Origin of the sequence: Kitasatospora sp. NPDC051914 (assembly GCF_040680995.1) — a bacterium.
GTDB lineage: Bacteria > Actinomycetota > Actinomycetes > Streptomycetales > Streptomycetaceae > Kitasatospora.
This window is the reverse complement of record NZ_JBFAXX010000021.1, coordinates 1-56,378: the sequence shown is the minus strand read 5'-3', so window position 1 is coordinate 56,378 and position 56,378 is coordinate 1. Positions and strand designations below refer to the sequence as shown.

The 56,378-nt window shown below is 74.0% G+C and carries 52 protein-coding genes (1 of these 52 running past the window's edge); 24 read left to right on the top strand and 28 right to left on the bottom strand.

Annotated elements, in window-relative coordinates:
* The 3 genes from AB0M03_RS15970 to AB0M03_RS15960 form a co-directional block, all read right to left on the bottom strand.
* Positions 1-905: the 5' portion of a redox-sensing transcriptional repressor Rex gene (locus AB0M03_RS15970; RefSeq protein WP_363492093.1), read on the bottom strand. 16 nt of this gene lie to the left of the window's left edge; 905 of the gene's 921 nt are visible here — the first part of the coding sequence; the start codon lies at positions 903-905; the stop codon falls past the left edge of the window.
* A gap of 101 nt (positions 906-1,006) precedes the next feature.
* Positions 1,007-1,729: a 3'-5' exonuclease gene (locus AB0M03_RS15965; RefSeq protein ID WP_363492092.1), complete on the bottom strand. Its 723-nt coding sequence runs from the start codon at positions 1,727-1,729 to the stop codon at positions 1,007-1,009.
* Positions 1,730-1,917: 188 nt separating this feature from the next.
* Positions 1,918-2,193 (bottom strand): glutaredoxin family protein, encoded by a 276-nt coding sequence (locus tag AB0M03_RS15960; protein WP_363492091.1) that lies wholly within the window; start codon positions 2,191-2,193, stop codon positions 1,918-1,920.
* A 109-nt stretch (positions 2,194-2,302) separates the two neighbouring features.
* Here AB0M03_RS15960 and AB0M03_RS15955 point away from each other — a divergent pair, with 109 nt between their 5' ends.
* The 3 genes from AB0M03_RS15955 (at position 2,303) to AB0M03_RS15945 (ending at position 6,107) form a co-directional block, all read left to right on the top strand.
* On the top strand, positions 2,303-3,307 hold the full coding sequence (locus AB0M03_RS15955; protein WP_363492089.1) for an HAD-IB family hydrolase: 1,005 nt from the start codon (positions 2,303-2,305) through the stop codon (positions 3,305-3,307).
* A gap of 534 nt (positions 3,308-3,841) precedes the next feature.
* On the top strand, positions 3,842-4,642 hold the full coding sequence (locus AB0M03_RS15950) for an ECF subfamily RNA polymerase sigma factor, BldN family (protein WP_363492168.1): 801 nt from the start codon (positions 3,842-3,844) through the stop codon (positions 4,640-4,642).
* 256 nt (positions 4,643-4,898) lie between these two features.
* The gene (locus AB0M03_RS15945; RefSeq protein WP_363492088.1) at positions 4,899-6,107 is read left to right on the top strand and encodes a DUF5667 domain-containing protein; all 1,209 of its coding nucleotides are present in this window, start codon (positions 4,899-4,901) and stop codon (positions 6,105-6,107) included.
* Between the two features lie 102 nt (positions 6,108-6,209).
* On the opposite strand, the gene AB0M03_RS15940 is transcribed toward AB0M03_RS15945, so the two are convergent.
* The 8 genes from AB0M03_RS15940 to proC all read right to left on the bottom strand — a co-directional run bounded on the left by AB0M03_RS15940 (position 6,210) and on the right by proC (position 13,300).
* The gene (locus AB0M03_RS15940) at positions 6,210-7,223 is read right to left on the bottom strand and encodes a lysophospholipid acyltransferase family protein (protein WP_363492087.1); all 1,014 of its coding nucleotides are present in this window, start codon (positions 7,221-7,223) and stop codon (positions 6,210-6,212) included.
* On the bottom strand, positions 7,220-8,278 hold the full coding sequence (locus tag AB0M03_RS15935; protein WP_363492086.1) for an NAD-dependent epimerase/dehydratase family protein: 1,059 nt from the start codon (positions 8,276-8,278) through the stop codon (positions 7,220-7,222). The genes AB0M03_RS15940 and AB0M03_RS15935 overlap by 4 nt, the downstream gene beginning before the upstream one ends.
* Positions 8,279-8,511: 233 nt before the next feature.
* The gene (locus tag AB0M03_RS15930) at positions 8,512-8,610 is read right to left on the bottom strand and encodes an AURKAIP1/COX24 domain-containing protein (protein ID WP_003948845.1); all 99 of its coding nucleotides are present in this window, start codon (positions 8,608-8,610) and stop codon (positions 8,512-8,514) included.
* A 120-nt stretch (positions 8,611-8,730) separates the two neighbouring features.
* Complete coding sequence (locus tag AB0M03_RS15925) at positions 8,731-8,940, bottom strand: helix-turn-helix domain-containing protein (RefSeq protein ID WP_052390398.1); 210 nt, start codon at positions 8,938-8,940, stop codon at positions 8,731-8,733.
* A gap of 278 nt (positions 8,941-9,218) precedes the next feature.
* The gene (locus tag AB0M03_RS15920; protein WP_363492085.1) at positions 9,219-10,418 is read right to left on the bottom strand and encodes an acetoin utilization protein AcuC; all 1,200 of its coding nucleotides are present in this window, start codon (positions 10,416-10,418) and stop codon (positions 9,219-9,221) included.
* A gap of 41 nt (positions 10,419-10,459) precedes the next feature.
* The gene (locus AB0M03_RS15915) at positions 10,460-11,656 is read right to left on the bottom strand and encodes an MFS transporter (RefSeq protein ID WP_363492084.1); all 1,197 of its coding nucleotides are present in this window, start codon (positions 11,654-11,656) and stop codon (positions 10,460-10,462) included.
* A 107-nt stretch (positions 11,657-11,763) separates the two neighbouring features.
* On the bottom strand, positions 11,764-12,423 hold the full coding sequence (locus tag AB0M03_RS15910; RefSeq protein WP_363492083.1) for an HAD family hydrolase: 660 nt from the start codon (positions 12,421-12,423) through the stop codon (positions 11,764-11,766).
* A 52-nt stretch (positions 12,424-12,475) separates the two neighbouring features.
* Positions 12,476-13,300, bottom strand: a complete 825-nt coding sequence (gene proC, locus AB0M03_RS15905) for a pyrroline-5-carboxylate reductase (RefSeq protein ID WP_263104809.1) — start codon at positions 13,298-13,300, stop codon at positions 12,476-12,478.
* A gap of 228 nt (positions 13,301-13,528) precedes the next feature.
* On the opposite strand from proC, the gene AB0M03_RS15900 reads away from it, so the two are divergent.
* Complete coding sequence (locus AB0M03_RS15900) at positions 13,529-15,109, top strand: PHB depolymerase family esterase (protein ID WP_363492082.1); 1,581 nt, start codon at positions 13,529-13,531, stop codon at positions 15,107-15,109.
* Between the two features lie 60 nt (positions 15,110-15,169).
* On the opposite strand, the gene AB0M03_RS15895 is transcribed toward AB0M03_RS15900, so the two are convergent.
* Together AB0M03_RS15895 and AB0M03_RS15890 are read right to left on the bottom strand one after the other, a co-directional pair.
* Entirely contained in the window at positions 15,170-16,057 is an 888-nt protein-coding gene (locus AB0M03_RS15895; protein ID WP_363492081.1) for a prohibitin family protein, read from the bottom strand.
* A 134-nt stretch (positions 16,058-16,191) separates the two neighbouring features.
* Complete coding sequence (locus AB0M03_RS15890; protein WP_363492080.1) at positions 16,192-16,698, bottom strand: peptidylprolyl isomerase; 507 nt, start codon at positions 16,696-16,698, stop codon at positions 16,192-16,194.
* Positions 16,699-16,862: 164 nt separating this feature from the next.
* Here AB0M03_RS15890 and AB0M03_RS15885 point away from each other — a divergent pair, with 164 nt between their 5' ends.
* Together AB0M03_RS15885 and AB0M03_RS15880 are read left to right on the top strand one after the other, a co-directional pair.
* A complete protein-coding gene (locus AB0M03_RS15885; protein WP_363492079.1) occupies positions 16,863-17,312 on the top strand; it encodes a hypothetical protein in 450 nt (149 codons plus the stop codon).
* 152 nt (positions 17,313-17,464) lie between these two features.
* Positions 17,465-18,685, top strand: coding sequence for a hypothetical protein (locus AB0M03_RS15880; protein WP_363492078.1), 1,221 nt, complete (start codon positions 17,465-17,467; stop codon positions 18,683-18,685).
* Between the two features lie 19 nt (positions 18,686-18,704).
* On the opposite strand, the gene AB0M03_RS15875 is transcribed toward AB0M03_RS15880, so the two are convergent.
* A complete protein-coding gene (locus AB0M03_RS15875) occupies positions 18,705-19,184 on the bottom strand; it encodes an Lrp/AsnC family transcriptional regulator (protein WP_363492077.1) in 480 nt (159 codons plus the stop codon).
* 137 nt (positions 19,185-19,321) lie between these two features.
* Between AB0M03_RS15875 and AB0M03_RS15870 the strand changes: the two genes are divergently transcribed.
* Complete coding sequence (locus AB0M03_RS15870; protein WP_363492076.1) at positions 19,322-20,482, top strand: PLP-dependent transferase; 1,161 nt, start codon at positions 19,322-19,324, stop codon at positions 20,480-20,482.
* A 56-nt stretch (positions 20,483-20,538) separates the two neighbouring features.
* Here AB0M03_RS15870 and AB0M03_RS15865 read toward each other — a convergent pair whose 3' ends face one another.
* From AB0M03_RS15865 to AB0M03_RS15825, 9 genes are all read right to left on the bottom strand, one after another.
* A complete protein-coding gene (locus AB0M03_RS15865) occupies positions 20,539-20,997 on the bottom strand; it encodes an EamA/RhaT family transporter (protein ID WP_363492075.1) in 459 nt (152 codons plus the stop codon).
* Between the two features lie 93 nt (positions 20,998-21,090).
* On the bottom strand, positions 21,091-22,935 hold the full coding sequence (gene ilvD, locus AB0M03_RS15860) for a dihydroxy-acid dehydratase (RefSeq protein ID WP_363492074.1): 1,845 nt from the start codon (positions 22,933-22,935) through the stop codon (positions 21,091-21,093).
* A gap of 139 nt (positions 22,936-23,074) precedes the next feature.
* Positions 23,075-23,842: a class I SAM-dependent methyltransferase gene (locus AB0M03_RS15855; RefSeq protein WP_363492073.1), complete on the bottom strand. Its 768-nt coding sequence runs from the start codon at positions 23,840-23,842 to the stop codon at positions 23,075-23,077.
* 68 nt (positions 23,843-23,910) lie between these two features.
* Positions 23,911-24,768: a sugar phosphate isomerase/epimerase gene (locus tag AB0M03_RS15850; RefSeq protein WP_363492167.1), complete on the bottom strand. Its 858-nt coding sequence runs from the start codon at positions 24,766-24,768 to the stop codon at positions 23,911-23,913.
* Positions 24,769-25,205: 437 nt separating this feature from the next.
* On the bottom strand, positions 25,206-26,162 hold the full coding sequence (locus AB0M03_RS15845; protein WP_363492072.1) for a Ppx/GppA phosphatase family protein: 957 nt from the start codon (positions 26,160-26,162) through the stop codon (positions 25,206-25,208).
* A 222-nt stretch (positions 26,163-26,384) separates the two neighbouring features.
* Positions 26,385-26,558, bottom strand: coding sequence for a hypothetical protein (locus AB0M03_RS15840; protein WP_363492071.1), 174 nt, complete (start codon positions 26,556-26,558; stop codon positions 26,385-26,387).
* 204 nt (positions 26,559-26,762) lie between these two features.
* Positions 26,763-28,046: an SUKH-4 family immunity protein gene (locus AB0M03_RS15835; protein ID WP_363492069.1), complete on the bottom strand. Its 1,284-nt coding sequence runs from the start codon at positions 28,044-28,046 to the stop codon at positions 26,763-26,765.
* Positions 28,043-31,183 (bottom strand): toxin glutamine deamidase domain-containing protein, encoded by a 3,141-nt coding sequence (locus AB0M03_RS15830; RefSeq protein ID WP_363492067.1) that lies wholly within the window; start codon positions 31,181-31,183, stop codon positions 28,043-28,045. The genes AB0M03_RS15835 and AB0M03_RS15830 overlap by 4 nt, the downstream gene beginning before the upstream one ends.
* Before the next feature lie 40 nt (positions 31,184-31,223).
* On the bottom strand, positions 31,224-31,568 hold the full coding sequence (locus AB0M03_RS15825; RefSeq protein WP_363492065.1) for a hypothetical protein: 345 nt from the start codon (positions 31,566-31,568) through the stop codon (positions 31,224-31,226).
* Between the two features lie 323 nt (positions 31,569-31,891).
* Here AB0M03_RS15825 and AB0M03_RS15820 point away from each other — a divergent pair, with 323 nt between their 5' ends.
* Positions 31,892-32,677, top strand: coding sequence for a hypothetical protein (locus AB0M03_RS15820; protein WP_363492166.1), 786 nt, complete (start codon positions 31,892-31,894; stop codon positions 32,675-32,677).
* A 69-nt stretch (positions 32,678-32,746) separates the two neighbouring features.
* Here AB0M03_RS15820 and AB0M03_RS15815 read toward each other — a convergent pair whose 3' ends face one another.
* A complete protein-coding gene (locus tag AB0M03_RS15815) occupies positions 32,747-33,910 on the bottom strand; it encodes an NADH-quinone oxidoreductase subunit D (protein ID WP_363492064.1) in 1,164 nt (387 codons plus the stop codon).
* Entirely contained in the window at positions 33,907-34,917 is a 1,011-nt protein-coding gene (locus AB0M03_RS15810) for an SAM-dependent methyltransferase (RefSeq protein WP_363492063.1), read from the bottom strand. The genes AB0M03_RS15815 and AB0M03_RS15810 overlap by 4 nt, the downstream gene beginning before the upstream one ends.
* Before the next feature lie 121 nt (positions 34,918-35,038).
* Between AB0M03_RS15810 and AB0M03_RS15805 the strand changes: the two genes are divergently transcribed.
* Positions 35,039-36,256 (top strand): sensor histidine kinase, encoded by a 1,218-nt coding sequence (locus AB0M03_RS15805; protein WP_363492062.1) that lies wholly within the window; start codon positions 35,039-35,041, stop codon positions 36,254-36,256.
* A gap of 43 nt (positions 36,257-36,299) precedes the next feature.
* On the top strand, positions 36,300-36,989 hold the full coding sequence (locus AB0M03_RS15800; RefSeq protein ID WP_363492061.1) for a response regulator transcription factor: 690 nt from the start codon (positions 36,300-36,302) through the stop codon (positions 36,987-36,989).
* Positions 36,990-37,031: 42 nt separating this feature from the next.
* Here the strand turns inward: AB0M03_RS15800 and AB0M03_RS15795 are convergent, their stop codons facing one another.
* Genes AB0M03_RS15795 through AB0M03_RS15785 form a run of 3 tightly spaced genes read right to left on the bottom strand, consistent with a single transcriptional unit; the run spans position 37,032 to position 40,101 of the window.
* Complete coding sequence (locus AB0M03_RS15795; protein WP_363492060.1) at positions 37,032-37,400, bottom strand: DUF742 domain-containing protein; 369 nt, start codon at positions 37,398-37,400, stop codon at positions 37,032-37,034.
* An 11-nt stretch (positions 37,401-37,411) separates the two neighbouring features.
* Positions 37,412-37,837: a roadblock/LC7 domain-containing protein gene (locus AB0M03_RS15790; protein WP_363492059.1), complete on the bottom strand. Its 426-nt coding sequence runs from the start codon at positions 37,835-37,837 to the stop codon at positions 37,412-37,414.
* Complete coding sequence (locus AB0M03_RS15785) at positions 37,834-40,101, bottom strand: nitrate- and nitrite sensing domain-containing protein (RefSeq protein WP_363492057.1); 2,268 nt, start codon at positions 40,099-40,101, stop codon at positions 37,834-37,836. Before AB0M03_RS15785 ends, AB0M03_RS15790 begins: the two co-directional genes overlap by 4 nt.
* Before the next feature lie 204 nt (positions 40,102-40,305).
* Here AB0M03_RS15785 and AB0M03_RS15780 point away from each other — a divergent pair, with 204 nt between their 5' ends.
* The 14 genes from AB0M03_RS15780 (at position 40,306) to AB0M03_RS15715 (ending at position 56,225) form a co-directional block, all read left to right on the top strand.
* Positions 40,306-41,253, top strand: coding sequence for a DUF2520 domain-containing protein (locus tag AB0M03_RS15780; protein ID WP_363492056.1), 948 nt, complete (start codon positions 40,306-40,308; stop codon positions 41,251-41,253).
* A complete protein-coding gene (panC, locus tag AB0M03_RS15775) occupies positions 41,253-42,143 on the top strand; it encodes a pantoate--beta-alanine ligase (RefSeq protein WP_363492054.1) in 891 nt (296 codons plus the stop codon). The genes AB0M03_RS15780 and panC overlap by 1 nt, the downstream gene beginning before the upstream one ends.
* 77 nt (positions 42,144-42,220) lie before the next feature.
* On the top strand, positions 42,221-42,670 hold the full coding sequence (panD, locus tag AB0M03_RS15770; RefSeq protein ID WP_363492053.1) for an aspartate 1-decarboxylase: 450 nt from the start codon (positions 42,221-42,223) through the stop codon (positions 42,668-42,670).
* Positions 42,671-42,686: 16 nt separating this feature from the next.
* The gene (locus tag AB0M03_RS15765; protein ID WP_363492052.1) at positions 42,687-44,345 is read left to right on the top strand and encodes an L-aspartate oxidase; all 1,659 of its coding nucleotides are present in this window, start codon (positions 42,687-42,689) and stop codon (positions 44,343-44,345) included.
* Positions 44,346-44,390: 45 nt separating this feature from the next.
* Positions 44,391-45,353 (top strand): carboxylating nicotinate-nucleotide diphosphorylase, encoded by a 963-nt coding sequence (gene nadC / locus AB0M03_RS15760; RefSeq protein WP_363492051.1) that lies wholly within the window; start codon positions 44,391-44,393, stop codon positions 45,351-45,353.
* A gap of 25 nt (positions 45,354-45,378) precedes the next feature.
* Positions 45,379-46,164: a type III pantothenate kinase gene (locus AB0M03_RS15755; protein ID WP_363492050.1), complete on the top strand. Its 786-nt coding sequence runs from the start codon at positions 45,379-45,381 to the stop codon at positions 46,162-46,164.
* Between the two features lie 143 nt (positions 46,165-46,307).
* A complete protein-coding gene (locus tag AB0M03_RS15750; RefSeq protein ID WP_363492048.1) occupies positions 46,308-47,009 on the top strand; it encodes a hypothetical protein in 702 nt (233 codons plus the stop codon).
* A gap of 102 nt (positions 47,010-47,111) precedes the next feature.
* Positions 47,112-48,677 carry a bifunctional lysylphosphatidylglycerol synthetase/lysine--tRNA ligase LysX gene (lysX, locus tag AB0M03_RS15745; RefSeq protein WP_363492047.1) on the top strand — a complete coding sequence of 522 codons (1,566 nt, stop codon included), beginning with the start codon at positions 47,112-47,114 and terminating at the stop codon, positions 48,675-48,677.
* Positions 48,678-48,681: 4 nt separating this feature from the next.
* Positions 48,682-48,840, top strand: coding sequence for a hypothetical protein (locus AB0M03_RS15740; RefSeq protein ID WP_363492046.1), 159 nt, complete (start codon positions 48,682-48,684; stop codon positions 48,838-48,840).
* 121 nt (positions 48,841-48,961) lie between these two features.
* Positions 48,962-49,390: a BlaI/MecI/CopY family transcriptional regulator gene (locus AB0M03_RS15735; RefSeq protein ID WP_363492045.1), complete on the top strand. Its 429-nt coding sequence runs from the start codon at positions 48,962-48,964 to the stop codon at positions 49,388-49,390.
* 9 nt (positions 49,391-49,399) lie between these two features.
* Positions 49,400-49,927 (top strand): amino-acid N-acetyltransferase, encoded by a 528-nt coding sequence (locus tag AB0M03_RS15730; protein WP_363492044.1) that lies wholly within the window; start codon positions 49,400-49,402, stop codon positions 49,925-49,927.
* A gap of 116 nt (positions 49,928-50,043) precedes the next feature.
* Positions 50,044-50,400, top strand: coding sequence for an Lsr2 family protein (locus tag AB0M03_RS15725; protein ID WP_363492043.1), 357 nt, complete (start codon positions 50,044-50,046; stop codon positions 50,398-50,400).
* 612 nt (positions 50,401-51,012) lie between these two features.
* Positions 51,013-53,529, top strand: coding sequence for an ATP-dependent Clp protease ATP-binding subunit (locus AB0M03_RS15720; protein ID WP_363492042.1), 2,517 nt, complete (start codon positions 51,013-51,015; stop codon positions 53,527-53,529).
* A gap of 344 nt (positions 53,530-53,873) precedes the next feature.
* Positions 53,874-56,225, top strand: coding sequence for an immune inhibitor A domain-containing protein (locus AB0M03_RS15715; protein ID WP_363492041.1), 2,352 nt, complete (start codon positions 53,874-53,876; stop codon positions 56,223-56,225).
* The last annotated feature ends 153 nt before the right edge of the window (positions 56,226-56,378 follow it).

Genomic DNA, 56,378 nt, shown 5'->3' with positions numbered 1-56,378 from the left:
GCCGAGAGGTCGCCCTCGCCGCCGGCGGCCTGGACCGTCCTGGGGCTCTGCGCCGTCTTGGCGGCGCGGCCGGAGGCGGGCTGCGCGGCGGCGCCCTGGGCGGGCTCGGCCTTGGCGGTGCCGCCGGCGGCGCGGCGCAGCTTGGCGGCGGCGGCGCGGACGGGGCCGGGCGCGCGGTCGAGCACCGAGTCGGTGCCGCCGGGCTCCTCGCCGGCCTTGCGCTGCTCGTGGAAGGCGAGGATCTGGAGCTCTATGGAGAGGTCCACCTTGCGCACGTCCACGCCGTCCGGGACGGTCAGCACGGTGGGGGCGAAGTTGAGGATGCTGGTCACGCCGGCCTCGACGAGGCGGTCGCAGACCTGCTGGGCGGCGCCGGGCGGGGTGGTGATCACGCCGATGGAGACCTGCTGGCTCTCGACGATCTGCTCCAGCTCGTCCATGTGCCGGACGGGCAGGCCGGCGGCGGTGGAGCCGACGACGCCCGGGTCCGCGTCGAGCAGGGCGGCGACCCGGAAGCCGCGGGAGGCGAAGCCGCCGTAGTTGGCGAGGGCGTGGCCGAGGTTTCCGATGCCGACGATGACGACCGGCCAGTCCTGGGTGAGACCCAGCTCACGGGAGATCTGGTAGACCAGGTATTCGACGTCGTAGCCGACGCCGCGGGTGCCGTAGGAGCCGAGGTAGGAGAAGTCCTTGCGGAGCTTGGCGGAGTTGACGCCGGCGGCGGCGGCCAGTTCCTCGGAGGAGACGGTGGGGACGGACCGCTCGGAGAGCGCGGTCAGGGCCCGCAGGTAGAGGGGGAGGCGGGCGACGGTCGCCTCCGGGATGCCCCGGGCACGCGAGGGTCGGCGCGCGGCGCCGGTGTCGGGCGCCTGCGAACTGCTCTGGGTGGGTCGGCCGATTGCCACGGTGCTCCCGAGGGTGAAGCTGGGCTTAGGCAGCCAGGCTATGCGTTTGTGAACGTGTGCACAAAGATGGTGTCCGATTTGTCCCTCCACAGTGATGCGCATCACTCACCGCCCGGCGCCGTCGGCACCGCCTCGGCCGCCACCGCGGCGCCCCGGTCGGGCAGCCCCGGTGCGGCCGCGCCCAGCGGCCACGGGCCCAGCGCGGCCTCCCGCCGCAGCAGCGGCACCGCCTCCCCCTCGGCCAGCGAGCGGGCCCGGCCGAGCCGCGGCCAGGGGACGGACGCGGCGGCCCGGAGCGGCTCCCGGCGGTCGGCCGGGGGCAGCGCCTCGGCGCGGACGTAGTGGCGCAGCAGGTCGGCGGCGGCCCGGGCGTCGCCCATCGCGGTGTGCGCCGGGTACCAGCCGAGTCCGGCGGCCTCGACGCAGGCGGCGAGGCCCCAGCCGGTGGCGGCGGGCAGGTGGGTGCGGGCGAGGTGCATGGTGCAGAGCAGTTGGACGGGCGGCAGCGGCACCCCGATCCGGGCGAACTCTCGCTCCAGGAAGGCGTGGTCGCAGGAGACGTGGTGGCCGACCATGACCCGCCCGGCCAGCAGGTCGAGCAGGTAGGGGGCGACCTCGCGGAAGCGCGGGGCGCCGACCACGTCGTCCTGGGTGATCCGGTGCACATGGGTCGGACCGACCGGCCCGGCGGGGTCGACCAGGGTGGAGAAGGCCTCCTCGGTGCGGAGGCTGCCGTCCAGCAGGACGACCGCGACCTCGACGACCCGGTGCCGCCAGGGGCTGCGGCCGGTGGCCTCGACGTCGACGACGGCATAGCCGCCCATCGCGCTCTCTCCTTCGCCTGCAGGCCCCCGGCGGACACGAAACAGGCTCGATCGTAAGCCGACGAATTCACCGATTTGCCGGATGATCTCTATCGGCTAGGCAACGATTCGGTCCGCCGCCCCCGCCGACGGCGGGGGCGGCCCGGGGTTCCGCGGGCGGCGGAGAGGCGTGGGCGGGCGGGGACGCCTCAGGCGCCGAGGGCGGCGCGCAGCCGGCGCTCGTCCACCCGCCAGAAGTCGTGCTGGCGGCCGTCGATCAGGGTCACCGGGATCTGCTCGGCGTACTCGCGGTACAGCGCCTCGTCCTGGGTGATGTCCTTCTCCTCGAAGGCGGCGCCGAGCTCGCCGGTGACCCGGAGGAGGACGGTGCGGGCGTCGTCGCACAGGTGGCAGCCGGGCTTGCCGATCAGGGTGACGACCCGGTCGGCGGGCTTCTTGTTCTTGTCGCGTCGCAGCAGGCTCACCCCGCCATTGTGCGCCCGTGGCGCGGGTCACTGCTCCGATGCGCACCGTTAACGGCACCTGCACGCGGGCGTCACGGGAAGAGTCGGCGGGTCTGGCTATGCTCGGTCCATGGTCGCGCTACGAAGGCTCCACCTCGCAAGGCGTTCCTCCGACGAGCGGACGGCGCTGGCGGGCGAGGCCGCCGCCGACGCGGCCGAGGCCGACCTGCTCGCCGTCGCCGCCCGGCGCGCGGAGCGGAACGGCAGCGCCGCGGTGAAGGCAGAGAAGCCGGAGAAGGCCGAGAAGCCGGGGCGTCCGCCCAAGGCACCCGCCGAGGACCACACCCCGACCCCGGACGACCCGCGGGCCGCCGCCTTCTTCGACTGCGACAACACGATCCTGCGCGGCGCCGCCATGTTCTACCTGGGCGTCGGCCTGTACCGCCGCCGCTTCTTCACCCGCCGCGACGTCGCCCGGTTCGTCTGGCAGCAGGCGTGGTTCCGGCTGCACGGCTCGGAGGACCCGGCGCACATCGCGGACGCCCAGGACACCGCGCTCGGCCTGGTCGCCGGCAAGCGGACGGCCGAGCTGGAGCAGATCTGCGAGGAGATCTTCGAGGAGGTCATCGCGGACAAGGTGTGGCCGGGCACCCGCGCCCTCGTCCAGATGCACCTGGACGCCGGCCAGCGGGTCTGGCTGGTCACGGCCGCGCCCCAGGAGATCGCCCGGATCATCGCCCGACGGCTCGGCATGACCGGCACCCTGGCCACGGTCGCCGAGACGGCCGACGGCGAGTACACCGGCAGGCTGGTCGGCGGGCTGCTGCACGGCCCGGCCAAGGCCGCCGCGGTGCAGGCGCTGGCCCGCCGGGAGCAGCTGGACCTCGCCCGGTGCGCGGCGTTCAGCGACTCCGCCAACGACATCCCGATGCTCAGCCTGGTCGGCCACCCCTACGTGGTGAACCCGGACGCCCCGCTGCGGCGGCACGCCCGGGCCAACGGCTGGCGGGTCCGCGACTTCCGGACGGGCCGCAAGGCCGCCAGGGTCGGCCTGCCGGCCGCCGTGGGTCTCGGCGTCGCAGCGGGCGCCACCGCCGCCGCCCTCGCCGTCCACCGCCGGCGGCGCCCGGCCTGACGGTCCGCCACCGGACGGGCTGCGCCGGGGCCGCCCCGGAACCGGGCGACCCGGGCCTTCGCCGTCCACTCCGCAGGTGGGAACCGCTCACACGGAAGGGCGACCCCGGAGGGCAACTGCCGGTCGGGTCCGCTTCGTTGCCGACCGGATCCGATCGTTCGGCGCCTCGGGAAAGTTGTGGGTTACCGGACCCCGAGGCAGGGAAACCGCCCGCCGTTCACCCGAATCGGTCACACCGCGTCGGCAATCGATCACGCATTGCGTGCCCCGACCGGGCCGGGCCGATCAGTACCGGCTGAATATGCGCGCCATCCGGATCTCAAACGACCAGTTCCGCCACAGCGTGTAGCCGTCATTGCACAAAGCGTTATCCTCTCCTGGATGCACGGCACCTGCGTGTCCCCCCGGCGGGGGCCGGGGGCGTGCTCTCCGCACAGGCGGAGGTGACCCGTCCACAGTTCTGCCTCTGGGAGTCCCGTGTACCCACCCGTCCGGAACGACGTGCCTGCCACCTCCCGCCCGTCGACCGCCACCCTGCGCACCGGCGCCCGGCTGGACCGGCTGTGGGCCGCCGTCCGCGAGTTCCAGGTGCTGGCCCCCCGGCTCGCGGTCGCGGGGGCCGTCCCGTCCTCCGCGCCCGTCCGCCGCCCCGTCCCCGCCGCCCGCCCGGGCACCCTGCTGCGCTCGACGACGACCGGCGGCACCGCCACCGGCACCCGCGGCCGCGGCATCGGCACCCCGGCCCGCAGCCGTCCCCGGACGGACCGCGGCACCGGCGCCGACACCGAGCACAACCCGGTGATGGAGCTGGTCGAGCGCGCCCAGGCCGGCGAGAGCGAGGCCTTCGGCCGGCTCTACGACCAGTACGCGGACACCGTCTACCGGTACATCTACTACCGGGTCGGCAGCCGGGCCACCGCCGAGGACCTCACCAGCGAGACCTTCCTGCGCGCACTGCGCCGGATCGGCACCTTCACCTGGCAGGGCCGGGACTTCGGCGCCTGGCTGGTGACCATCGCCCGCAACCTGGTGGCCGACCACTTCAAGTCCAGCCGGTTCCGGCTGGAGGTCACCACCGGCGAGATGCTGGACTCCAACGAGTGCGAGCGCAGCCCCGAGGAGTCGGTGCTGGAGTCGCTCGCCAACGCAGCCCTGCGGGACGCCGTCCGGCGGCTCAACCCGCAGCAGCAGGAGTGTGTCAACCTCCGCTTCCTGCAAGGCCTCTCGGTCGCCGAGACGGCCCGCATCATGGGCAAGAACGAGGGCGCCATCAAGACCCTCCAGTACCGCGCGGTGCGCACCCTGGCCCGCCTGCTGCCGCCGGACGCGCGGTGAGCGGCAGGGCCGCGCCGCCCGGCGCCGACGGCCCGTCACCCGGGCCCGTGCTCCGACACGGGCGGGTGAAAGGGCGGTCACATGATCAGCCGTGCGTAACCGACTCCCGGCACCGCTCGTTGGCCAGCGTGGAAACCACCGACGGGCTTGCGGTCAAGCAGGATCGGGCCGCATCACCCGATGGTGTGGTTTCGGCCCGCCGAGACAACCTTCCGGCTGGCCACGGTGTCGACAACGACGAAGGGAGGTGTGGCCCGTGACGGCAAACGTGCTGGAGCACCGGCGGGCGAAGGCCTTCGCCGAGGCATTGGAGGCCCACCGGACGGACAACCCACCCGGCGGGGACGGCCCCGCCGGAGGCACGGCGGGCGGTTCCCACCGTGCCGGATCGACCGCGATGGCCGAACTGCTGGCCATGGCGGACACCCTGGAGGAGCTGCCCGTCCCGGAGTTCTCCGCGGAGGCCAAGGCGATCCAGCGGGCGCAGCTGATGGCCGCGTTCGAGCAGGCCTTCGCCGGCAGTGCCGCCGCCTCGGTGCCCCGGCAGCGCGGGGGCCACGCCGCCCGTGCGGGCCGCGGCCGTTGGGGCCGCCGGCTGGCGATCGGCGGTCTGGTGGCGGGCGTCGCGGTCGGCAGCTTCGCCGGCGCCGCGGCGGCCAGTGGCAACGCGCTGCCGGGCGACGCCCTGTACGGCATGAAGCGCGGGCTGGAGGGCCTCCGGCTGGACTGGGCGGGCTCCGACTCGGAGCGCGGTGCGCTGCTGCTCGAGCAGGCCTCCGCCCGGCTGGGCGAGGCGCAGAGTCTGCTGCAGCGCTCGGGCTCGCCGGACACGCTCAGCCCCACCACCGTGGAGCAGGTCCGCCGCGCGCTGGACGACATGCACGCCGAGGCCGTCCGCGGCCGCGACCTGCTGCGTTCGGTCTACCGGTCCAACGGCTCGCTCGCCCCGATGCGGCAGCTCGCCACCTTCGCCGACGGCGAGGACGACCGCTGGTCGCAGCTGCACGACCGGCTGCCCGGCCAGCTCGGCCCGCAGGCCGAGAAGGTCGACGAGCTCTTCGACGACATAAGCGAGGACGTCGCGCCCCTGCACCTGGCGCAGCCCGGCAAGGGCGGTCAGGCCGGCACGGGGGCGAGCGGCGGGCAGTCCGGCTCCGGCAAGGCGCCCGGCGGCGCCGTCCAGGGCACCTCGCAGGGCGGCACGGGTGCGCCGACCGCGCACGGCACCGGCACCGCTCCGAACGGGGCCGCGCCCAGCACCGCCCCGCAGGGCGTCGGCGGGCTGGTCGACGGCCTCACCAGCGGCCTGGGCGGCGGGCAGAGCGGCGCCCCGGCCACGGGCGGCACGACCGGCTCCGGCGACTCCCCCGCGCCGACCGGTTCGTCCAGCGCGGCACCGGAGGGGCAGGGCATCACCATCCCGCCGTTGATCCCCGGTCTGCTCCCCGGTCTCACCCTGGGCTGAGGCCGTACGCCGCGGCGGCCGTGGGATTCCCGAGCTCCCACGGCCGCCGCGGCACGTCCGTGCCCGGGCACCCGGCCGGCGCCGCCCGGAAGAAGACCGGGCTCAGAAGAAGACCGAGCGCCGCTGCACCAGCAGCTTGTAGAGGGTGTGCTGGATGGTCTCCCGCACCTGGTCCGCCAGGTTGAAGACCAGCATCGGGTCGTCCGCGGCCTCCCGCGGGTAGCTGTCGGTCGGGATCGGCTCACCGAACTGGATCGTCCACTTGGTGGGCAGCGGGACGGCTCCGAGCGGCCCCAGCCACGGGAAGGTCGGCGTGATGGGCACGTACGGCAGCCCGAGCAGCCGGGCCAGCGAGCGGAGGTTGCCGATCATCGGGTAGGTCTCCTCCGCGCCGACGATCGAGCAGGGCACGATCGGCACCCCGGCGCGCAGCGCGGACGAGACGAAGCCGCCGCGCCCGAACCGCTGGAGCTTGTAGCGCTCGGAGAACGGCTTGCCGATCCCCTTGAAGCCCTCCGGCCAGACGCCGACCACCTCTCCGCGCTCCAGCAGCGCCTGGGCGTCCTCGTTGCAGGCGAGGGTGTGGCCCGCCTTGCGGGCGAGCTCGCCCGCGACCGGCAGCACGAAGACCAGGTCGGCGGCGAGCATCCGCAGGTGCCGGCGGTGCGGGTGGTGGTCGTGGATGGCCACCTGGGTCATCAGCGCGTCCAGCGGGATGGTGCCGGAGTGGTTGGCGACGATCAGTGCGCCGCCTTCGGCGGGGATGTTCTCGACGCCGCGGACCTCCACCCGGAAGTACTTCTCGGCGACCGGGCGGAGCAGCGAGAGGAAGACCTCCTCGGTGAGCTCCCGGTCGAAGCCGAACTCGTCGACCTCGTAGTCGCCGGTGATGCGGCGGCGCAGGAAGGCCAGGCCGCTCGCCGCGCGGTCCTCCCAGCCCTTGCCGAAGACCTTGGTGGCGGTGGCGCCGAGCTGCCCGGAGAGGGCGGTGCCGACGGCCTCGGCGAGGCGGTCGGCGAGGCCGCCGGCGGACGGCTGCCCGGCTTGCCAGCTGGGGGCGGACTCGATCGGGATGACCTTGGCCTCGGCCGGCTCGGTCCTGCGTGCTGCGGTCATCGCGGCATCGGCTCCTCGGTGTGGCGGTCGTCCTGGCCGAGCAGGGCGGCCAGCCGGTCGGTGACGGCGGCGAGCCGCTCGGGGGGCAGCAGGCCGGCCCGCTGTGCGGCCACGAAGTCGGCGAACGCCTCGGCGGTGGTGAAGCGGGGGGTGTGGCCGAAGGTCTCGCGGAGCTGCGCGGTGTCGACGACCCGGCCGTGGGTGAGCAGCTGGATGAGCTCGGGCGAGATGTCGGCGAGCCTGGTCTGCCGGACGAGCCCGGCGACTGCGCCGAGGGCCGGGCGGAGCAGCGGGACGGTGGGCCGGCCGAGGCGGCGGGCGCACTGGGAGAGCAGCAGCACGCCGTCGCCGGCCACGTTGAAGGTGCCGGTGTTGGACGTGCCGGAGCGGGGGTCGAGGGTGGCGAGGCGGAGCACCTCGACGGCGTCGTCCTCGTGGACGAACTGCAGCCGTGGGTCGCGGCCGAGCACGGTGGGCAGCACCGGCAGGGTGAAGTAGGCGCAGAGCGGGGTGTCGCCGGCGGGGCCGACGATGTTGGCGAAGCGCAGCACGGTGACGGCGACGTCGGGGCGGCGGCGGCCGAAGCCGCGGACGTAGCCCTCGACCTCGGCGGCGTCGCGGGCGAACCCGCCGGCGGGGAGTTCCTTGGGCTGCATCCGCTCAGCGAAGACGGCGGGGTCGCGGGGTGCGGAGCCGTACACGCCGGTGGTGGACTTCACCACCAGGCGGCGCAGGCCGGGGGCCTTCTGGCAGGCGCCGAGCAGCTGCATGGTGCCGATGACGTTGGTCTCCTTGACCGCCGCCCGGCCGCCGGGGCCCGTCGCGGAGACGTTGAGGTGCACCACGGTGTCGACCTCGTGCTCGGCGATCACCCGGGCGACGGCGGGGCGGCGGAGGTCGACGCGGACGAAGGAGACGTCCGGCGGGAGCTCCTCGGCGGGCGGTTGGACGTCGACGCCGACGACCCGGTCCACGCCGCGCTCGCGGGCGATGCCGGCGGCGAAGCGGGCACCTAGGTGCCGTGCCACTCCGGTGACGAGCACGGTCCTGCCCACGCTGCTGCGGCCTCCTCGGAATCGCCCTGAGTGCACCGTACCGCGCGGATGTTTCCGGGCCGTACCGGCGCCACGCACGGGCCCGCACCGGCGCGACGCGCACCGGGCGCGAAGACACCACTGCCCGCCCGGGCTGGGCCCGGGCGGGCAGTGCGGACACCTGGTGCGCGCGAGGCGGCCGTCGGTGCAAGCGGCTGGCCCCCCGCGTGAGCGGGAAGTAGTCCGGCCGCGGGTTACTTCTTGTTGCGACGCTGCACGCGAGTCCGCTTCAGAAGCTTGCGGTGCTTCTTCTTGGCCATACGCTTGCGACGCTTCTTGATGACAGAGCCCACGGAACAACCCTCGCTCACTCGGACCCCGTCCATGGGAGACGGGTGTCCATACGACTGACGGAGGGCCTAGCCTACCGTCCGCTCGGGGTAAGCAGTAATCCTGGCCCCGCCGTGTCAGGCCTACGCGCTCTCGAGGCGCACGTAGGACTCCTTCAGGTACGCGTGGACCGCCTGCTCCGGGACACGGAAGGAGCGCCCGACCCGGATGGCCGGCAGCTCGCCGCTGTGCACCAGCCGGTACACCGTCATCTTGGACACCCTCATGACCGAGGCCACCTCGGCCACGGTCAGGAAGACGACTTCCTGCAGGGGGCGTTCGCCTGAACTCATGACCATCACCCGACCCTTACCCGTGTGCAAGGCACCGGCTTCCCCTCCGGTGACTCCACCGGCACACGTGTATCCCCAGAGTAGTTATGGGTGGTACCAGTGGGAAGAGGGGGATGCGCAGTCCTTGTACGGTGCGGCATCCCCCCGTTGCAGTACGTAGCCGATCGGCGTCTGGCGCAGGCGGACCGGGCCTTCCGGCCCTGCGGGGCGCTCGGAAGCACCGGCCCGGCGCGGGGGGCGTGCGGCGGGCGCCGACCCGGCCGGGGCGGCGGGCGGGGTCAGGGCAGCAGGCCGTGGTGGGGGTAGACGGCCCGGCGGGCGGCGATGATCGCCTGGTCGAGGCGGGAGGCGGGGTCGTAGCCCCCCTCGTGGAAGTCGTGCCAGTCGGGGCGGGTGCCGTCGGTCATCCGCAGCGGGGCCTGCTGTCTGGTGCGGCGGTAGACCTCGGCGCGCCAGTCGGCCGGGGTCTCGGCGGCCGGGTCGAGCGGGCGTCCCGCCGCGGTGGCGACCAGGTGGGTCCACGTCCGCGGGACGACGTCGACGACGGCGTAGCCGCCCCCGCCGAGGGCGACCCAGCGGCCGTCGGCGTACTGGTGGGCGAGGCCGTGCAGGGACTCTGCGACGAGCCGCTGGGCGTCCAGGCTGACCGCGAGGTGCGCGAGCGGGTCCTCGACGTGGGTGTCGGCACCGTGCTGGGTGACCAGGACCTGCGGGCGGAAGGCGGCGAGGAGTTCGGGCACCAGGGCGTGGAAGGCGCGCAGCCATCCGGCGTCGCCGGTGCCGGCCGGCAGCGGCAGGTTGACGGCACTGCCGGGGGCGTCCGGGCCGCCGGTCTCGGTGGACCAGCCGGTCTCCGGGAAGAGCGTGGCCGGGTTCTCGTGCAGCGAGACGGTCAGCACCCGCGGGTCGTTCCAGAACGCCTGCTGGACGCCGTCCCCGTGGTGGACGTCCACGTCGACGTAGGCGACCCGCTCGGCGCCGAGCTCCAGCAGCCGGGCGACGGCCAGCGCCGGGTCGTTGTAGACGCAGAAGCCGGACGCCCGGTCGGGCATGGCGTGGTGCAGGCCGCCGGCGAAGTTCACGGCGTGCGGGGTCTCGCCGCGCCACACCGCCTCGGCGGCGGCGACCGACTGGCCGGCGATCAGCGCGGAGGCCGTGTGCAGGCCGGGGAACGCCCAGTTGTCGTCGGTGCCCAGGCCGTGCCGCAGGTCGGTGAGGGCCGGATCGGCGGCGACCTTGCGGACGGCGGCGATGTACTCGGCGGTGTGCACCAGGCGCAGCGTGGAGTCGCCGGCGGCGGGCGCGGAGCGCACCGTGACTCCCGGCCCGCTGCTCAGCCCGTACGCGTCGACCAGGTGCTTGGTGAGGACGAGCCTGGTCGGGTCCATCGGGTGGCCGGGGCCGAAGTCGTACGCGGTCACCGCGTCGTCCCAGTAGAGGTGCAGGCCGCAGGGGGTGTCACGCTCGGCGTCGGGCATGCCTCCACCGTAGTGGGTGGCGGCTGCCGGGACGCACGGGGTCAGTGCGCCTCGGCGGGCTGTTTGGCCCCGGGGGTCGGTGCGGGGGCGAAGTGACCGGCGAGCGGCAGGATCGCCAGCACGAGCAGCATCGGGGCGAGCATCGCGGCCCGGTACGAGCCGGCGTCGCCGATGGCCCCGACGAGCGGCGAACCCACCAGGAAACCCACGTAGTTGAACAGGTTGAGCCGGGCGACCGCGGCGTCCGAGTCGGCCGGCATCAGGCGGCCGCCGGCGGCGAAGACCTGCGGGATGATCGCGCAGATGCCGAGCCCGAGCAGGGTGAAGGCGGCGATCCCGGCCCAGGGCGCGGGGGCCACCGCGGCGGCGGCGAAGCCCAGGGCGGCGGTCGCGGCGCCCGCCCGCACCACCGGCACGGCGCCGAAGCGCTGCACGGCCCGGTCGCCGACGGCCCGGCCGGCCAGCATCGCGACCATGTAGCCGAGGTAGGACAGCTTGGCGACGTCGTCGGGGCTGTGCAGGGTGTCGGTGAGGTACTTGACGCTGTAGTTGGAGACCGAGGCGTCGGCGATGTAGGCGACCGCCATGGCGAGGCAGAGCGGCAGCAGCGGGCGCCACGGCACGGCCCGCCCGGCGGCCCGGGCGGCCTCCTCGACGGCGTCGCCGAGTTCGGCCGGGCCGGCGAAGCGGGTGCCGGCCAGCAGGGCCAGCGGGACGAGCACCGCGGCCGATCCGGCGAACAGTGCGCTCAGCGGCACCCCGCGGTGCGCGCCGAGGCCGGCGACGGCCGCGCCGGCGATCCCGCCGAGGCTGAACGCCGCGTGGAAGCCGAGCATGATGCTGCGCCCGTAGCGGTGCTGCAGGCCGACGCCGAGCATGTTCATCGAGGCGTCGAGGGCGCCCACGAGGAGGCCGAAGGCGGCCAGGGCGAGGGCGAGCTGCCACAGGGCGGTGCCCACGCCGACGGCGGCCAGGGCGAGGCAGACGGCGGGCTGCACGGTGCGGAGGACGGCGCGCGGGCTGCTGAGCCGTACCAGCCGCTCGGAGGCGACGGAGCCGACGCCGGCGAGGATCGGCACCGCGGCGAGGAAGACCGGCAGCAGCGAGTCGTCCAGCCCGTAGCGGCGCTGGATCTCGGGGATGCAGCTGACCAGCAGGGCGAAGGTGGCGCCCTGCAGCAGGAAGCTCGCGGCGAGGGCCGCGCGGGCCTGCCGCAGCCGTCCGGTGGTCTCGGCCATGGGGCCCCCGCTACTGGTGGGTACCGACGTGTGGTGGCGAGAGCGTAGGCCCTGGCGGGCCGTTCCGGGAGGGGGTCTGCCGACAAGGGGGCGCCGGGGCGGTTTCTTCAGGGGCGCGTGCCCAGGAGGGCGGGGACGGCGGTGAGGGTGGTGAAGAGGCCGGTGGCGCCGGCGGCGGTCAGTTTGGCGGGGTCGGTGAGGGCGGCGTAGCCGTGGACGTCCATGCCGGCGGCGCGGGCGGCGAGCACGCCGTTGGGGCTGTCCTCCAGGACGAGGCAGCGCTCGGGCGGCACGCCCATGGTGCGGGCGGCGTGCAGGAAGAGGTCGGGGGCGGGCTTGCCGACGCCGACGTCCTGGGCGCTGAAGATGTGCTCCTCGGGGAGGTGGCCGCGCAACCCGGTGAGGTCGAGCGCGGTGCGGATCCACGAGTGGTGGGCGGAGGAGGCGAGGCAGTACCGGACGCCGGACTGCTGCAGGGTCTTCAGGAGGGTCTCCGCCCCGGCCACCGGGGCGAGTTCGGCCTCGAACGCGGCGAACACCCGGGCGTGGAAGAGGTCGTCGAAGCCCTCGGGCAGCCGGCCGCCGTGCCGTTCCAGGATGACGTCGTGCACCCGGTGGGCGGCGGTGCCCATGTAGTCCCGGTAGGAGTCCTCGACGGTGGTCGGGTAGCCGAGTTCGGTGAGGTACTCGGCCAGCACCCGGTTGGAGATGGGCTCGCTGTCGACGAGCACCCCGTCGTTGTCGAAGATCACCAGGTCGTAGCTCACCCGGTCGAGCCTACCGGCCCGGCACCGGGGCTCCGGTGCCGGGCCGAGGCGGCTACTTGCCGCCGCCGGCCAGCTCGCGGGAGCGGTCGCGGGCGGCCTCCAGGGCGCCGAGGAGGGCGGCGCGGACGCCGTGGTTCTCCAGTTCGCGGATGGCGGCGATGGTGGTGCCGGCCGGGGAGGTCACCGCCTCGCGGAGCTTGACGGGGTGTTCGCCGGAGTCGCGCAGCATGATCGAGGCGCCGATCGCGGACTGCACGATGAGGTCGTGGGCGACCTGGCGGGGCAGGCCGAGCAGGATGCCGGCGTCGGTCATCGCCTCGACGAGGAAGTAGAAGTACGCCGGGCCCGAGCCGGAGAGGGCGGTGGCCGCGTCCTGCTGGGCCTCGGGGAGGCGGATGGCCTTGCCGACCGAGCGGAAGATCGCCTCGGTGCGCTCCAGGTGGGCCTCGGAGGCGTGCGAGCCGCCGGAGATGACGCTCATGCCCTCGTCGACCAGCACCGGGGTGTTGGGCATGACGCGGACGACGGGGGTGCCGGCGGCGAGCCGCTCCTCGAACCAGGCGGTGGGGATGCCGGCGGCTGCGGAGACGACCAGCCGGTCGGGGGCGATGTGCGGCGCCAGTTCGTCGAGCAGGGTGCCCATGTCCTGGGGCTTCACCGCGAGGATCAGGGTGTCGGCGAGCTTGGCGGCCTCGGCGTTGCTGACGGCGGTGACGCCGTAGCGGGCGGCGAGTTCGGCGGCGCGCTCGGGGCGGCGGGCGGTCACCAGGACGTCGGCCGGGTCCTCGCCGGCCCGCAGCAGGCCGGAGAGCAGGGCCTCGCCGATCTTGCCGGTGCCGAGGAAGGCGATCTTCTGTCCGGATGCGCTGCTGGGCATGGGGCCGCTCCTTCGTACGGTGCTGCGGCCATCCTCGCACCGGCGGGGGCGGGCGGGCGGCGGCGTCCGAACCGTGGGCAGCGCGTCGCGGACGGTGCGGCGGAGCCGGGGAGCGGGGCAATGGGGCGCGCCGCCACCCGGCGGGCCCCGGGGTGTCCGTCCGCACCGTGCCGGGCGGCCGGGCGGCGCCCGTACGGTCGCCTCTCCCCCACCTGCAAGGAGCCGCACATGACGTACGGAACGCCGAGGGGACGGTGGTGGGCGGCGCTCGCGCTGCTCGCCGTGACGGCCGGCGCGGTGCTCGGGCTCGGGCCCGGCACCGCCCGTGCCGCGGGCACCGTCCAGGTCACCGGGTTCGGCTCGAACCCGGGCAATCTGCTGATGTACCGGTACGCGCCGGCCGGCCTGCCGGGCGGGCGGCCGGTGGTGGTGGCGCTGCACGGCTGCACCCAGTCGGCGTCCTACGGCGAGGCGGCCGGCTGGACTCACTGGGCGGACGCCTGGGGCTTCGCCGTGGTGATGCCGCAGCAGCAGTCCGCCAACAACTCCTCGCAGTGCTTCAACTGGTTCCAGCCCGGCGACTTCGGCCGGGACTCGGGCGAGGCGCTGTCGATCCGCCAGATGGTCGCGAAGACCGTCGCCGACCTCGGCAGCGACCCGGCCCGGGTGTACGTCACCGGCCTGTCCGCGGGCGGGGCGATGACGGCCGCTCTGCTGGCCGACTACCCGGACGTGTTCGCGGGCGGCGGCGTGGTCGCCGGCATCCCGTACCGCTGCGCCACCACGGCCGTCGAGGCCTCGGTGAACTGCATGACCATGGGCACCTCGAAGACCCCGCAGCAGTGGGGCGACCTGGTCCGCCAGGCGTACCCGGGGTGGACCGGGACGCGGCCGAAGGTGTCGCTGTGGCAGGGCTCGTCCGACTCGGTGGTGAAGCCGGTCAACCTCACCGAGCTGATGAAGCAGTGGACGGACGTCACCGGCACCGGCCAGACGCCCGCGGTGAGCGACACCGTGGCGGGCCACCCGCACCAGGTGTACCGGGACGCGTCCGGCGCCGACCGGGTGGAGGTGTACTCGATCACCGGCATGGACCACGGCCAGCCCGTCGACCCGGGCAGCGGGGCCGAACAGTGCGGCACCGCCGGCGCGTACGTGCTGGACGCCGACCTCTGCGCCTCGTACCGGATCGGGCGGTTCTGGAGGCTGGACGGCTCCGCACCGGGCCCGACCCCCTCGCCGACGCCCACGCCCTCCCCGTCGCCCACCGGCGGGACGGGCAGCACCGTCCTCTCCGACGACACCGCCCGGGACGGCTATGTGAAGGCCGCCGCGGACGGCGGCTCGCCCGCCCTCGGCACGCTGGCCGACAGCCTGGGGCTCGCGGTGGGCCGCGGCACCGACGGCAAGCAGAACCGTGCGCTGCTCTCCTTCGACACCTCGGCGGTGCCGGCCGGAGCCACCGTCACCGGCGCCCGGCTGACCGTCGCGTACGGCAGCGGCAGCGGCGACCCGTGGGCGGCCGCGCAGCTGGCGGTCGACGTGCGCGACGGGTGCTTCGGCGCGGCGTGCACCACCGGGACGGACGACTGGGCGGCCGCGGCGAGTGCGGACTCGGCGGCGACCGTGGCGCGGTTCACCACCGGCAGCCGGACGTCCGGGGAGTTCTCCGCGGCGGGGCTGGCCGCGATCCGGCCGGGCTCGACGGTGCAGCTGCGGCTGCGCTTCGACCAGGCGCTCGCCTCCACCGCGTACGTCTTCCTGCAGCGCGGCGCGAAGGCCACGCTGACCGTGGACTGGGCGCTCTGAGCCGCGCCGGCCGCCCGGGGTGCCCCCGGGCGGCCGGCGCGTGCCGGTGCGGTGCGGCGGTCAGCGCTTGGTGCCGTCGACGATCACCGGGGAGCCGGCGGTGCCGCACGGGCTGGCGTACACCGGGTTCTTCTCGGCGGCGGTCTTGAACGCCTCGATGCACTGGCTCATCAGGATCTTGTCGGTCAGCGAGTTCGCGATGGCGGTGTTGGCGGCGGCGGTGCTCTCGGACTCGATCTTCCGCTTCTCCGCCTCCGCCTTGGCGGTGCGCACGGCGGCCTCGGCCTGGGCGGTGGCCTGGTCCTGCTTGAGCTTCTGGTCGATCGCCTGCTGCAGGCTGTCGCTGGGCTTCACGTTGCGCAGGTTGACGCCGTTGACCAGGATGCCGCGGGGCGCCAGCCGCTCGGTGACCAGCCGCTCGATCTCGGCGGCGATCGCCTCGCGCTGCGAGCTGTAGCCCTCGACGCCGGTGTGCCTGGCGAAGACGTTGCGGACGATCTCCCGGCTGTCCGGGTAGACCAGCCGGCGCTGGACGGCGTCGGCGCTGCCCGCCAGCTTGTAGAGCGCCTGGGTGTGCCGGGGGTCGATCGACCACTTCACGGTCAGGTCGGCGTACAGCACGCCGCCCTCGGAGGACCGGACCTCCACGGTGTCCTTGCCGGTGAGGTCGAGGTCGGCCGGCCGGGTCGGGAAGGTGGTGACGTCGGTCAGCGGCGACTTGAGGTGCAGGCCCGGCTGCCACGTCCCGCCGACCTTGCCGAGGGTGGTGGGCACGCCCACCTCGTACGGCTCGACCACGTGCACGAAGGTCGCCAGGCCGGCCAGCAGGCCGAGGACGGAGGCCAGCAGGCCGCCCGCGGTGACGGCGCGGCCGGTGAGGACCCTGCGCCGCCGGAGGACGAGCAGGGTGGCGCCCGCGACGACGAGCAGGACGGCGAGGATCAGCATCGGGAGTCTCTCGGCTGTGGGGACGGGACGGCCGCAGGCTAGCGAGCGGCGGCCCGCCGAGAAACCCAATTCAAGCGATGTTCATACGAATCTGGTCGGCGCCGCCCGCCGGTGCGGACGGCGCCGACGGGCCGTCAGCCCTCCGAGAGGATCTCGGCCTTCTCGATCACGACCGGCTCCACCGGGACGTCCCCGTGCCCGCCGCGGTTGCCGGTGCGCACGCCCTTGATCGAGTCGACCACGTCCTGGCCCGCGACGACGCGGCCGAAGACCGCGTAGCCCCAGCCGGCCGGGGTGCTGCTCTTGTAGTTCAGGAACGCGTTGTCGTTCACGTTCACGAAGAACTGGGCGGTCGCCGAGTGCGGGTCGCTGGTGCGCGCCATCGCCACGGTGTACGTGTCGTTGGTCAGGCCGTTCTCCGCCTCGTTGGCGATCGCCGCCCGGGTCGGCTTCTGCTTCATCTCCGGGGTGAAGCCGCCGCCCTGGATCATGAAGCCGTCGATCACACGGTGGAAGACCGTGCCGTCGTAGTGCCCCTCGCGAACGTACTGCACGAAGTTGGCGACCGTCGCGGGCGCCTTGGCGTCCTCGAGCTCCAGGTCGATCGCGCCGAGGTTGGTGGTCAGCCGTACCGTCGTCATGCTCTGCCTTTGGTAGGTGGACAGGTCGGATGACAGCCTGGCACGGATCGGCCCCGGTCCGCGCCAAGGGCGCCGAAGCGCCGCCCTCCGCCCGCCCGGCCTCGGGGGAAACTCGGGGATCCCCCCTATGGATTTCCAGGGACCGCCGGGCGCACGGTGGAGGCATGGGAAACGGAGATTTGTCGCGAAGTGAGAGCCGTCAGGTCGCCGTCGCCGCGGCGACTCTCGGCCCGTGGCGCACGGCCGCGGCCGTCGGCACGGTGGTCGGCGGTGCCGCGCTCGGCGTGAACATCGTCACCGGGAACTGGTCCCTGGACATCCTCGCCGGGCCCGCCGGGCTCGGCCTGTTCTTCTTCTTCCTCGTCGGCACGGTCGGCGGCCGGCTGCGCCGGGACACCGGCGACCGGCGGCTGCAGCGCTGGGCCGACGAGCACCCCTGGCAGTCCGCACTGCCCGCGGCGGGCGCGCTGTGGGTGCTGAACACCCTGGCGATGACGCTTCTCGGCAGCTCCGGGCTGTTCGCCGCGCTGTTCGCCTCGCTGCTCCCGGCCGGACTGCTGCTGGCGATCGCCGGCGTGGTCGGCTCGGTCAAGCAGGCCCGCAAGCGGGGCTGACCGCCGCCACTCCGGCCGGGGCCGGGCGGCCCTGACGCACGGACAGCTGACGGCCAGGAACGGAACGGCCTTCCGCCCCGGGCCCGGGCCGCCGCACGAGCCGGGCCCACCCGGCGGAAGGTGTGTCGGGGGCCGTCTGCATACTGTGCGGCGTGCCGATAGTCGAAGATCCCCCGCCCCGCCCCGACGACCCGTTCGACGGCCTCGTCCTCGACGAGGACTTCGTCCGCGGTGCCGCCGTCAAGGAGCAGTCGGGCCGGGCCCGGATGCTGGCCGCCAAGTGGAAGCAGCAGCCGCCGCAGCCCGAGCCGTGGCGGGCCTCCGCCGACCCCGCGCCGCCGGCACCGCGCAGGCGCTTCGGGCGCCGGCCGAAGCCGGTCGACCCGTGGGGCCGACGCCGGAAGCGCAACCGGCAGACCCTGCTGTTCGTGGTGCTCGCCGCCGCCGTCACCCTGGCCGCGCTGAACGTGGACCGGCTGCACGGCTGGTACCGGCAGGGCCAGGAGTCCTCCTCGCTGCCCGCGGTGGGCCCGGAGACCGCATCGCCGACCGCCGCCCCGCCCACCGTCGCCCCGGACACCCCGACCGTCGACCGCCCGTGGGCCGGCTCGCCTGCCGACGCCTGGCCGGCCGGCGCGGACGCCGTCGTCGTGCCCGAGGCCAAGGCCGTCGGCGTGTTCTCCAAGGACACGGTCGCCGCCCACCTCGCCGCCGTCCGGCAGTACCTGGTGCTGACCAACCTCGACCCGAAGACCGTCGCCGGCCAGACCCCGTCCGCCGCGCTGGCCCTGCTGGACCGTCAGGGGCGGGCCGAACTGGAGAAGGCACTCGCCCACCCGACCGCGGAGAGCGACCCGGCGAACTGGCTGAGCCGCTTCGACCCGCGGCGCGCCGTACCCGTCTCCGACGTGGTCAAGGTGCAGGGCCGGACAACCTTCGAGAGCGACGGCGACCGCGGTCTGCTCGTGCACACCGACTACACCTTCGTCTACGCGCTCCGGCCGGGCCCGGACGCAGGTGCACCGCGCCCCGGTGCGAGCAGCGGCGGCGCGGCCAAGCCGGTGGCCTGGAAGGCCGGCGACGACGGCGTCCACGTGGAGCGCGAGATCGTCCGGCGGGAGCAGGACTTCCGGTTCTACGACCCGGCCCGGTACCAGGTGCAACGCGGCAAGCTGGTGATCACCCGCAGCGCCGGCGCCTTCGGCAACAACGTGTGCACCATGGGCAGCGGCTTCCTGGAGACCGACTTCGACCGCACCCGGCAGGGCACCGACCCGAGCACCGGACCGAGCGGCGGGGCCACCGTCGACCCGTACGACCGCAGCCGCCCGCTGGACGGGGAGCCCGGCTGCGACTCGCTGAGCCGCATCTGACGCACGGCCCCGTCCGGGGTCAGTCGCCCGCCGTGGGGGCGGCGCCCCGGACGTGGCCGAAGATCAGGCTGGTCTCGGTGTGCTGCACCGCGGGGTGCGCGGTGAGGTGGTCCAGCACGAAGTCGCGCAGTGCGTCCGTGTCCGCGACCGCGACGTGCAGCAGGTAGTCGTCGGCGCCGGACAGGTGGTAGGCGGCCACCACGCCCGGCAGCCGGGGTATGCCGCCGGCGAAACTGCTGATCTGCTCCTTGGTGTGCGCGTGCAGCCGCACCGCGATCATCGCCTGGATGCCCAGCCCGACCGCGGCCGGCTCCACCTCGGCGTGGAAACCGCGGATCACACCACGCTCCCGCAGCGCCCGGATCCGGCCCAGGCAGGTGGACGGGGCGATGCCCACCGCCTCCGCGATGGCGTTGTTGGGCATCCGGGCGTCGGCGACCAGCAGCCGCAGAATGGCCCGGTCGACGGGGGCGAGTTCGCGCTGCGGATTCTTCGGCACGGCGCCCACGATCGTCCCCCCGCTCGAACATCCGCAAGACCTACCGGCCGGTACTCGAATCTTCTGCCGAACTGTGGCCGCTGCCCGGCGGACTCTTCACCATGGGGCCACCCCCCACACCCGCCGAGGAGCCACCCATGCCCCACGCCGACACCCGGGCCGTCCACGCCGGCAGAACCGACCTGCGCGGCCTCGGGACCCACGTCCCGCCGATCGACCTCTCCACCACCAACCCGCTCCCCGGCGTGGAGACCGGCGGCGACAGCTACGAGGCACTGGCCACCGGCGGGCTGCTCCCCGAGGGCGGCAGCGCCGTCTACCAGCGGCTGTGGAACCCCACCACCGCCCGCTTCGAGCAGGCCCTCGCCGAACTCGAGGACTGCGAGCAGTCGGTGGCCTTCGCCTCCGGCATGGCCGCCCTCTCCGCCTGCCTGCTCGCCGCCCGCGCCGAGGGCCGCGGCCACGTCGTCGCGGTACGGCCGCTGTACGGCGGCACCGACCACGTGCTGGCCACCGGTCTGCTCGGCACCGAGGTCACCTGGGCGCTCGCCGGCGAGGTCGCCGCGGCGATCCGCCCGGACACCGGCCTGGTGGTCGTGGAGACCCCCGCCAACCCCACCCTGGACCTGGTCGACCTGGCCGCCGTCGCCGCCCAGTGCGGGGACGTGCCGCTGCTGGTCGACAACACCTTCGCCACGCCCGTGCTGCAGCAGCCCGTGCACCACGGCGCCACCCTCGTCCTGCACAGCGCCACCAAGTACCTCGGCGGCCACGGCGACGTGCTGGCCGGCGCGGTCGCCACCGACGCCGAGTGGGCGGCCCGGCTGCGCCGGGTCCGCGCGGTGACCGGCGGCATCCTCCACCCGCTCGCCGCCTACCTGCTGCACCGCGGACTGCAGACGCTGCCGCTGCGAGTGCGCCACCAGGCCTCGAACGCCGCCAAGACGGCGGCCTGGCTGAGCGCCCGCCCCGAGGTCGAGCAGGTCTACTACCCGGGCCTGCCGGACTGCGACCCGCAGGGCCTGGTCGGCCGCCAGATGTCCGGCGCCGGCTCGGTGCTGGCCTTCTCGCTCCGCGACGGGTACGAGGCCGCGGCGCGCACCGCGGCCGGCTGCGAGCTGATCACCCACGCGGTGTCGCTCGGCGGCGTGGACACCCTGATCCAGCACCCTGCCTCGCTGACCCACCGCCCGGTCGCCCCCGAGGCCCGCCCGCACCCCTCCCTGCTGCGCCTCTCGGTCGGCCTGGAGGAGCCCGAAGACCTCTTCGAGGACCTCGACCGGGCCTTTTCCCGGTAAGGGCACCGCTAGGACCTGTCCGGCGGATCTTGCCGGACAGGCCCTTGGGGCGTCCGTCAGCGGCGGCCGCGGCGGGCCTTTTCGTAGGCGGCGCGGTGCACGGCCTCGCCCGGGGCCTCGACCAGGCTCCGGAAGAAGTAGGCGGCGAGCGCCCCGACCCCGCCGATGAGCCAGACCGCGCCGAGCGAGCGGTCCTCGGCCATCCAGCCGTCCAGGGTGTGGCGGCCCTCGGTGAGGGTCTTCCAGGTGCGGATCGCGGCCAGGCAGGAGCAGATCGCGACCGCGCCGATGAGCAGCACGTCGACGAAGCGGCCGGCGTCGGAGAGCGCCACCCCCGCGACGGCGAACCGCAGCACCAGTGCGGCGGCGGCCGTGCAGACGAGGGCGCCGAGCGAGACCAGTACCCGGCGCAGCCAGTAGCCGCCGCCGTGGTCGACCCAGGTGGTGCCGAAGAACCGGATCGGCTCGGGCTCGGGGCCTGAGGCGGGCTTCCTGCCCGGGGTGCGCTGGTTCACGGCACCCATTGTCGCCCGGCCGGGGGGCCGGACGGCGGAAGGGCGGCCGTACCCCGCGGGGTACGGCCGCCCTTCCGGTCCGATGTTGCGGCCTCAGCCCAGCTTGCCGATGTCGCGGACGGCGCCCTTGTCGGCGGAGGTGGCCATCGCCGCGTACGCCTTCAGGGCCTGGCTGACCTGGCGCTGACGGTTCTTCGGCTTGTAGCCGCCCGCGGCCTCCAGCTTGAGCCGGCGCTCGTGCAGCTCCTCGAAGGAGACCTCCAGGTTGATCTTCCGGCCGGGGATGTCGATGGCGATGATGTCGCCGTCCTCGACCAGGGCGATGGTGCCGCCGGACGCGGCCTCCGGGGAGGCGTGGCCGATGGACAGGCCGGAGGTGCCGCCGGAGAACCGGCCGTCGGTGATCAGCGCGCAGGCCTTGCCGAGGCCGCGGCCCTTGAGGAAGGAGGTCGGGTAGAGCATCTCCTGCATGCCCGGGCCGCCCTTGGGGCCCTCGTAGCGGATGACGACGACGTCGCCCTCCTTGACCCGCTTGGCGAGGATCGCCTCGACGGCGTCCTCCTGCGACTCGACGACGACGGCGGGGCCGCTGAACGTCCAGATCGACTCGTCCACGCCGGCGGTCTTCACGATGCAGCCGTCCTCGGCGAGGTTGCCGTACAGCACGGCCAGGCCGCCCTCGACGGAGTAGGCGTGCTCGACGCTGCGGATGCAGCCCTTGGCGGCGTCGGTGTCCAGGGACTCCCAGCGCTCGGACTGCGCGAAGGCCTCGGAGGTGCGCTTGCAGCCGGGGGCGGCGTGCCACAGCTCGACCGCCTCGGCGGACGGCGAGCCGCCGCGGACGTCCCAGGTCTTCAGCCACTCGGCGAGCGAGTCGGAGTGCACGGTGTGCACGTCCTCGTTCAGCAGGCCGCCGCGGTACAGCTCGCCGAGGATCGCCGGGATGCCGCCGGCCCGGTGGACGTCCTCCATGTAGTACGAGCCGTTGGGCGCGACCTTGGAGAGGCAGGGCACCTTGCGGGAGATCGCGTCGATGGCCCGCATGTCGAAGTCCAGCTCGGCCTCCTGGGCGGCGGCGAGCAGGTGCAGGATCGTGTTGGTGGAGCCGCCCATGGCGATGTCGAGGGCCATGGCGTTCTCGAAGGCGGCGCGGGTGGCGATGTTCCGCGGCAGTACGGACGCGTCGTCCTGGTGGTAGTGCCGCTTGGTGATCTCGACGACGGTCTGCCCGGCCCGCTCGTAGAGGTCGCGGCGGGCGGTGTGGGTGGCCAGCACGGAGCCGTTGCCGGGCAGCGAGAGCCCGATCGCCTCGGTGAGGCAGTTCATCGAGTTGGCGGTGAACATGCCGGAGCACGAGCCGCAGGTCGGGCAGGCGTTCTCCTCGATGATCGCGATGTCCTCGTCGGAGACGTTCTCGTTGACCGCCTGCGAGATCGCGTCGACCAGGTCCAGCTTGCGGACGGTGCCGTCGACCAGGGTGGCCTTGCCGGCCTCCATCGGGCCGCCGGAGACGAAGACCGTCGGGATGTTCAGCCGCAGCGCGGCCATCAGCATGCCGGGGGTGATCTTGTCGCAGTTGGAGATGCAGATCAGGGCGTCCGCGCAGTGCGCGTTGACCATGTACTCCACCGAGTCGGCGATCAGGTCGCGCGAGGGCAGCGAGTAGAGCATGCCGCCGTGGCCCATCGCGATGCCGTCGTCGACCGCGATGGTGTTGAACTCGCGCGGGATGCCGCCCGCCTGCTTGATCGCCTCGGAGACGATCCGGCCGACCGGCTGCAGGTGGGTGTGGCCGGGCACGAACTCGGTGAAGGAGTTGGCCACCGCGATGATCGGCTTGCCGAAGTCCTCCCGGGCTACGCCGGCGGCCCGGAGAAGGGCACGGGCGCCCGCCATGTTGCGGCCGTGGGTGACGGTACGGGACCTCAGCTCGGGCATGCGCTCCACTCCTTCGGGGCCTGCGGGCGGCCGCTGCGCTGGTGGAAGAGGGTGCAGGACCGCTGTCCTACCGAGGTTACGCCTCCCGGTCCGGGCGGCGGACGCGCTGTCCGCCATGCGGTCAGCGCGTCCCGGGGCGTCACCCGGCCGTGCGCCCCACGAAGAGGTCGAGCACGTACGGCTCGGTGAGCAGGCCGTCCGGGTGGTCGGCCAGCAGCGCGGCCCGCTCGGCCGCCAGCACCGGCGCCTGCTGCTCGGCCGGCAGCACGGCGAAGTAGGAGCGCGAGCCGAGGTCGGCGAGGTGGCTGTCGACGGTGACCTGCCGCGCCCAGTGCAGCCGCAGGGTCTCCACCGCGAGGCCGTGCCCGGCCAGCGGCTCGGCGAACGCCGCGAGCGATGATCCGTAGAAGTGGTACGAGGGCAGCGCCTCGGACAGTCGCGCCTCCTGCTCGGCGATCCACCCCTCGGCGCGGTCCTTGACGTTCCACCAGAGGGCGAGGGCGCCACCGGGGCGCAGCACCCGCAGCGCCTCGGGCACCGAGCGCTCCGGGTCCGTCCAGTGGAAGGCCTGGGCGTAGGTCACCAGGTCCGCCGAGTCGTCGTGGCAGGGCAGGTCGTCGCCGACGCCCTTGACCACCGGGATCTCCGGGGACACCGCGCGCAGCCTGGCCGCCATCCCGCCGCTCGGCTCCACAGCGAGCACCCGGGCCCCGCGGGCCGCCAGCAGCCGGGTGGCGATGCCCGTCCCCGCGCCCACGTCCACCACGTCCGCCCCGGCGAGCGGCCGGCCCGCCAGCCGCTCCAGCCCGTCGAACAGCCCGGCCGGATAGGAGGGCCGCGCCGCGTCGTACTGCTCCGCCACCGGGCCGAACGACAGCGCGTGCGCCTGCTGCTGAAGATCCGTCACCACGAGCCCCCTTCGTGCCCGAACCCCACCCTACGCCGGAGCGGGCCGCACGGGCCTCCGGGGAGGTCTCAGGGCTTCGGGGGCCGTGCGGCCCGGCGGGGGGCGGTGCGGGCCGGGGTGGCCAGGTGGAGGCGGGTGAAGGCGAGTGCCTCAGCGAGGTCGGCCTCCCGCTCGGCGGCGGAGCCGGAGCGCCGGGTGTTCACCTCCAGCACCACGTGCCCCTCGAAGCCGGTCCGGGCCAGGCGTTCGAGCAGGGCCGCGCAGGGCTGCTTGCCGCGCCCCGGGATGAGGTGCTCGTCCTTGCCGGAGCCGGAGCCGTCGGCGAGGTGGATGTGGGCGAGCCGGTCGCCCATCCGGTCGGCCATCTCCAGGGCGTCGATGCGGGAGGTCGCGGCGTGCGAGAGGTCGATGGTGAAGTGCCGGTACTCCTCCTCGGTGACGTCCCAACCGGGCGCGTAGGCGAGCATCTCGCGGTCCTTGTACCGCCACGGGTACATGTTCTCCACGGCGAAGCGGACGTCCGTCTCCCCGGCCATCCGCCCGATCCCGGCGACGAAGTCCCGGGCGTACTGGCGCTGCCAGCGGAACGGCGGGTGGACGACCACGGTGTCGGCGCCGAGCCGCTCGGCGGCGGCCCTGGCACGGACGAGCTTGGTCCACGGGTCGGTCGTCCACACCCGCTGGGTGATCAGCAGGCAGGGGGCGTGCACGGCGAGGATCGGCACCCCGTGGGCGTCGGACAGCCGCCGCAGCGCCTCGACGTCCTGGCTGACCGGGTCGTTCCACACCATCACCTCGACGCCGTCGTAGCCGAGCCGGCCGGCCAGCTCGAAGGCGGTCTCGGTGGTCGACGGGTACACGGAGGCGGTGGACAGCGCCACCTTGGTGTCGGGGACGTGCACCCCCGGGTGCGGGGGCAGCACCAGCCGGTCGGTGGTGCGCAGCAGCGGCGCCCGGCCCGGCTCCTTGCGGCGGGCCTCCTTCACGGCCCGGGCGACCTTCGCCACCTTGGCCGTCTTCGCGGCGGTGGCCGACTGCACTGACTTCGCGGAGCGGGCCGTCCGGGAGGCGGCGCCCTTCGCGGTGCGGCCGGCCGCGCCCTTGGCGGTGCGGGACACGGAGGCGGCCCGCTCGCCGAGCGTGCGTTCCTTCTCGGCGGTGCGCAGCCGCGGCGCGGCAGCCCTGGCCCGGCGCGGCTCGGGGGCCCGCCGCGCGCCGTCCTCGGCCGCGCGGCCGGCCGGCGATGCGTCCTCGTCCGGTGCTTCCGCCACGGGACACAGGGTATGCGGCGGCGCGGACGAATGGGTGCAGAGCCGGAGGAAGCGTGGGCCAGGTCTCACCCGGCAGGCCGCCGGGCGCGGCGTCACGGGGTGAGGGCGGGCCTCCGGTCGGCCGGGGTGTCCAGGGCGTCCAGCCGGCGCAGGATGATGCCCTCGCGCAGCGCCCACGGGCAGATGTCGAGCTCGTCGAGGCCGAAGAGGTCCATCGCGGCGTCGGCGACGAGCGCGCCGGCGAGCAGCTGCCGGGCCCGGCCCTCGGAGACGCCGGGGATGCGGGCCCGCTCGGCGACGGTCATCCCGGCGAGCCGGGGCAGCCAGGCGGCGAGGCCGCTGCGGGTGAGCCGCCGGGGCACCCGCGGACCGGCGTCGGCGGACGCGGCACCGGCCATCCGGGCCAGCTGCTTGAAGGTCTTGGAGGTGGCCACGGCGTGGTCCGGCGGGCCCTGTCTGGTGAACTCCCCGACCACGTGGGCGATCTCGGCACGGATGTGGCGGCGCAGTTCGCGGACGTCGTCCGCGTCGGCGATGTCGCCGGGCAGGCGCGCGGTGAGCCGGCCGGCGCCGAGCGGCAGCGAGGCCGCGATGTCGGGCTGCTCGTCGAGGCCGCAGCCCATCTCCAGCGAGCCGCCGCCGATGTCGAGGTTGAGCAGCCGCCCGGAGGACCAGCCGAACCAGCGGCGGACGGCCAGGAAGGTCAGCCGGGCCTCGTCCTGGCCGGACAGCACGCGCAGCTCGATCCCGGTCTCGTCGGCGACCCGGCGCAGCACGGCCTCGCCGTTGGCGGCCTCCCGCACGGCCGAGGTGGCGAACGGCAGTATCTCGACGACGCCCTTGTCCTCGGCGACCGAGATCGAGGAGGCCACCATGGAGACCAGCCGGTCCACGCCCTCCGGGGTGATCGCCCCGGTGTCGTCCAGCAGCTCGGCCAGCCTCAGTTCGGCCTTGTGCGAGTACGCCGGGATGGGGGCAGCACCGGGGTGCGCGTCCACCACGAGGAAGTGGACGGTGTTGGAACCTACGTCGAGGACACCGAGTCGCATAGCGGTCCACGCTACGCGATCCGTGCCGCTCACCTGCCCGGATCCCCCCACGTCGCCGCCCCAGGGCCTGTCCGGCGGATCTTGCCGGGCGCGCGACGGATCACCCCGTCTGGACGCACGCCCGAATCGCCCACGTACGTCCAGTACGAGGCCGACCCGGGCGCACGCCCAGACGGGCGCCCGACACCGCGCGCTGATCCGGCAAGATCCACCGGACAGGCCCTAGCGGACGTCGCGGCCCGGGCAGTGGCCGTTGTCGGACGGATCGAAGTCGCCGGCGAGGACCAGGAAGGCGACGAGGAGCACCGCCGCGACGGCCGCTCCGACCACGGTGGGCCGTCGGGGTATGTCCCGGCGGCCCAGGTCGACCATGGCGGTGCCGTAGCCGGCGACCACCCCGCGATCCACTGGGCGACGGCCCGAACAGCAGCGTCGCGTTCAGGCTGACCCCGGCCGAGGCGTCCAGGAAGCCGAGGCAGTTCCGCCACGACCGGACCAGCTGCAGCGCCACCAGCCAGGAGACCAGCGGGGAGAGCACCGTGGTGGTGAGCAGGGCTGCGCCGGTGCCGGTCGGCCGGGGGATCGGGCGGGCGGGGCCGGTCACAGCAGGCCGTGCCAGAGCTGTTCGACGATCACCGCCCACCAGTTCTCGGGGTCGGTGAACACCGTCCGGTCGACGGCGGCGAGCGCCCACTGCAGCTCGGCGACGGCGGGGCCGGCCGCGTACGGGTGGAGGCCCCGCAGGGTCGGGAGGCGTTCGGCGAGCAGCACCAGGCAGCGGACGAAGGCGGTCAGGTCTGCGTTGCAGTAGCGGGCGGCCGCGGTGTCCGGGTCGATCGCCCGGACGCGCCCCTGCAGGGTGTCGACGGTGATCAGCGACCAGCCGTCGGTGCCGAGCACCACCTGGCCGAGCAGCGCCTGCCGGGCGGCCTCGGTGGCCCGGCCGCCGCGGCCGAGCGCGGCGATCCGGGCGGCGGCCTCGGGCAGCACCGGGTCGGTGCGGGTGCCGTCGTGGACGCCGTCCGGCTCGGGGTGGTGCAGTTCGAAGAAGCCCTCGACCACGACGGGCAGGCCGACCTGCAGCAGTGGGCGGGCGACGGCCTCCGGCAGGTCGGCGAGCACCACCGCCTCGGTGTCGAAGCGGCGGACGCCCTGCGGTCCGAACCGGGCCGCCAGCCGGTCGGCCAGTGCCTGGCCGCTCTCCGGCTGCGCCGGCGGCACCGAGCGCGGGAACGGCACCCGGTTGGGCCGCACGCCGTCCTGCGGCGGCAGTGCCCGGACGGCCTCGGCGCGGCGGTCGAACCACGGCCCGTACGCGAGGTCGTGGGTGAGCCGGACACCGGGCAGCGCGGCGGCCAGCGCGTGCGCGGCGTAGCCACCGGGCAGGGCGGCGGGCCGCAGGTCGGTGTGCACGCCGAGCAGGTCCTCGGCGGGCACACCCTGCTCCTTGAGGCGTTCGGCGGCGCGCAGCGCGGGGTGGGCGTGGCCGGTCGCGGACTGCACGACCAGGGTCTGCGCCTCGCCGAGCGCGTCGCGGTAGCGGACGGTGGCCCGGGTGCCGGGTCCGGTGGCGGGCGGCAGCGAGGGGTCGTAGTCGCCGGCGCCGAGGTAGTCCCGGTACATCCGGACGACGTCCGGCACCGGGACGGACGGCCAGACGGTGAGCCCGCCGGTGAGCCGGTCGACGACGCCGCAGGCGGCGCCGATCTCCTCCGGGGCGCGGCGCACCCCGGTGAAGGGGTCGACGTGGACGGGCGGCGGCTCGGGCCACACCACCCAGCCGTGCTCGAACTCGTGGCTGTGCACGCGGCGTGCGCCCTCCGCGGGGAGCGCGCCGTTGATCCAGCGGTGGGCGGCCTCCAGGGCCTGCTCGCGGGTGGTCATCGGCGGGCGCTCCCGGCGGCGGTGCGGTGGATGGTGAGCCGGGACCGCGGCGGGGCGGGCTCGGCGGGGCGGACGGGTTCGGGGGCCGGGTCCGGCGCGGCCTCCGGCTGTGGTGCGGCCGGTGCCCGGGGCGTCCCGGCCGCGGGGCCGGTCGCGACGGGCCCGGGCCCCGCAGGCTCGGCCTCGGCAGCGGCCTCGGGCTCTGCGGCGGGCCCGGCCTCGGCGGCCGGTGCGGTGGTCCTGGCGTCCACGACGTCGAGCGGGTGGCAGCGGGCGTCCAGGGCGATCGCCCACAGGCCGTGCTCGGCGCTGTGCAACGGTTCGGTGCCGCTGCGTCCGGTCTGGTGGTCGATCCAGGTCAGCTGGCCGCCGTGGTTGACCGCGTTCCACACGTGCGAGCGGCGGAAGCCGTCCAGGGTCAGCAGCACCGCCTGGGCGCCGGGGCCGGAGCGCAGCAGCGTCTCGGCGACCCGGGCGAAGCCGCCCTCGCCGTCGCCGAGGTCGAGGAACTGGGTGCCGAGCTCGCGCTCCGCGCGGTCGCGGCCGCCGTACTCCCCGGCCGGGCCGTCCGGCAGCCGGGGGGCGGAGCAGACCGGCAGGCCGGAGTAGGTGTCGACCGAGGAGAGTGCCACGTCGACGGTGTTGTTGGCGCGGCCGGGCTCCCGCGGGCCGCCGCCGTTGAGCGCCTCCGTCCAGCCGGCGGCCGGGTCGGGGTGGAGCTCGGGCGTGCCGTCGGGGCGGCGCGGCACCAGCCGCTCGACCTCGGCCTGGTGGGCCGGGTCGACCGGTCCGAGCCCGCCGGGGATGCCGTAGGGGCGCCCGTCGGCGATACCGCGTACGGGGGCGGGCGCGGCGGGCGCGCTCTCCGCGGACCGGCCGGCGCGGGCGGCCAGGTAGGCCGCGGCGACCTGGCCGGGGTGCAGCACCGGCACGACGGTCGGTCCGGTGTGCGGCTCCAGGCCCATCGTCTCCGGCCGGCGGCGGATGTCGCCGGCCTCGCCGAGCCGGAACGGCAGCGGGGCCGGGGCCGTCCCGCCGGCACCGGGCGCGCCGGAGCCGGCCGGGGTGCGGGCCGCCGCACCGGGGCCGCCGACGACCGCGCCGACGACGCCGGAGGAGCCGCCCTGGGCACCGGGCTGGCCGGCCGCGCCGGGCGTTGCCGTACCGGGCGCCGCGGCACCGGGTGCACCGGCACCGGGGGCGCCCGGCGTGCCGGCGGCACCCGGGGCGCCGGGGCCCGCGGGGCCGCCGACCGGGGTGCCGACGGGTGTGCCGGATGCACCGGCCGCGCCGCCCACCGGGGCGCCGACCGGGGGTGCGACCGCACCGCCGGTCGGGGCGCCGCCGACCGCACCACCGCCGACCGGCCCCAGCGGGAAGCCGGAGCCGGCTCCGGCACCGGCCGACGGCCCGGTACCGACCGGGTCGCCGCGCCAGGGGCCGGGGGCCGCCGGGCCGCTCTCGACCGGGGCGCCGTGGACGGGCAGCGACGGCGGGGTGACCACCACCGAGTCGGTGTGCACCGAGACCGGGCCGGGGCGCGGTCCCGCGGGCGGCAGGTCGTAGCCGTCCGGCTCGTACACCGGCGGGGCCGGTGTGTAGTGGCTGCCGCCCTGGGTGCCGCTCCAGCCGCCGCTGTTCCCTGCGGAGGCGGTGCGGTGGCCGCCGCCGTCGCCGAGCGGCGCCTGTGCGACCGGCGGGATGCCCGCCTGCGCTCCCGCGCCGGCGGGGGCCGCGTCGACCTCGAGGCCCACCGGGCCGGGTCGGCCGGTGCCGCCGGGGGCGCCCGGGGCATCGGTTTCCGGGCCCTCGTCGGGCAGGCCGTGGCCGCCGTGCGGGCCGGGACCGGTGCCGAGGTCGGCGGCGGCCACCGGGAGGCCGTCCGCGCCGAGCCGGACACCGTCCGGGCCGACGGCGGCGTCGACCAGCGGGCGGCCGTCCCGGTCCACGCCGGCGACCAGCGGGCGGCCCTTCTCGTCGGTGAGGAGCTTGCCGTCGGTGCCGACCGCGAGGCCGCCGGCCGGGTTGCCCTCGGCGTCCAGCATGACCGGGCGGCCGTGCTCGTCGAGGACCGGCTTGCCGTCCTTGCCGACGGCCAGCGCGAGCCCGGTGTCGCCGACGGTGCCGTCGGCGGCGACGGTCAGCGGCCGGCCCGCGGCGTCGGTGAGCGGCTTGCCGTCGGCGCCGAGCGCCAGGCCGGTCACCCGGTTTCCGGCCGCGTCCACCACCACCGGCCTGCCGTCCGCGCCGAGGACGGGGCGGCCCTGCTCGTCGGTGGCCACGGCGACCCCGTCGAGGCCGGGGAGGCGCTTGCCGTCGGGGCCGACCAGCACCGGACGGCCCTGCTCGTCGGTGGCGACGCTGCCGTCCGGGTTGAGGGCGGCGGAGACGCCGCGGACACCCGCCACGACGGCCGCCCCGCCGACCGCGGAGCCGGCCAGCTGCCCGGTGAGGCCGCCGCCGGAGCGGGCGGCGCTGAGCGTGCGGAACTCGCCGTGCTTCCCGGCGCCGTCGGCCTGCGCTATCCGTTCCAGGGCGGTGACGGCGGGCTCCTTGAGGGCGGCCTGCAGGCCGTCCTTCATCTCCCGGCCGAGTTCGGCGAGCAGCGCGGTGACCTTGATCTTCGCCGCCTCGACGGCGATCGCCTCGCCGGCCTCCGCCGCCGCTCCCTTGACCGCCCCGACGACCTGGCCGACCAGCCCGGACAGCCCCTCCGCCCGGGCGGCCTTCACCTGCGCGGCGGCCGCGGCCTCGGCCTCGTCGGCCTCCGCGATCTCCTCCGCGAGCTCGGTGAGCACCGCGATCAGCTCGGCCTTGCAGCTGTCGACGGCGGCGGCGGCCTTGTCGAAGGCCCCGGCCAGCGCGTCCGCGGCGGCGTGCGCGTCGTCGAGGTGGCCGCGGCCGCCGCCGCTGAAGCCGCGCCAGTGGTCGGCGAAGGCCTCGACGGCAGGGCCGGAGTTCTCCCCGGTGACGCGTTCCGCGGCGGAGGCGCCGCGGCGGCCCAGGCGCTCGGCCTCGGCGCCGAACTCCCGCCACAGGCCGCCTGCACGGCGCAGCGCGTCCTCGTCGGCCTCCGGCCAGCGGCGGTCGAGCCGGGCCATGACCGGGGCCAGCTCCGCGGGCAGGTTCCTGGGCATGTGGTCCCCCTTCGGTGGTGCGGCTTGACGGTCCGTCGACTCAGAGCGCGGTGGGGCCCGGGCCGGTTCCCGGGTGCAGGACCCGGAAGGCCTGCTCGTTGCCCCGGTCGGCCTGTTCGGCGTTGTCGGCCATGGTGTGCAGGCCGGTGCCGATGCCGCCGAGCCGGTCGGCGAGGCCCTGCAGGCCGGCCAGGACGCCCTCCCGGGCGCCCTCGTAGGCCGTGCCGAAGCCCTCGCCCGGCTCGTCCCGCCCCCAGGGGGTGCCGAGCGCCGCGAGGCCGTTCTCCAGTTCGAGTGCCGCCCGCGCGAAGTCGTTCGAGACGTTCTCGAACTCCCGCCCCTCGCCGTGCAGTTCCCAAGGCTTGATCAGGACCTTGTCGGCCATCCCCGTCCCCCGTCCTCGCGGCGCTTCCCCGTACGCAGCCGTCTGCAGCCCGCCATCCTAGGCCCCGGGCGGTGGGCCGCCGGTGCCGTGGTGAGCCTTTTCACCCCGCCTTCACGACCGGCCGGACGGCTGCGCACGACCCGTGCGCGGCCGGTGCGCGGCGCGTGCCGGGCCGGTGTGCCACCCATGCGCGGTCCGCCCGCCCCCGGTTCACCGCGGCGAGGCCATACCCTTGCAGCGTGGCAGCAGCAGACACCGCAAAGCACAAGAAGTCCAGGAAGAACGGCTCGGAGGCGACCGCGGGCACCGTCGTCGACCTGGCGATGCCGACCCTCCGGCCCGAGGTTCCGCTGGACTTCCCGCGCGCCTGGGCCGAGTTCACCGACCCGGCCGACGACGAGCAGGTCTTCCGCTGCGACCTGACCTGGCTCACCTCCAACTGGGGCTGCATCTTCGGCCGGGGGTGCCACGGCATCCGCGAGGGCCGCGGCGCCTCCGACGGCTGCTGCACCCTCGGCGCCCACTGGTCCGACGAGGAGGACGAGCAGCGGGTCGCCGGCCACGCCGCCCGGCTCACCCCGGAGATGTGGGAGAACCACCCGCACGGCACCGACGCCAAGGGCCGCATCCGGCTGGACGGCGGCATCACCATGTTCGACGAGGACGGCGACCGGCAGACCCGCCGGATCGACGGCGCCTGCCTCTTCCGCAACAGCCCGGACTTCCCCGGCGGCGCCGGCTGCGCGCTGCACATCCTGGCCCTGAAGGAGGGCCTCGAGCCGCTGGAGACCAAGCCGGACGTCTGCTGGCAGCTGCCCGTCCGCCGCACCTACGACTGGATCGACCGGCCCGACGACACCCGCTACCTCCAGGTGACCATCGGCGAGTACGACCGCCGCGGCTGGGGTCCGGGCGGCCACGACCTGCACTGGTGGTGCACCGGCAGCCCCGAGGCGCACAACGCCCCCGACCCGGTGTACGTCAGCTACCGCGCCGAGCTCACCGAACTCATGGGCTCCGAGGCCTACGCCGTCCTGGTCGGCCTCTGCGAGCAGCGCATCGCCACCAAGGGCCACAAGAAGCTCGCCCCGCACCCCGCGGACGGGTAGGGGCACCCGACGGGCAGACCGAAGGGGCGTGGGGACCGTGCGGTTCCCCACGCCCCTTCGGGTTTCCCTCTACTTGTCGATGTCGCCGACGACGAAGAACATCGAGCCGAGGATGGCGACCATGTCGGCGACCAGGGTGCCGGGCAGGAGTTCGGTCAGCGCCTGGATGTTGTTGTACGAGGCGGAGCGGAGCTTGAGCCGCCAGGGCGTCTTGTCGCCGCGGGAGACCAGGTAGTAGCCGTTGATGCCGAGGGGGTTCTCGGTCCAGGCGTACGTGGTGCCCTCAGGGGCCTTGAGGACCTTGGGCAGCCGCAGGTTGACCGGCCCCGGGGCGATCCCGGCGAGGCGGTCGAGGCAGGCCTCGGCGAGGTCGAGGGAGTTGGCGGTCTGCTCCAGCAGGCACTCGAAGCGGGCGAGGCAGTCGCCCTCCTCGCGGACCACGACGGTGAGCAGGTCGGCGAGCTCCCCGTACGCGAGGTAGGGCTCGTCGCGGCGGAGGTCGAAGTCGACGCCGCTGGCCCGGGCGATCGGCCCGCTGACGCCGTAGGCGTGGACCTGCTCGCGGGTGAGCACGCCGACGCCGGCGGTGCGGCCGCGGAAGATCTCGTTGCCGAGGACGAGGTCCTCGTAGACCGGCAGCTGCTTGCGGACGGCGGCGACGGCCTGCCGGACGCGGCCGAGCCAGCCGGCCGGGAGGTCCTCCTTGAGGCCGCCGACCCGGTTGAACATGTAGTGCATGCGGCCGCCGGAGGCCTCCTCCAGGACGTGCTGGAGCTCCTCGCGGCCGTGGAAGGCGTGGAAGATCGGGGTGATGCCGCCGAGCTCCAGCGGGTAGGAGCCGAGGAACATCAGGTGGTTGAGCACCCGGTTGAGCTCGGCGAGCAGGGTGCGGATCCACACCGCCCGCTCGGGGACCTCCATGCCGAGCATCCGCTCGACGGCGAGGACGACGCCGAGTTCGTTGGAGAAGGCCGAGAGCCAGTCGTGCCGGTTCGCCAGCATGATGATCTGGCGGTAGTCGCGGGCCTCGAAGAGCTTCTCGGCGCCGCGGTGCATGTAGCCGATGACCGGCTCCGCGGCGACGATGCGCTCGCCGTCCAGCACCAGCTTCAGCCGCAGCACGCCGTGCGTGGACGGGTGCTGCGGGCCGATGTTGAGCACCATGTCGCTGGTGCCGAGCTCGCCCGTGAGCTGCTGCGCACCTGCGCCGATGCCGACCGTGGTCTCCCTCATGGCAACAGAGTCTGCCACCCCGCGGGCGTGGGGAGTCCCTCCAGGCTCCGCGGTACCGGCATGCGGACGGCCTGGGCCAGCCAGCCGAAGCCGCCGAGGCCGGCCGGGTCGGTCAGCTCGGCGGCCTCGCCGGCCCCGCCGAGGGCCCGCAGGTAGGCCGCCGGGTCGGTGGAGGCGAGGGCGAGCGGCGGCCGTCCGCCGTGCACGCCGAGGGCGTGCAGGGCGGCGCGCTGCGTCGTCCACAGGCTGTGGACGGCGGGGGCGGCGGCCGAGTCCAGGGCGACGTGCGCGGTGACGTCGCAGCTGCCGTCGGGGACGGGCCGCACCTCGCGGCCGGCCCGGAAGCCGGTGAGCGTGCCGAAGGGCGGGCGGTCGGCGGCGCTGTGGGCGTAGTCGACGGCGACCGCGAGGCCGCGGTCGAGGGCGGCGACCGCCGAGGCCCAGGCCTCGTCGCGGGTGCGGCCGATCTCGATGCGTTCGCCGTCGGGCCACCAGCGGGCCGCCCAGGCCGCGTCGGCCCCCTCCAGCGGCCCGCCGAGCCGCTCCTCTCCCCCGGCGCCGACCTCGACGTACCGCAGCACGCCGTCCTCGTCGGCCTCGGCGATGTCCAGGGGCACGTTGTCGAGCCACTCGTTGGCGAACAGCAGCCCGGTCAGTCCGGTCGGCAGGGCGTCCGTCCACACCACCTGCTCCGGCAGTCCGGCCGGGCGGTCGGCGAGTTCGACGGCGTACGGGCGGACCCGGGCGGCGAGCTCCGGGTCGAGGGCGGAGAGCACGCCGGTGAGGAGCTCGCCGCGGCCGGCGCCGACGTCCGCGAGGGCGAGCTCGGCGGGGTGCCCGAGCGCCTCGTCGGTCTCGGCCAGCAGCCGGGCGACGGCGCCGGCGAAGAGCGGGGAGGCGTGCACCGAGGTGCGGAAGTGCCCGGCCGGGCCCTCGGGGCCCCGGTAGAAGCCGTCCGCGCCGTAGAGTGCGCGTTCCATGGCGGGCCGCCACCGCATCCAGGTCATGGGTGTGGACGGTACCTGCCGGGAGGGGCGTTCCGGTGGGGGGCGTCTCCACCCTGCGGCGGATGCCGGATCGCTCTCGCGGCGGACCTGGGGGTGGTCCCCGACTGCCTAGGCTTGGATCGTGCATCGACTGAACGCCTGGCTCCGCCGTCACCCGATGGTGGTCGACTCCGTCTGGGCGCTGGTGGTCCTCCTGCTGGGGCTGCTGTCCGACTTCTCGGAGTCCGACCGGCAGCTGTACGGGGGCCTGGCCGTGTCGCTGGCGATCGCCGCCCTGATGGTGGTGCGGCGCCGGTACCCGGACCTGGCCGCGGCGGGGGGCACCGCGCTCGGGCTGGGGCAGCTCGTCCTGGACATCGTGCCGGGCGGCTCCTCCGTCGGCTACCTGGTCTTCGCGTACACCGGCGCGGCCTTCGGCTCGCCCTGGGCCTCGCGGCTGGTGCTGTCCGTGGGCCTGGTTGCCGGGCCGCTGACGCTGTGGCGGTTCGACAGCAGCACGGACAGCCCGCCGGGCGACCCGGCCCCGGCGGGGCCGAGCACCTGGCAGATGGTGTTCGTGGCGGTGCTGATGTCGACGCCGTTCGTGCTGTGCTGGGCGTGGGGCCGGCTGACCAGGGTCCGCGGCGCCTACCTGGTGGAGCTGGAGGACCGCGCGGCCCGGCTGGAGCGCGAGCGGGACGCCCAGTCGAAGGTCGCGGTGGCCGCCGAGCGCGCCCGGATCGCCCGGGAGCTGCACGACGTGGTCGCGCACAACGTCTCGGTGATGATCGTCCAGGCCGACGGCGCCGCCTACGTGCTGGACAACTCGCCGCAGCAGGCGAAGGAGGCGCTCGCCACCATCGCCGGCACCGGCCGCCAGGCGCTGGTGGAGATGCGCCGGCTGCTCGGGGTGCTGCGCACCTCGGAGACGGCCGAGGAATACGTGCCGCAGCCCGGCGTCGAGGAGCTGCCGGAGCTGCTGGAGCAGGTGCGCACGGCCGGCCTCCCGGTGGACTTCGCCACCTCCGGCGAGCCGCGGGAGCTTCCCCGCGGCCTGGAGCTGACGGTGTACCGGATCGTCCAGGAGGCGCTGACCAACGTGCGCAAGCACGGCGGCCCGGGCGCCCGGGCGCGGGTCGCGGTGGACTTCGGCGACCGCGACCTGGAGGTGCTGATCGAGGACGACGGCCGCGGCAGCACCGCGGAGCAGCTCGACGCCGGTGGTGCCGACGGCCCCGGCCATGGTCTGATCGGCATGCGCGAGCGCGTCGGCATGGTGAGCGGCAGCCTCGACGTCGGCCCGCGGCCCGGCGGCGGCTTCCGCATCCGGGCCGTCCTCCCCCTCAAGACGGCCTCGTGACCGCCGCGGCCCAGCCCGCGGCGCAGGTGAAGGAGAACCGACCGTGACCATCCGTGTGATGCTCGTCGACGACCAGGAGCTGCTCCGCACGGGCTTCCGGATGGTCCTGCAGTCGCAGGGCGACATCGAGATCGCCGCCGAGGCGGGCGACGGCGCGCAGGCGCTGGAGCGGCTCGCCCGGGCGGAGGTCGACGTGGTGCTGATGGACGTCCGGATGCCGCGCATGGACGGCGTGCAGGCCACCCGGCAGATCTGCCTGGACGCCTCCGGGGTGCCGATCCCGGGCGCCCCGCACGTGCTGATCCTCACCACCTTCGACCTGGACGAGTACGCCTTCGCCGCGCTGAAGGCCGGGGCGAGCGGCTTCCTGCTGAAGGACGTCCCGCCGACCGAGCTGGTCGCGGCGATCCGCGCCGTGCACGGCGGCGACGCGGTGGTCGCGCCGACCACCACGCGCCGGATGATCGACCGCTTCGCACAGGTGCTGCCGACGCCCTCGACCGCGCCGGGATCGCCGGTGCTGGGGCCGCTCACCGACCGCGAGCGGGAGGTGTTCCTGCTGGTGGCGCAGGGCCTGTCGAACAGTGAGATCGCGGCCCGGCTGACCCTGTCGGAGGCCACCGTGAAGACGCACGTCGGCCGCATCCTCGCCAAGCTGGGCCTGCGGGACCGTGTCCAGGCCGTGGTGCTCGCCTACGAGAACGGCCTGGTCCGGGCCGGCGCCACGGACTGAACCGGGGCCGGCCCGGAGAAGAACGACGCTCGGTCCGCCGGTTCAGAGGCGCCGCAGGCCCTGGATCACCTCTCGCAGCAGCCGGACGTCCGGCCGGGCGGCCTCGGCCGGCCCGGGGCCGACCCTGACCACGCCGCCCTGGACGAGGTCGCCCAGCAGCACCCGCAGGGCGCCGAGCGGCAGGTCGGCGTCGGCGGCGAGTTCGGCGAGCGGGCGCGGCCGGGCCCGGACGCGTTCCAGCAGGATGCTGCGGGCGTGGTCGAGCGGGGTGGCCGGCTCGGCGTCCGGCACCGCGGAGACCTCGGCCAGCAGGTCGTACCGCTCGGCGGCGGCGGACCGGGTGCGCCCGCCGGTGAGGGTGAACGGCCGGACCATCGGGCCGGCCTCGTCGTCGTACCAGTGTCCGCTCATGGGCCCGCCCGTCAGCCGCGGGCCGGCTCGGCGGCGCGGGCGGGCACGGCCAGGTGGCGGCCGACCCGGCGGACGAGCATCGACATCTCGTAGGCGATCTGGCCGACGTCGGCCTGCGGGTCGCAGAGCACGGCCAGGCAGCTGCCCTCGCCGGCCGGGGTGACGAAGAGGAAGGCCTCCTCCAGCATCACCATGGTCTGCCGGACGCCGCCCGCCGCGAAACGGTTGCCGACCCCGCGGGCGAGGCTGTGGAAGCCGGAGCAGACGGCGGCGAGGTGGTCGACGTCCTCGGTGCTCATGCCGGCGGAGGCGGCGGTGGGCAGGCCGTCCGAGGAGAGCAGCACGGCCTGGCGGACGTGCTCGGTGCGGTCGGCCAGGTCCTCCAGCAGCCAGTCCAGGCCGCCGCTGCCCTGCTCGGTGGTCTCGGGCGTGCTCATCGTTCGTCCTCCGGGTGGTGCGGGGTACGGGCGTCGGCGGTCCGGCCCCGGTCGAGGCCGCGCTGGAACGCGCCGAAGAGGGCGCCCATCTGCTCGGCCGAGATCTCGGCGGGTGCTCGGGCGGGCGCCCCGGCGGCCGGGTCCGGCTCGGTGCCGGGTGCGGTGTCCGGGGCCTTCAGCTGGGGGGCGAGGGAGGCCTGGCGGGTGCGGGTGGGCAGGGCGCGCCGCATCGGCAGGACGGCGGCGCCCTGGGTGTCGGCGGGTTCCGGCCCGGCCTCCGGTGCGGGCAGCGGTTCGGGCCGCGGCCCGGGACCGGGGTCCGGCCCGGGCTCGGGCGGGTCGGCGAGGACGGTCCTCGGCATCAGGACGACGGCGGTGGTGCCGCCGTACGGCGAGCGGCGCAGCGACACCTCGAAGCCGTGCCGCCGGGCGAGCCGGCCGGTGACGAACAGGCCGAGCCGCTCGGTGCGGGTGGGGTCGAACTCCTGCGGCTCGGCGAGGGTGCGGTTGGCGGCGGCGAGCTCGTCCTCGTCCATGCCGAGGCCGCGGTCGTCGATCTCCAGGACGCAGCCGTGGGCGGCCTCGCCGGCCCGCATGGTGACCTGGGTGTGCGGGGGCGAGAAGGCGGTGGCGTTCTCGATGAGTTCGGCGACCAGGTGGGCGAGGTCGGCGACGGCGGGGCCGGCGACGAAGACCGGCGGCATCGGCGGGACGACCACCCGCTCGTACTCCTCGACGGCGCCGACCGCGGAGCCGACGACCTCGACCAGCGGGACGGGCCTGCGCCACATCCGGCCGGGGGCGGCACCGGAGAGGATGATCAGGCCCTCGGCGTGGCGACGCATCCGGGTGGCGAGGTGGTCGACGCGGAAGAGGTCGGCGAGCTCGTCGGGGTCGGTGGCGCGGCGCTCCATGGCGTCGAGCAGTTTGAGCTGGCGGTGGACGAGGGCCTGGCTGCGGCGGGCGATGTTGACGAAGACGCCGGAGATGCCGGAGCGCAGCCGGGCCTGTTCGACGGCGGCCTCCACTGCGGCGCGGCGGGCGTGGTTGAGGGCGCGGCCGAGGTCGCCGATCTCGTCCTCGTTCTCCCCGGCGGCGAAGGCGAGACGGGGGGCGGCCCGTTCCACGTCGACGGTCTCGCCGGCGGCGAGGCGGCGCACGACGTCGGGGAGCTGGCGGTTGGCGAGCCGGTCGGCGGCGATCCGCAGCCGGGCGAGCCGGCGGGTGATCCGGCGGCCGGTGCGCACCGAGTACCAGACGGAGAGCACCACGGCGAGCAGTCCGGCGCCGCCGGCGAGGCCGGCCTTCAGCAGCTGGTCGCCGGCGTAGGCGCGGCCGCGGGCGGCCGAGTTGAGGGCGGCGTCCTTGCACAGCTCCATGTAGCGGCGGACGACCGGGTCCATGGTGGTGCGCCAGCCCCCGCGGTCGACGGCGCGGGCGGCCCCGTCGGCGCCGGACTCCAGGACGCCGTCCTCGGCGCGCACCAGGGCGGTGTACCGGGGGTCGGCGGCGAAGGCCTCGAAGGCGGCCCGGGAGTCGGCGGGCAGCGCGGCGACGTAGGTGCGCTGGAAGATCCTGCGGTCCTCGACGGCGGCGGTGAAGGCGCGGAACTGTGCGGGGGTGAAGGAGCCGGCGGCCCGGGCGCCGGAGCCGAGGGCGTCCTCGCGGGAGACGAATTCACGGACCCGGACGAGTTCGATCACGGTCTGCGCCTCGCGGGCGAGCCGGCCGGCCTGCAGTGCGGTGAGCGCGGACTGGACGGCGAAGGCGGGTTCGACGGCGGCGGTGTACCGGTCGACCGCGGTGTCCCAGGCGAGGGAGCGGGTGATGACGGCCTGGCGGAGCGGGGCGAGGCCGTCGGCGGCGGTGAGCATCGCCGTGAGGGTGTCCCGCTGCTCGGCGGTGAGTTCGTCCTGCCGGTCGGGGTCCTCGGCGGCGGCCCGCATGGCGCGGACCTTCTCGTCGGTGGCCCGTTCCTGCGCGGTGTACGCGGCGAGGGCGGTCGGGTCGCCGCCGGAGCCGAGGTACTCGGCGGCCAGCCGGCGCTCGATCTGCATCTGGCCGACGGCGGTGTCCACGGGGCTGCCGAAGTACCCGTAGGCGTCCTTGAGCCGGACGAGGGCGCGCAGGTCGCCGGTCATGGAGACCATGGCGAAGGTCCACAGGCCGACCAGGGCGACCAGGGGGATCAGCACCAGGGCGATGATCCGGGTACGGATGGTGCGGGGGCGGCGCGGGAGGGCACGGCCGAGGCGTCTGGGCATGGTCTCCCTCGGGGTCCCGGGGCTTGGACTGCGCCAAGTTACCCGCCCGTAGCGCCCCGGTCCCCCGGCGGGTTGTGAAGCTTCCGTGGAGATACCGCGGGCCGGGCCCGCGCGGCCTGGCCGATCCGGCCGCACCGTACGATGGAGCGGTACGTCTGGTACCTGCACAGGACTGGAACGGGAAGCAATGACGAGGGCCGAGCGGTGAGCGCGTCCGACAATGCCCCGGCCCTCGGGCCGACCGACCCCTTCGGCGATCCGCTGGACCCGGAGAACCGGCCCGCCCGGCTCGCCGTCGGCGTGGTCGGCACCGGCCGGGTCGGCCCCGCACTGGGCGCCGCCCTGCAGCTGGCCGGCCACAAGGTGGTCGCCGCCTCCGGGGTCTCGGCGGCCTCCCGCCGCCGTGCCGAGGCGCTGCTGCCCGGGGTCCGGCTGGTCTCCCCGCCGCAGGTGCTGGCCGCCGCCGACCTGGTGCTGCTGACCGTGCCCGACGACGCGCTGGCCGACCTGGTGGCCGGGCTGGCCGCGACCGGGGCGATCCGCCCCGGCCAGATCGTGGTGCACACCTCCGGCGCGCACGGCGTCGCCGTCCTGGAGCCGGCCGTCCGCGCGGGGGCGCTGCCGCTGGCCCTGCACCCCGCGATGACCTTCACCGGCACCTCCGTGGACCTCGCCCGGCTGGCCGGCTGCCCGTTCGGCGTGACCGCGCCCGACGAGCTGCGGCCGGTCGCCGAGGCGCTGGTCGTGGAGATGGGCGGCGAGCCGGAGTGGGTGCCCGAGGAGGTCCGCCCGCTCTACCACACGGCGCTCGCGCACGGCGCGAACCACCTGGTCACCCTGGTCGCGCAGGCGATGGAGCTGCTGCGCGGCGCCGGGGTCGCCGAGCCCGGGCAGCTGCTCGGGCCGCTGCTCGGCGCGGCCCTGGACAACGCGCTGCGGTCCGGCGACGCCGCACTCACCGGCCCGGTCGCCCGCGGCGACGCCGGGACGGTCCGGCGGCACCTGCAGCAGCTGCACACGGTGTCCCCGGACATCGGGCAGGCGTACCGCGCGATGGCCCGGGCCACCGCGCAGCGGGCGGTCCGGGGCGGATCGCTCAAGGAAGGGGCGGCGGCGTCGCTGCTCGACGTACTGAACGAGGAGACCCCCTGATGGCACGCGGCAAGCAGCCGGCGAAGGCCCCCCGCACCACCGTGCTCACGCGGACGGTCGGCGAGTTCGAGGCGGCGTTCTGGCCGGACGAGCAGCCGGTGGACAACGCGGTCGTGATGACCATGGGCGCGCTGCACGCCGGCCACGCCGCACTGGTGCGGGCGGCCCGCAAGCAGGTCGGCCGGGACGGCCGGGTGGCGGTGACGGTCTTCGTCAACCCGCTGCAGTTCGGCGCCGGCGAGGACCTCGACCGCTACCCGCGCACCCTGGACGCCGACCTCGAGCTCGCCCGCGAGATGGGCGCCGACGTGGTCTTCGCCCCGACCGTCGAGGAGATGTACCCGAACGGCGAGCCGCTGGTGCGGCTGTCCGCGGGCCCGATGGGCGACGGCTTCGAGGGCGCCGCCCGCCCGGGCCACTTCGACGGCGTGCTGACGGTCGTCGCCAAGCTGCTGCACATCACCGACCCGGACTTCGCCTTCTTCGGCGAGAAGGACGCCCAGCAGCTGGCGATCATCCGCCGGATGGTCGCCGACCTGGACTTCGACGTGGAGATCGTCGGCGTCCCGACCGTCCGCGAGGAGGACGGGCTGGCGCTCTCCTCCCGCAACCGCTTCCTCTCCGACACCGAGCGCGGCCACGCACTGGCCCTGTCCAGGGCGCTGTTCGCCGGCCGCGACGCGGGCGCCAAGGGTGCGAAGGCGGTCCGCGAGGCGGCCGCCGACGTCCTGGACGGCGCCGAAGGTGTCACCCTTGACTACCTCGCCCTGATCGACCCGGACTCCTTCACCGAGGCGCCGGACGACTTCACGGGCGAGGCGGTACTGGCCGTGGCCGCCAAGGTGGGTCCGACCCGCCTGATCGACAACGTCGGCGTCATCGTCCGGTAGCACCACCGCGTTCGGCCCCCCGTAGGCATGCACTCTCCCCCGGCCCGGCCGGGGGTCCCACCAGGAGGCGTGACCAGATGCTCCGCACCATGCTCAAGTCCAAGATCCACCGGGCCACCGTGACCCAGGCCGACCTGCACTACGTCGGCTCCGTCACCGTCGACGAGGACCTCCTCGACGCCGCGGACCTGCTCCCCGGCGAGCTCGTCCACATCGTCGACATCAACAACGGCGCCCGCCTGGAGACGTACACCATCGCGGGCCCGCGCGGCTCCGGCGTGATCGGCATCAACGGTGCCGCCGCCCGCCTGGTGCACCCCGGCGACCTGGTGATCCTCATCGCGTACGGCCAGATGGACACCGCCGAGGCCAAGGCGTACCTGCCCAAGGTCGTCTTCGTCGACGGGGACAACCGGATCACCGGCATGGGCGGAGACCCGGCCGAGGCGCCCGAGGGCAGTGGCCTGCTCCGCGGCGACCGGGCGTACCGTGATGCGGACGGCGCGACTGCCGACGCCGCGCGCTGAAGGAGCAAGTGAAGCCATGCCGTACCGCCTGACCGCCCCCGCCCCGGGCTGGACCGCGACCACCGACGTCGTCGTGGTCGGCTCCGGCGTCGCGGGCCTGACCGTCGCGCTCAACGTCCGCCGAGCCGGCCTGCGGGCCACGGTGGTCACCAAGGCGATGCTGGACGACGGCTCCACCCGCTGGGCCCAGGGCGGCATCGCCGCCGCCCTGGGCGAGGGCGACACCCCCGAGCAGCACCTCGACGACACCCTGGTCGCCGGCGCCGGCCTGTGCGACGAGGACGCGGTGCGCACCCTCGTCACCGAGGGCCCGGACGCCGTGCGCCGGCTCATCGCCGTCGGCGCCGCCTTCGACCAGGACGAGGACGGCTCGATCCTGCTCACCCGCGAGGGCGGCCACCACCGCCGCCGGATCGCGCACGCCGGCGGCGACGCCACCGGCGCGGAGATATCCCGCGCACTGGTCGCCGCCGTCCGCAACGACCCGGGCATCGAGCTGATCGAGCACGCGCTCGTCCTCGACCTGCTCACCGACGCCGACGGGCACGCCGCCGGCCTCACCCTGCACGTCATGGGCGAGGGCCAGCGGGACGGCGTCGGCGCCATCCGGGCCCGCGCCGTGGTGCTCGCCACCGGCGGCATGGGCCAGGTCTTCTCCGCGACCACCAACCCGGCGGTCTCCACCGGCGACGGCGTCGCCCTCGCGCTGCGCGCCGGGGCCGAGGTCGCCGACCTGGAGTTCGTCCAGTTCCATCCGACCGTGCTCTGGCTCGGCGCCGAGGCCGAGGGCCAGCAGCCGCTGGTCTCCGAGGCCGTCCGCGGCGAGGGCGCACACCTGGTCGACGCCTCCGGCGAGCGCTTCATGCTCGGGCAGCACGAACTCGCCGAGCTCGCCCCGCGCGACATCGTCGCCAAGGCGATCACCCGGCAGATGCAGCTGCGCGGCACCGAGCACATGTACCTGGACGGCCGGCACTTCGGCGCCGAGATGTGGGAGCACCGCTTCCCGACCATCCTCGCCTCCTGCCGGGCCCACGGCATCGACCCGGTCACCGACCTGATCCCGGTCGCCCCCGCCGCCCACTACGCCTCCGGCGGCGTGCGCACCGACCTCACCGGCCGCACCACCGTGCCCGGCCTGTACGCCTGCGGAGAGGTCGCCTGCACCGGCGTGCACGGCGCCAACCGGCTCGCCTCCAACTCCCTGCTGGAGGGCCTGGTCTTCGCCGAACGGATCGCCGCCGACCTGGCCGCGCGGCACGCCGCCGGCGACCTGCCCGAGCGGGCCGTCGACGTCGCCGCCGCCCTGGACGCCCGCACCGTGCCGCTGCTGGCCCCCGAGGCGCGCGCCGACATCCAGCGGCTGATGTCCCGCGGGGCCGGCGTGCTGCGCTCGGCCGAGTCGATGGCCGCCACCGCCGAGGGCCTCGCCGTCCTCGCCCGGGAGGCCTCCGCCTACCTGGACGAGGGCAAGCCGGCCGACCCCCGGGTGGAGACCTGGGAGGCCGCCAACCTGCACCTGGTCGCCACCGCACTGGTCACCGCCGCGGCCCGCCGCGAGGAGACCCGCGGCTGCCACTGGCGCGAGGACTTCCCCGACCGTGACGACGCCCGCTGGCAGCACCACCTGGTCACCACCCTCGACGCCGACGGACACCCGTGCGTACAGGGGTGACCCCGCCCCCCGGCGTGACCCAGCCAATCAACTAGGAGCACCACGATGACCCACGACGAACTTCCGCTCGCCTCCGCCGGCGGCTGCGGCGACGGCTGCGCCTGCGGCGAGGGCGAGGCGTACGAGACCGGGCTGGACCCGGCGCTGGCGGCGCTGCTGGAGGAGGCCGGCCTGGACCCGGTCGAGGTCGAGGACGTCGCGATGCTCGCGCTCGGCGAGGACCTGGCCGGCGGGGAGGACGTCACCTCGGTGGCCACCGTCCCGGCGGACGCCGTCGCCACCGCCGACTTCACCGCCCGGCAGGCCGGCGTGGTGGCGGGCCTGCGGGTCGCCGAGGCCGTGGTCTCGCTGGTCTGCGAGGAGGAGTTCGAGGTCGAGCGGCACGTCGAGGACGGCGCCCGGGTCGAGGCCGGCCAGGTGCTGCTCTCCGTCCGCAGCCGCACCCGCGACCTGCTGACCGCCGAGCGCAGCGCGCTGAACCTGCTCTGCCACCTGTCCGGCATCGCCACCGCCACCCGGGCCTGGGCGGACGCCCTGGAGGGCACCGGCGCGGTCGTCCGGGACACCCGCAAGACCACGCCCGGCCTGCGCGCGCTGGAGAAGTTCGCGGTCCGCTGCGGCGGCGGCGCCAACCACCGGATGGCGCTGTCCGACGCCGCGCTGGTGAAGGACAACCACGTGGTGGCGGCCGGCGGTGTGGCGGAGGCCTTCCGCGCGGTGCGGGCCGCGTACCCGGACCTCGCGGTCGAGGTCGAGGTCGACACCGTGGAGCAGATCGCGCCGGTGCTGGAGGCCGGGGCGGACCTGATCCTGCTCGACAACTTCACCGTGCCGCAGCTCAAGGAGGCGGTCGCCCTGGTCGGCGGCCGGGCGAAGCTGGAGGCGTCCGGCGGACTGACCCTGGCCACCGCGCGCGAGGTCGCAGAGACTGGTGTCGACTACCTGGCCGTCGGGGCCCTGACGCACTCGTCGCCCGTCCTCGACATCGGCCTGGACCTCCGCGCCTGACCCCGCCTCAACAGAAAGCCATCCTGTGCTCCTCACCATCGACGTCGGCAACACCCAGACCACGCTCGGCCTGTTCGACGGCGAGGACATCGTCGAACACTGGCGGATCTCCACCGACCCGCGGCGCACCGCGGACGAGCTGGCGGTGCTGTTGCAGGGTCTGATGGGCGCTCATCCCATCGTGTCCGCCGAGGACAAGGTGGCGGGGCTGTCGATCTGTTCGTCCGTGCCCGCCGTGCTCCACGAACTCCGCGAGGTGACGCGCCGTTACTACGGCGACGTGCCCGCGGTGATCGTGGAGCCCGGGGTGAAGACCGGGGTGCACGTCCTGATGGACAACCCCAAGGAGGTCGGCGCCGACCGCATCGTCAACGCGCTGGCCGCCAACCACCTCTACGGCGGCCCGTGCATCGTGGTGGACTTCGGCACCGCGACCACCTTCGACGCCGTGAACGCCCGCGGGGACTACGTGGGCGGTGCGATCGCACCGGGCATCGAGATCTCGGTGGAGGCGCTCGGCATGCGCGGCGCACAGCTCCGCAAGATCGAGTTGGCCCGCCCCCGCAACGTCATCGGCAAGAACACCGTTGAAGGGATGCAGTCCGGCATCCTGTACGGCTTCGCCGGGCAGGTCGACGGGCTGGTCAACCGGATGGCCCGGGAACTCGCCAAGGACCCGGACGACGTCCAGGTGATCGCCACCGGCGGTCTGGCCCCGCTGGTCCTCGGCGAGGCCGAGACCGTGGACGTGCACGAGCCCTGGCTCACCCTGATCGGCCTCCGGCTGATCTGGGAGCGCAACAAGCCCTGAACGGGCCCTGCGACCAATGCTGCTGACGGTCGGTCGGACACGGTACCGGCCGTCGGCAGGTCGGATCAGCGGCAGATACGCCAATCGGGACAACTGCGGCGCCAATCGCCCGAAATCGGACGTACGCCACGTACTGTCACCTCATGCCTACGCCACACGGATCGCGCGGCGGCATGGCCTTCAGCGCCGACGAAGTCCGCGTGCTGCGCCGCGCCCTCGCCCAAGCCCTCCACCCGGTCCTGCCCGACCGCCTGCACCCGCCCGTCCCGTCCGCCGCGCCGTGGGCGGAGGACGTCCACGAGGCACTGCAGCTGACCGAGTCCATCGACGAGGCGGTCCGCGAGGGCGGGCGGCTGCGCAGTTTCCTGCTCGCCGACCTGGCCCGCTACCGCGCGGCCCTGCCCGGCAGTGCGCGCGGCTACCTGGAACAGCTGGAGGAGGCCGTCACGGACGGATACCTCCCCACCCCCGACGACCTCTCCGCGCTGCGCTCGCTCTCCCGGCTGCCCTGCGGCCCCGCCGAACACGCCCGCCGCTCGCGGCTGGCCGGCCGGTGCCACGCGCTGGCCGAGGCCGAGGTCCGCGAGCGGCTCTCGCTCACCTCCGGCCAGCGCCACCTGGCGGCCGTCCCGAGCCCGGCGGCCGAGCCCCTGCCCGCCACCCACCTTGGAGGACGCGTCCCGATGAGCAGCAACCCCAGGCCGCCGGCCGACGGCGAGCAGCCGCGGCCCCACCGGATGCCCACCCCCGCCGAACTCTTCGGCCGCCGCCCCAAGGCCAAGCAGCAGCCCCAGCCGCCCGCCCCCGAGGACGAGGACACCGAGCTCGCCACCGGCACCGGCTGAGACCCCCGTTCGGCGGCGGCCCCGGAGCGTCCCCGCGGCGCTCCGGGGCCGCCGCGCGAAACCCGTGCGGGAGCGCGGCCCGGCGGTGGCTACCCTTGTGGGGTGAGCGATCAGACCACCGTCAACGCGACCGACGACCTCCCCGAGCAGATGCGCGTGCGGCGCGACAAGCTGGACCGGCTCCGGGCGGCCGGCGTCGACCCCTACCCGGTCGGCTTCCCCCGTACGTCCACCATTGCCGACCTCCGCGCCAAGCACCCCGACCTCCCCGCGGACACCGCGACCGGCGAGCGGGTCGGCATCACCGGCCGCGTCATCCTGGCCCGCACCGGCGGCAAGCTCTGCTTCGCCACGCTGCGCGACGGCTCGGGCGACCTCCAGGTGATGCTGTCGCTCGACAAGCTGGGCGAGGAGCGGCTGGCGGCCTGGAAGACCGACATCGACCTCGGCGACCAGGTCGGCGTGGAGGGCGAGGTCATCACCTCCCGCCGCGGCGAGCTGAGCGTGATGGTGGACCGCTGGGAACTCACCGCGAAGTGCCTGCGCCCGCTGCCGGACAAGCACAAGGGCCTGACCGACCCGGAGGCCCGGGTCCGCCAGCGGTACGTGGACCTGATCGTGAACCCCGAGGCGCGCGAGATGCTCCAGCTGCGCACCCGGGTGATCCGCTCGATCCGCCGCACCTACGAGGACCGCGGCTACCTCGAGGTCGAGACCCCGATGCTGCAGCCGATCCACGGCGGCGCCAACGCCCGCCCGTTCAAGACGCACATCAACGCCTACGACATCGAGCTCTACCTGCGCATCGCGACCGAGCTCTACCTCAAGCGCCTGGTGGTCGGCGGCGCCGAGAAGGTCTTCGAGATCAACCGGAACTTCCGCAACGAGGGCGCCGACGCGACCCACAACCCGGAGTTCACCGCCCTGGAGTCGTACGAGGCCTACGGCGACTACGACACCCAGGCCGAGCTGATCCGCGCGATCATCGTCAACGCCGCCCGGGACGCCCTCGGCACCACCGTGGTCAAGGGCGTCGGCCCGGACGGCCAGGAGCACGAGATCGACCTCGCCGAGCCCTGGGAGGAGGTCTCGGTCTACCCGGGCATCTCCGCGCACCTCGGCACCGAGATCACCCCGGAGACGTCGGTCGAGGAGCTGCGCAAGCTCGCCGACGGCGCCGGCGTGCCGTGGGAGAAGGAGTGGGGCCACGGCCAGATCGTCCTGGAGATGATCGAGCGCCTGCTGGAGCACCACGCGATCCGGCCGACCTTCATCCGGGACTACCCGACCGAGGTCTCCCCGCTGACCCGCCAGCACCGCTCGATCCCGGGCGTCGCGGAGAAGTGGGACCTGGTGATCTTCGGTACCGAGATCGGCACCGCCTACTCCGAGCTGATCGACCCGGTCGAGCAGCGCGCCCGCCTGACCGCCCAGTCGCTGCTGGCGGCCGGCGGCGACGTCGAGGCGATGCAGCTGGACGAGGACTTCCTGCGCGCCCTGGAGTACGCGATGCCGCCCACCGGCGGCCTCGGCCTCGGCGTGGACCGCCTGATCATGCTGCTCACCGGCAAGAACATCCGCGAGACGGTGCTCTTCCCCCTGGTGAAGCCCGAGGCCAAGAGCAGCGGCGCCGCCGCTGCGGACGACGCAGAAGCAGAAGAGGAGTGACCTGATGGACTACGTCAGCGCGATCGTGCCGCCGCTGGTCATGGCGATCGGCTTCGGATTCCTGGTGCGGGCGATCATCCGCAGCCAGGGCGGCGCCCAGAAGGCCAAGGAGGACGCCGCCGCCGACGCGATGGCCGCCACGACCGGACGCGCCGCGGAATAGCCGCTGCGGGCCCTCAGGACACCACCGGCGCGCCGCCGCCCCCGCCACGGGGGTGGCGGCGCGCCGGTCCGCTTGCCGAATCGCCGACTTTGTCCGAATCAGTTCCTATCCTGGCCGGACTATGGTGCGGCAACTCGGAGAACTCGAGAACGACATCATGACCAGGGTCTGGCAGTGGAACCGCCCGGTCACGGTTCGCGAGGTTCTGCAGGATCTGCGGACGGAACGCGATATCGCGTACACCACGGTGATGACCGTGCTCGACAAGCTGTACAGAAAGGGCTGGTTGCGGCGGGAACAGGCCGGCCGGGCCTATCGATATGAGCCGGTCTCCTCGCGCGAGGCGTACACCGCCGCCCTGATGAACGACGCCTGGGCGACGAGCGACAATCCGGCCGCCGCGCTCGTCCACTTCTTCGGGCTGATGTCGCCGGAGCAGCGCGAGGCACTGCGGGACGCCCTCCGGGTGGCCGCCGTGCTGCCCGCCGGACCGGAGCGCCCGGAGCACGGCCGGGGCACCGGGGAGACCGGGGGTGCCGCGGCACGATAACGTCCCGGCATGGAGGTCACCATCCGCCGGGCGCGGACCACCGACGTGCGGGCCGTAAGGGCACTCATCGACGCCTACTCGCGCGACGGCATTCTGCTCGACAAGCCCACGGTCACGCTGTTCGAATCCGTGCAGGAGTTCTGGGTGGCCGAACGCGACGACACCGGAACGGTGGTCGCCTGCGGTGCGCTGCACGTGATGTGGGAGGACCTGGCCGAGGTCCGCACCCTGGCGGTGGACCCGTCCTGCAAGGGACTGGGCCTCGGACACCTGCTGCTGGAGAAGCTGCTGCAGACCGCGCGGTGGCTCGGCGTCCGTCGGATTTTCTGCTTGACGTTCGAGGTGGCGTTCTTCGCGAAACACGGTTTCGTCGAGATCGGGGAAACCGACGATCGTACGTCGGACCCGGCGGCCGTGGCCACGGAAGTCTATGAAGAACTGTTGCGCTCGTACGATGAAGGAGTCGCGGAGTTCCTTGACCTGGAGCGGGTGAAGCCGAACACCTTGGGCAACTCACGCATGCTGCTGCGCCTCTGAGCGCGCCCTTGTGAGCCTTGCGTGACGCATCCCGATCGGGTAGGGGTTTGTGTTTTCCGGGAAAAGGCGGTTTCCTTTGCCTAGGCAATGACTCGTTTACTCGGAAAGGGAAGCCCGTGGCACAGAGGGTGCAGGTCATTCTTGAAGACGATCTCGACGGCGGCTCCGCGGACGAGACCGTGATGTTCGCGCTCGACGGCGTTGCCTACGAGATCGACCTGAAGAGCGACAACGCCGAGAAGCTCCGCGATCTGCTGGCCCCGTACGTGGAGAAGGGCCGCAAGCAGAGCGGCCGGATCGCCGGCGGCCGCCGCAGCAGCACCGGCGGCCGCAGCACCGGCCGGTCGGCCGCCTCCGGCGCCGACACCGCCAAGATCCGCAGCTGGGCCAAGGAGAACGGCCTGGAGATCAACGACCGTGGTCGCGTCCCGAGCGACATCAAGGCGCAGTACGACAAGGCGCACGCGTCCTGAGGGACGGCTGCGCGGCCGGGCCCCGGCGCACCGGAACCGGCCGATCGCCTGCCGTTGTCATGGCAGGTGCATGATCGGCCGGTCCGATGACGGGCGGCGGGAGCACCCCGGGCTGTGCAACGCTGTAGGGAGCGGAACGGCTTCGCGGGAGGCGTCCGACCGGCGGTACCCGCAGGCCCCGCCGACCGCCCGACCGAGGGCGGGCGGCCTGATGCGCCGTCATTCCCGCCGCGCCGACCGGCGCTCCGGGCCGGACTTCTCGCCAGGCGAACAGCGCCACCGGGGAAACTGCGCGAATCTCCCCCGGATACCGGGTATGAATGCAGGCGGGCGGGGTCGCAGGGCCCCGGCCGAGGCAGTTCGCGCGGCCGGCCGTCCCATCACCGGGGCCTCTGTTCGCCGATGGCGTAGCGGTCATCGGGTGCATCGGGGCCCCCTGTGGGAACACCGTCTCCCAGCATCAGGTTGGGATTGGTGTCGGCTGGTCGCGCAGCATGAGGTCCCCACGCGAGTGGGGTTGTCCGTGGGCCGCGCCGCTGAGCGGGACTAGCATGCGGAAGGACAGGGCGGGGACGGACCCCGAACTGGCCGACCGCTCTGAGGAGCGAAACGATGTTCGAAAGGTTCACCGACCGCGCGCGGCGGGTTGTCGTCCTGGCTCAGGAAGAAGCCCGGATGCTCAACCACAACTACATCGGCACCGAGCACATCCTCCTGGGTCTGATCCACGAGGGTGAGGGTGTCGCCGCCAAGGCCCTGGAGAGCCTCGGGATCTCGCTCGAGGCGGTCCGGCAGCAGGTCGAGGAGATCATCGGCCAGGGGCAGCAGGCCCCGTCCGGCCACATCCCCTTCACACCCCGGGCGAAGAAGGTCCTGGAGCTGTCGCTCCGCGAGGCCCTTCAGCTCGGCCACAACTACATCGGCACCGAGCACATCCTGCTCGGCCTGATCCGCGAGGGCGAGGGCGTCGCCGCCCAGGTCCTGGTGAAGCTGGGCGCCGATCTCAACCGGGTCCGGCAGCAGGTCATCCAGCTGCTCTCCGGTTACTCCGGCGGCGGCAAGGAGTCCGCGACCGCCGGCGGCCCCGCCGAGGGCACCCCCTCCACCTCGCTGGTCCTCGACCAGTTCGGCCGCAACCTGACGCAGGCCGCCCGCGAGGCCAAGCTCGACCCGGTGATCGGGCGCGAGAAGGAGATCGAGCGGGTCATGCAGGTGCTCTCCCGCCGCACCAAGAACAACCCGGTGCTGATCGGCGAGCCCGGCGTCGGCAAGACCGCCGTCGTCGAGGGCCTGGCCCAGGCGATCGTCAAGGGCGAGGTCCCGGAGACGCTCAAGGACAAGCAGCTCTACACCCTGGACCTCGGCGCCCTGGTCGCCGGCTCCCGGTACCGCGGTGACTTCGAGGAGCGCCTGAAGAAGGTGCTCAAGGAGATCCGCACCCGCGGCGACATCATCCTGTTCATCGACGAGCTGCACACCCTGGTCGGCGCGGGCGCCGCCGAGGGCGCCATCGACGCCGCCAGCATCCTCAAGCCGATGCTGGCCCGCGGCGAGCTGCAGACCATCGGTGCCACCACGCTCGACGAGTACCGCAAGCACCTGGAGAAGGACGCCGCGCTGGAGCGCCGCTTCCAGCCGATCCAGGTCGCCGAGCCGTCGCTGCCGCACACCATCGAGATCCTCAAGGGCCTGCGCGACCGGTACGAGGCGCACCACCGCGTCTCGATCACCGACGCCGCCCTGGTCGCCGCCGCCACCCTGGCCGACCGGTACATCTCGGACCGCTTCCTGCCGGACAAGGCGATCGACCTGATCGACGAGGCCGGCTCCCGGATGCGCATCCGCCGGATGACCGCGCCGCCGGACCTGCGCGAGTTCGACGAGAAGATCGCCGAGGTCCGCCGCGAGAAGGAGAGCGCGATCGACGCGCAGGACTTCGAGAAGGCCGCCTCGCTGCGCGACGACGAGAAGCAGCTGCTCACCGCGAAGGCCAAGCGGGAGAAGGAGTGGAAGGCCGGCGACATGGACGTCGTCGCCGAGGTGGACGAGGAGCTCATCGCCGAGGTCCTGGCCACCGCCACCGGCATCCCGGTCTTCAAGCTGACCGAGGAGGAGTCCTCCCGCCTGCTGCGCATGGAGGACGAGCTGCACAAGCGCGTCATCGGCCAGAAGGACGCCATCAAGGCGCTCTCCCAGGCCATCCGGCGCACCCGTGCGGGCCTCAAGGACCCGAAGCGCCCCGGTGGCTCGTTCATCTTCGCCGGTCCGTCCGGTGTCGGTAAGACCGAGCTGTCCAAGACGCTGGCGGAGTTCCTGTTCGGCGACGAGGACGCACTGATCGCGCTCGACATGTCCGAGTTCTCGGAGAAGCACACGGTCTCCCGGCTGTTCGGCTCCCCGCCCGGCTACGTGGGCTACGAGGAGGGCGGCCAGCTGACCGAGAAGGTGCGCCGCAAGCCGTTCTCCGTCGTCCTCTTCGACGAGGTGGAGAAGGCCCACCCGGACATCTTCAACTCGCTGCTGCAGATCCTGGAGGACGGCCGCCTGACCGACTCCCAGGGCCGCGTGGTCGACTTCAAGAACACGGTCATCATCATGACCACCAACCTCGGCACCCGGGACATCTCCAAGGGCTTCAACCTGGGCTTCGCGGCCACGGGCGACGCCCAGAGCGGGTACGAGCGGATGAAGGCGAAGGTCAGCGAGGAGCTCAAGCAGCACTTCCGGCCGGAGTTCCTGAACCGTGTCGACGACATCGTGGTCTTCCACCAGCTGTCCGAGGACGACATCATCCAGATCGTCGACCTCATGATCGCCAAGGTGGACCAGCGCCTGAAGGACCGCGACATGGGCCTGGAGCTCAGCGTCGAGGCCAAGAAGCTGCTGGCGAAGAAGGGCTACGACCCCATCCTGGGCGCCCGTCCGCTGCGCCGGACGATCCAGCGGGAGATCGAGGACCACCTGTCCGAGAAGATCCTCTTCGGCGAGCTGCGCGCCGGCCACATCGTGGTCGTCGGCACCGAGGGCGAGGGCAAGGACGCGAAGTTCACCTTCCGCGGCGAGGAGAAGTCGCCGGTGGCCGACACTCCGGCCGCCGTGGGCTCGCCCGGCCCGGACCTGACGAAGTAACCGGTAGTACGCAAAAGGACTCGGCCCCGACGGGAACGTCGGGGCCGAGTCCTTTTCAGTTTCAAAACTGTTTAGACATCCATAACCTGTGATTTCGCCCCGTCCGGCGCCCCGCCGGGGCGACACGCACGCTGGTACGGGTGCGATGGATGCCCTGAACTGCAGGCAAGGCTTTACTCTTGACTGACCGTCAGTTGATCACAGCCGCCGGAGGATAGCGTCGTGATCATGCATGGTCAAGGTCTTTCTTTTTCCCGGTGGCTTGGATCAAATGTCGTCCACCTGTCTTTCATTGGTTCGCCGGCGGGCCAAGAGCATGCCGGCAAGGGGAGGACGTCACCACGTTGAAGATATCCAAGAGGGCCGCTGCGGCCACTGCTGCCATCGCGGTCACGGCCGCGCTGGGCACGGGCCTGCTGCCCGGGACGGCCACCGCCGCCACTCCGGCCCCCGTCACGCACGACCCTGCCGATGCGCAGGCGCTCAAGGTCGACCACGACCTGCCGGGCCCGCTGACCGAGAAGGTCGAGGCCGAGCAGAAGGCCGCCACCGAGCAGCTCCTGGCGGGCACCGCCAAGATCGAGAAGCACGGCAGCAGCACCTCGGTGAAGCTGGGCCGCGACAAGTACGTCGAGCTTGCCCGTGAGCGCACGGACAAGATCTTCACGATCCTCGTCGAGTTCGGCGACCAGGTGGACAACACCACCACCACGGCCGACGGCAAGGTCAAGTACGGCGGCCAGCCCGGCCCGGCGCACAACCTGATCGCGCAGCCGGACCGCACCAAGGACAACTCCACCGCCTGGCGTGCCGATTACAACCAGAAGCACTACCAGGACCTGTACTTCTCCCGTGACGGCGACTCGCTGAAGACCTTCTACGAGAAGCAGTCCTCGGGCCGCTACTCGGTCGACGGCCAGGTCACCGACTGGGTGAAGGTGCCGTGGAACGAGGCCCGTTACGGCTCGGACTACTGCGGCCAGCACGTCTGCAACAACGCGCAGGACCTGATCCGCGACGGCATCAACGCCTGGGTCGCCGACCAGAAGGCCAAGGGCCAGACGGACGAGCAGATCAAGGCCACCATCGCGCAGTACGACCAGTGGGACCGGTACGACTTCGACCACGACGGCAACTTCAACGAGCCCGACGGTTACATCGACCACTTCCAGATCGTGCACGCCGGTGAGGACCAGTCCGCCGGCGGCGGCGTCCAGGGCACCGACGCGCTCTGGGCCCACCGCAGCTACGCGTACGGCGCCCTCGCGGGCAAGTCCGGCCCCGACAACAACAAGCTCGGTGGCACCCAGGTCGGCACCAGCGGCCTCTGGGTCGGCGACTACACCATGCAGCCCGAGAACGGCGGCCTCGGTGTCTTCGCCCACGAGTACGGCCACGACCTCGGCCTGCCGGACCTGTACGACACCACCGGCAAGGACGACAACTCGGTCGGCTTCTGGTCGCTGATGTCCTCCGGTTCCTGGCTGGGCGACGGCAAGTCCGAGATCGGTGACAAGCCGGGCGACCTCGACGCCTGGAGCAAGCTGCAGCTCGGCTGGCTGAACTACGACAAGGCCAACGCCAACAAGCTGTCCTTCCACTGGACCGGTCCGGCGGAGTTCAACACCAAGCGCCCGCAGGCCGTGGTGGTTGACCTCCCGAAGAAGACCGTCACCACCGAGATCAACACCCCGTTCGCGGGTGCCAACGAGTGGTGGAGCGGCAGCGCGGACGACCTGAACGTCTCGCTGGTGCGTGATGTCGACCTGACCGGCAAGACCTCGGCGACCCTGTCCGCCAAGGCCTGGTACGACATCGAGCAGGACTACGACTACGGCTACGCCGAGGTCTCCACCGACGGCGGCGCCCACTGGACCGCCCTCGACGGCACCTTCAACGGCACGCCGCTGCAGAAGGACGGCGGCGACGCCCCGGCCCTCACCGGCAACTCGGGCGGCAAGTGGGGCGACCTGTCCTACTCGCTGAACGCCTACGCCGGCAAGGCCGTCAAGGTCCGCTTCCACTACACCACCGACGGCGGCCTGCACATGAAGGGCCTCGCGCTGGACAACATCGCGGTCACCGCCGACGGTTCCGCGCTGTTCAGCGACGACGCCGAGCAGGGCGACAACGGCTGGACCGCCACCGGTTTCTCGCGCATCACGGGCAAGTTCTCCAAGGACTACGCCCAGTACTACATCGTCGAGAACCGTCAGTACGTGTCCTACGACACCACGCTGAAGACCGGTCCGTACGTGTTCGGTTCCGCGGCCCGCCCGGACTGGGTGGACCACTACCAGAACCAGAACGGCATCCTGATCTGGCTGTGGGACACCTCGCAGTCCGACAACAACGTCACCGACCACCCGGGCTCCGGCCTGGTCCTGCCGGTCGACTCCCACCCGACCCCGATCAAGTGGGCCGACGGCACTGTGATGCGCTCGCGCATCCAGGGCTACGACTCCACCTTCGGGTTCGAGAAGACCGACGGTCTGCAGCTGCACCGCGCCGACGTGCTCACCAGCATCCCGAGCGCGCCCGGCGTCAGCACCTTCAACGACCACACCAAGAAGTACTGGGACGAGAAGACCCCGTACAGCAGTGTGAAGGTGCCGGACACCCGCACGGCGATCGACGTCCTGTGGAACAGCTCCAACAAGCTGGAGACCATCCTGATGGTCCGCCCGGCCTTCTGATCGGCACCCTCGGGTACTGACAGCTGAAACGGCGTCGGGGGGGGGGGGGGGCGGCGGGGGGGCGGGGGGCCGCGGGGTGGGCCCCCCGGGGGCCCGCCCGGCCGGGCGGGGCGGGGGGCGGACGGGCACGCCGCGCACCCCGAACAACCACAA

Excerpts from the sequence above, each read along its gene's own strand:
- AB0M03_RS15965 (WP_363492092.1), bottom strand. The coding sequence starts at position 1,729 with ATGGGCGGCTATGCCGTCGTCGACGTCGAGGCCACCGGCCGCAGCCCC.
- AB0M03_RS15955 (WP_363492089.1), top strand. The coding sequence starts at position 2,303 with ATGGTCGCGCTACGAAGGCTCCACCTCGCAAGGCGTTCCTCCGACGAG.
- AB0M03_RS15940 (WP_363492087.1), bottom strand. The coding sequence starts at position 7,223 with ATGACCGCAGCACGCAGGACCGAGCCGGCCGAGGCCAAGGTCATCCCG.
- AB0M03_RS15925 (WP_052390398.1), bottom strand. The coding sequence starts at position 8,940 with ATGAGTTCAGGCGAACGCCCCCTGCAGGAAGTCGTCTTCCTGACCGTG.
- AB0M03_RS15920 (WP_363492085.1), bottom strand. The coding sequence starts at position 10,418 with ATGCCCGACGCCGAGCGTGACACCCCCTGCGGCCTGCACCTCTACTGG.
- AB0M03_RS15915 (WP_363492084.1), bottom strand. The coding sequence starts at position 11,656 with ATGGCCGAGACCACCGGACGGCTGCGGCAGGCCCGCGCGGCCCTCGCC.
- proC (WP_263104809.1), bottom strand. The coding sequence starts at position 13,300 with ATGCCCAGCAGCGCATCCGGACAGAAGATCGCCTTCCTCGGCACCGGC.
- AB0M03_RS15900 (WP_363492082.1), top strand. The coding sequence starts at position 13,529 with ATGACGTACGGAACGCCGAGGGGACGGTGGTGGGCGGCGCTCGCGCTG.
- AB0M03_RS15895 (WP_363492081.1), bottom strand. The coding sequence starts at position 16,057 with ATGCTGATCCTCGCCGTCCTGCTCGTCGTCGCGGGCGCCACCCTGCTC.
- AB0M03_RS15890 (WP_363492080.1), bottom strand. The coding sequence starts at position 16,698 with ATGACGACGGTACGGCTGACCACCAACCTCGGCGCGATCGACCTGGAG.
- AB0M03_RS15885 (WP_363492079.1), top strand. The coding sequence starts at position 16,863 with ATGGGAAACGGAGATTTGTCGCGAAGTGAGAGCCGTCAGGTCGCCGTC.
- AB0M03_RS15870 (WP_363492076.1), top strand. The coding sequence starts at position 19,322 with ATGCCCCACGCCGACACCCGGGCCGTCCACGCCGGCAGAACCGACCTG.
- ilvD (WP_363492074.1), bottom strand. The coding sequence starts at position 22,935 with ATGCCCGAGCTGAGGTCCCGTACCGTCACCCACGGCCGCAACATGGCG.
- AB0M03_RS15845 (WP_363492072.1), bottom strand. The coding sequence starts at position 26,162 with ATGCGACTCGGTGTCCTCGACGTAGGTTCCAACACCGTCCACTTCCTC.
- AB0M03_RS15835 (WP_363492069.1), bottom strand. The coding sequence starts at position 28,046 with ATGACCACCCGCGAGCAGGCCCTGGAGGCCGCCCACCGCTGGATCAAC.
- AB0M03_RS15830 (WP_363492067.1), bottom strand. The coding sequence starts at position 31,183 with ATGCCCAGGAACCTGCCCGCGGAGCTGGCCCCGGTCATGGCCCGGCTC.
- AB0M03_RS15825 (WP_363492065.1), bottom strand. The coding sequence starts at position 31,568 with ATGGCCGACAAGGTCCTGATCAAGCCTTGGGAACTGCACGGCGAGGGG.
- AB0M03_RS15820 (WP_363492166.1), top strand. The coding sequence starts at position 31,892 with ATGCCGACCCTCCGGCCCGAGGTTCCGCTGGACTTCCCGCGCGCCTGG.
- AB0M03_RS15815 (WP_363492064.1), bottom strand. The coding sequence starts at position 33,910 with ATGAGGGAGACCACGGTCGGCATCGGCGCAGGTGCGCAGCAGCTCACG.
- AB0M03_RS15810 (WP_363492063.1), bottom strand. The coding sequence starts at position 34,917 with ATGACCTGGATGCGGTGGCGGCCCGCCATGGAACGCGCACTCTACGGC.
- AB0M03_RS15795 (WP_363492060.1), bottom strand. The coding sequence starts at position 37,400 with ATGAGCGGACACTGGTACGACGACGAGGCCGGCCCGATGGTCCGGCCG.
- AB0M03_RS15790 (WP_363492059.1), bottom strand. The coding sequence starts at position 37,837 with ATGAGCACGCCCGAGACCACCGAGCAGGGCAGCGGCGGCCTGGACTGG.
- AB0M03_RS15785 (WP_363492057.1), bottom strand. The coding sequence starts at position 40,101 with ATGCCCAGACGCCTCGGCCGTGCCCTCCCGCGCCGCCCCCGCACCATC.
- panC (WP_363492054.1), top strand. The coding sequence starts at position 41,253 with ATGGCACGCGGCAAGCAGCCGGCGAAGGCCCCCCGCACCACCGTGCTC.
- panD (WP_363492053.1), top strand. The coding sequence starts at position 42,221 with ATGCTCCGCACCATGCTCAAGTCCAAGATCCACCGGGCCACCGTGACC.
- AB0M03_RS15765 (WP_363492052.1), top strand. The coding sequence starts at position 42,687 with ATGCCGTACCGCCTGACCGCCCCCGCCCCGGGCTGGACCGCGACCACC.
- nadC (WP_363492051.1), top strand. The coding sequence starts at position 44,391 with ATGACCCACGACGAACTTCCGCTCGCCTCCGCCGGCGGCTGCGGCGAC.
- AB0M03_RS15750 (WP_363492048.1), top strand. The coding sequence starts at position 46,308 with ATGCCTACGCCACACGGATCGCGCGGCGGCATGGCCTTCAGCGCCGAC.
- AB0M03_RS15740 (WP_363492046.1), top strand. The coding sequence starts at position 48,682 with ATGGACTACGTCAGCGCGATCGTGCCGCCGCTGGTCATGGCGATCGGC.
- AB0M03_RS15735 (WP_363492045.1), top strand. The coding sequence starts at position 48,962 with ATGGTGCGGCAACTCGGAGAACTCGAGAACGACATCATGACCAGGGTC.
- AB0M03_RS15730 (WP_363492044.1), top strand. The coding sequence starts at position 49,400 with ATGGAGGTCACCATCCGCCGGGCGCGGACCACCGACGTGCGGGCCGTA.
- AB0M03_RS15720 (WP_363492042.1), top strand. The coding sequence starts at position 51,013 with ATGTTCGAAAGGTTCACCGACCGCGCGCGGCGGGTTGTCGTCCTGGCT.